At 32.5% G+C, this 57,671-nt stretch carries 52 protein-coding genes (1 of these 52 running past the window's edge); 39 read left to right on the top strand and 13 right to left on the bottom strand.

Annotation, left to right across the window (positions count from 1 at the left end; translation table 11 throughout):
* From A4F88_RS02390 to A4F88_RS02375, 4 genes are all read left to right on the top strand, one after another.
* Positions 1 to 281, top strand: partial view of an ATP-dependent helicase gene (locus A4F88_RS02390; protein ID WP_068841440.1) — the 3' portion only. 2,056 nt of this gene lie to the left of the window's left edge; the window shows 281 of its 2,337 coding nt (coding positions 2,057-2,337); its start codon lies off the left edge, out of view; its stop codon occupies positions 279 to 281.
* 38 nt (positions 282 to 319) lie between these two features.
* A complete protein-coding gene (locus tag A4F88_RS02385; protein ID WP_068840928.1) occupies positions 320 to 814 on the top strand; it encodes a hypothetical protein in 495 nt (164 codons plus the stop codon).
* A 21-nt stretch (positions 815 to 835) separates the two neighbouring features.
* Complete coding sequence (locus tag A4F88_RS02380; RefSeq protein ID WP_068840927.1) at positions 836 to 1,456, top strand: L-threonylcarbamoyladenylate synthase; 621 nt, start codon at positions 836 to 838, stop codon at positions 1,454 to 1,456.
* Between the two features lie 79 nt (positions 1,457 to 1,535).
* Entirely contained in the window at positions 1,536 to 2,573 is a 1,038-nt protein-coding gene (locus A4F88_RS02375) for a carboxypeptidase-like regulatory domain-containing protein (protein WP_068840926.1), read from the top strand.
* A 251-nt stretch (positions 2,574 to 2,824) separates the two neighbouring features.
* Here A4F88_RS02375 and A4F88_RS02370 read toward each other — a convergent pair whose 3' ends face one another.
* Genes A4F88_RS02370 through A4F88_RS02360 form a run of 3 tightly spaced genes read right to left on the bottom strand, consistent with a single transcriptional unit; the run spans position 2,825 to position 5,188 of the window.
* Entirely contained in the window at positions 2,825 to 3,658 is an 834-nt protein-coding gene (locus A4F88_RS02370) for an OmpA/MotB family protein (RefSeq protein WP_068840925.1), read from the bottom strand.
* A 34-nt stretch (positions 3,659 to 3,692) separates the two neighbouring features.
* The gene (locus tag A4F88_RS02365) at positions 3,693 to 4,712 is read right to left on the bottom strand and encodes a glycosyltransferase family 2 protein (protein WP_068840924.1); all 1,020 of its coding nucleotides are present in this window, start codon (positions 4,710 to 4,712) and stop codon (positions 3,693 to 3,695) included.
* A 29-nt stretch (positions 4,713 to 4,741) separates the two neighbouring features.
* Complete coding sequence (locus tag A4F88_RS02360) at positions 4,742 to 5,188, bottom strand: type I restriction enzyme HsdR N-terminal domain-containing protein (RefSeq protein WP_068840923.1); 447 nt, start codon at positions 5,186 to 5,188, stop codon at positions 4,742 to 4,744.
* A gap of 98 nt (positions 5,189 to 5,286) precedes the next feature.
* Here A4F88_RS02360 and holA point away from each other — a divergent pair, with 98 nt between their 5' ends.
* From holA to ettA, 3 genes are all read left to right on the top strand, one after another.
* Entirely contained in the window at positions 5,287 to 6,291 is a 1,005-nt protein-coding gene (gene holA / locus A4F88_RS02355) for a DNA polymerase III subunit delta (RefSeq protein WP_068840922.1), read from the top strand.
* Between the two features lie 67 nt (positions 6,292 to 6,358).
* A complete protein-coding gene (locus A4F88_RS02350; RefSeq protein WP_017497526.1) occupies positions 6,359 to 6,541 on the top strand; it encodes a CAL67264 family membrane protein in 183 nt (60 codons plus the stop codon).
* A gap of 79 nt (positions 6,542 to 6,620) precedes the next feature.
* Positions 6,621 to 8,312 carry an energy-dependent translational throttle protein EttA gene (gene ettA / locus A4F88_RS02345; RefSeq protein ID WP_068840921.1) on the top strand — a complete coding sequence of 564 codons (1,692 nt, stop codon included), beginning with the start codon at positions 6,621 to 6,623 and terminating at the stop codon, positions 8,310 to 8,312.
* 174 nt (positions 8,313 to 8,486) lie between these two features.
* Here the strand turns inward: ettA and A4F88_RS02340 are convergent, their stop codons facing one another.
* Together A4F88_RS02340 and A4F88_RS02335 are read right to left on the bottom strand one after the other, a co-directional pair.
* Positions 8,487 to 8,900: a thiol-disulfide oxidoreductase DCC family protein gene (locus tag A4F88_RS02340; protein WP_068840920.1), complete on the bottom strand. Its 414-nt coding sequence runs from the start codon at positions 8,898 to 8,900 to the stop codon at positions 8,487 to 8,489.
* Positions 8,901 to 9,211: 311 nt separating this feature from the next.
* Entirely contained in the window at positions 9,212 to 11,377 is a 2,166-nt protein-coding gene (locus A4F88_RS02335; protein WP_068840919.1) for an endonuclease MutS2, read from the bottom strand.
* A gap of 137 nt (positions 11,378 to 11,514) precedes the next feature.
* Here A4F88_RS02335 and A4F88_RS02330 point away from each other — a divergent pair, with 137 nt between their 5' ends.
* Positions 11,515 to 12,180 carry a uracil-DNA glycosylase gene (locus tag A4F88_RS02330; RefSeq protein ID WP_068840918.1) on the top strand — a complete coding sequence of 222 codons (666 nt, stop codon included), beginning with the start codon at positions 11,515 to 11,517 and terminating at the stop codon, positions 12,178 to 12,180.
* 71 nt (positions 12,181 to 12,251) lie between these two features.
* On the opposite strand, the gene A4F88_RS02325 is transcribed toward A4F88_RS02330, so the two are convergent.
* From A4F88_RS02325 to porX, 5 genes are all read right to left on the bottom strand, one after another.
* Complete coding sequence (locus A4F88_RS02325; RefSeq protein WP_068840917.1) at positions 12,252 to 12,626, bottom strand: DUF4258 domain-containing protein; 375 nt, start codon at positions 12,624 to 12,626, stop codon at positions 12,252 to 12,254.
* Between the two features lie 36 nt (positions 12,627 to 12,662).
* Entirely contained in the window at positions 12,663 to 13,862 is a 1,200-nt protein-coding gene (locus A4F88_RS02320; RefSeq protein ID WP_068840916.1) for an alanine dehydrogenase, read from the bottom strand.
* Positions 13,863 to 13,946: 84 nt separating this feature from the next.
* Complete coding sequence (locus tag A4F88_RS02315; RefSeq protein WP_068841439.1) at positions 13,947 to 14,426, bottom strand: GNAT family N-acetyltransferase; 480 nt, start codon at positions 14,424 to 14,426, stop codon at positions 13,947 to 13,949.
* A gap of 99 nt (positions 14,427 to 14,525) precedes the next feature.
* The gene (tsaE, locus tag A4F88_RS02310) at positions 14,526 to 14,933 is read right to left on the bottom strand and encodes a tRNA (adenosine(37)-N6)-threonylcarbamoyltransferase complex ATPase subunit type 1 TsaE (protein ID WP_068840915.1); all 408 of its coding nucleotides are present in this window, start codon (positions 14,931 to 14,933) and stop codon (positions 14,526 to 14,528) included.
* A 113-nt stretch (positions 14,934 to 15,046) separates the two neighbouring features.
* Positions 15,047 to 16,600 (bottom strand): T9SS response regulator signal transducer PorX, encoded by a 1,554-nt coding sequence (porX, locus tag A4F88_RS02305; protein WP_068840914.1) that lies wholly within the window; start codon positions 16,598 to 16,600, stop codon positions 15,047 to 15,049.
* 222 nt (positions 16,601 to 16,822) lie between these two features.
* On the opposite strand from porX, the gene A4F88_RS02300 reads away from it, so the two are divergent.
* The 19 genes from A4F88_RS02300 to A4F88_RS02210 all read left to right on the top strand — a co-directional run bounded on the left by A4F88_RS02300 (position 16,823) and on the right by A4F88_RS02210 (position 39,991).
* Positions 16,823 to 18,052, top strand: coding sequence for an HD domain-containing protein (locus A4F88_RS02300; protein ID WP_068840913.1), 1,230 nt, complete (start codon positions 16,823 to 16,825; stop codon positions 18,050 to 18,052).
* A gap of 39 nt (positions 18,053 to 18,091) precedes the next feature.
* A complete protein-coding gene (lpxD, locus tag A4F88_RS02295) occupies positions 18,092 to 19,135 on the top strand; it encodes a UDP-3-O-(3-hydroxymyristoyl)glucosamine N-acyltransferase (RefSeq protein ID WP_068840912.1) in 1,044 nt (347 codons plus the stop codon).
* The gene (locus tag A4F88_RS02290; RefSeq protein ID WP_068841438.1) at positions 19,128 to 20,516 is read left to right on the top strand and encodes a bifunctional UDP-3-O-[3-hydroxymyristoyl] N-acetylglucosamine deacetylase/3-hydroxyacyl-ACP dehydratase; all 1,389 of its coding nucleotides are present in this window, start codon (positions 19,128 to 19,130) and stop codon (positions 20,514 to 20,516) included. The genes lpxD and A4F88_RS02290 overlap by 8 nt, the downstream gene beginning before the upstream one ends.
* A gap of 72 nt (positions 20,517 to 20,588) precedes the next feature.
* The gene (lpxA, locus tag A4F88_RS02285) at positions 20,589 to 21,374 is read left to right on the top strand and encodes an acyl-ACP--UDP-N-acetylglucosamine O-acyltransferase (RefSeq protein ID WP_029270176.1); all 786 of its coding nucleotides are present in this window, start codon (positions 20,589 to 20,591) and stop codon (positions 21,372 to 21,374) included.
* Positions 21,375 to 21,471: 97 nt separating this feature from the next.
* A complete protein-coding gene (efp, locus tag A4F88_RS02280; protein WP_068840911.1) occupies positions 21,472 to 22,038 on the top strand; it encodes an elongation factor P in 567 nt (188 codons plus the stop codon).
* A gap of 136 nt (positions 22,039 to 22,174) precedes the next feature.
* Complete coding sequence (locus A4F88_RS02275; protein ID WP_068840910.1) at positions 22,175 to 23,104, top strand: UDP-3-O-(3-hydroxymyristoyl)glucosamine N-acyltransferase; 930 nt, start codon at positions 22,175 to 22,177, stop codon at positions 23,102 to 23,104.
* Between the two features lies 1 nt (position 23,105).
* Positions 23,106 to 23,468 carry a hypothetical protein gene (locus A4F88_RS02270; protein ID WP_068840909.1) on the top strand — a complete coding sequence of 121 codons (363 nt, stop codon included), beginning with the start codon at positions 23,106 to 23,108 and terminating at the stop codon, positions 23,466 to 23,468.
* Positions 23,469 to 23,552: 84 nt separating this feature from the next.
* On the top strand, positions 23,553 to 24,425 hold the full coding sequence (gene sucD, locus A4F88_RS02265) for a succinate--CoA ligase subunit alpha (protein ID WP_068840908.1): 873 nt from the start codon (positions 23,553 to 23,555) through the stop codon (positions 24,423 to 24,425).
* 142 nt (positions 24,426 to 24,567) lie between these two features.
* The gene (locus A4F88_RS02260) at positions 24,568 to 24,996 is read left to right on the top strand and encodes a hypothetical protein (RefSeq protein WP_068840907.1); all 429 of its coding nucleotides are present in this window, start codon (positions 24,568 to 24,570) and stop codon (positions 24,994 to 24,996) included.
* Positions 24,997 to 25,390: 394 nt separating this feature from the next.
* Positions 25,391 to 26,002 carry an RNA polymerase sigma factor gene (locus A4F88_RS02255; RefSeq protein WP_068840906.1) on the top strand — a complete coding sequence of 204 codons (612 nt, stop codon included), beginning with the start codon at positions 25,391 to 25,393 and terminating at the stop codon, positions 26,000 to 26,002.
* Between the two features lie 102 nt (positions 26,003 to 26,104).
* The gene (locus tag A4F88_RS02250) at positions 26,105 to 27,220 is read left to right on the top strand and encodes a FecR family protein (protein ID WP_068840905.1); all 1,116 of its coding nucleotides are present in this window, start codon (positions 26,105 to 26,107) and stop codon (positions 27,218 to 27,220) included.
* Positions 27,221 to 27,461: 241 nt separating this feature from the next.
* Positions 27,462 to 31,178 (top strand): SusC/RagA family TonB-linked outer membrane protein, encoded by a 3,717-nt coding sequence (locus A4F88_RS02245; protein WP_068840904.1) that lies wholly within the window; start codon positions 27,462 to 27,464, stop codon positions 31,176 to 31,178.
* A gap of 14 nt (positions 31,179 to 31,192) precedes the next feature.
* Positions 31,193 to 32,677 carry a RagB/SusD family nutrient uptake outer membrane protein gene (locus tag A4F88_RS02240; protein WP_068840903.1) on the top strand — a complete coding sequence of 495 codons (1,485 nt, stop codon included), beginning with the start codon at positions 31,193 to 31,195 and terminating at the stop codon, positions 32,675 to 32,677.
* A gap of 19 nt (positions 32,678 to 32,696) precedes the next feature.
* Entirely contained in the window at positions 32,697 to 33,554 is an 858-nt protein-coding gene (locus A4F88_RS02235) for a zinc-binding metallopeptidase (RefSeq protein WP_068841437.1), read from the top strand.
* A gap of 31 nt (positions 33,555 to 33,585) precedes the next feature.
* Entirely contained in the window at positions 33,586 to 34,935 is a 1,350-nt protein-coding gene (locus A4F88_RS02230) for a DUF4302 domain-containing protein (protein ID WP_068840902.1), read from the top strand.
* A gap of 168 nt (positions 34,936 to 35,103) precedes the next feature.
* Positions 35,104 to 35,850: a 3-oxoacyl-[acyl-carrier-protein] reductase gene (gene fabG / locus A4F88_RS02225; protein ID WP_068840901.1), complete on the top strand. Its 747-nt coding sequence runs from the start codon at positions 35,104 to 35,106 to the stop codon at positions 35,848 to 35,850.
* A gap of 78 nt (positions 35,851 to 35,928) precedes the next feature.
* Entirely contained in the window at positions 35,929 to 37,956 is a 2,028-nt protein-coding gene (locus A4F88_RS02220; RefSeq protein WP_068840900.1) for a hypothetical protein, read from the top strand.
* A 99-nt stretch (positions 37,957 to 38,055) separates the two neighbouring features.
* Positions 38,056 to 38,952 carry a LysR family transcriptional regulator gene (locus tag A4F88_RS02215; RefSeq protein ID WP_068841436.1) on the top strand — a complete coding sequence of 299 codons (897 nt, stop codon included), beginning with the start codon at positions 38,056 to 38,058 and terminating at the stop codon, positions 38,950 to 38,952.
* Positions 38,953 to 39,025: 73 nt separating this feature from the next.
* Complete coding sequence (locus A4F88_RS02210; RefSeq protein WP_068840899.1) at positions 39,026 to 39,991, top strand: YeiH family protein; 966 nt, start codon at positions 39,026 to 39,028, stop codon at positions 39,989 to 39,991.
* 12 nt (positions 39,992 to 40,003) lie between these two features.
* On the opposite strand, the gene A4F88_RS02205 is transcribed toward A4F88_RS02210, so the two are convergent.
* On the bottom strand, positions 40,004 to 40,954 hold the full coding sequence (locus A4F88_RS02205) for a hypothetical protein (RefSeq protein ID WP_068840898.1): 951 nt from the start codon (positions 40,952 to 40,954) through the stop codon (positions 40,004 to 40,006).
* Positions 40,955 to 41,131: 177 nt separating this feature from the next.
* On the opposite strand from A4F88_RS02205, the gene A4F88_RS02200 reads away from it, so the two are divergent.
* The gene (locus tag A4F88_RS02200; RefSeq protein WP_068840897.1) at positions 41,132 to 42,130 is read left to right on the top strand and encodes a zinc dependent phospholipase C family protein; all 999 of its coding nucleotides are present in this window, start codon (positions 41,132 to 41,134) and stop codon (positions 42,128 to 42,130) included.
* Positions 42,131 to 42,362: 232 nt separating this feature from the next.
* Here A4F88_RS02200 and A4F88_RS02195 read toward each other — a convergent pair whose 3' ends face one another.
* Positions 42,363 to 44,453: an LTA synthase family protein gene (locus tag A4F88_RS02195; RefSeq protein ID WP_068840896.1), complete on the bottom strand. Its 2,091-nt coding sequence runs from the start codon at positions 44,451 to 44,453 to the stop codon at positions 42,363 to 42,365.
* A 197-nt stretch (positions 44,454 to 44,650) separates the two neighbouring features.
* On the opposite strand from A4F88_RS02195, the gene A4F88_RS02190 reads away from it, so the two are divergent.
* The 10 genes from A4F88_RS02190 to hisIE all read left to right on the top strand — a co-directional run bounded on the left by A4F88_RS02190 (position 44,651) and on the right by hisIE (position 54,873).
* Positions 44,651 to 45,316, top strand: a complete 666-nt coding sequence (locus tag A4F88_RS02190; RefSeq protein WP_068840895.1) for a response regulator transcription factor — start codon at positions 44,651 to 44,653, stop codon at positions 45,314 to 45,316.
* Positions 45,317 to 46,717 (top strand): sensor histidine kinase, encoded by a 1,401-nt coding sequence (locus A4F88_RS02185; RefSeq protein WP_068840894.1) that lies wholly within the window; start codon positions 45,317 to 45,319, stop codon positions 46,715 to 46,717.
* Between the two features lie 308 nt (positions 46,718 to 47,025).
* On the top strand, positions 47,026 to 47,883 hold the full coding sequence (hisG, locus tag A4F88_RS02180; protein WP_068840893.1) for an ATP phosphoribosyltransferase: 858 nt from the start codon (positions 47,026 to 47,028) through the stop codon (positions 47,881 to 47,883).
* A 103-nt stretch (positions 47,884 to 47,986) separates the two neighbouring features.
* Positions 47,987 to 49,270 carry a histidinol dehydrogenase gene (gene hisD / locus A4F88_RS02175; protein ID WP_068840892.1) on the top strand — a complete coding sequence of 428 codons (1,284 nt, stop codon included), beginning with the start codon at positions 47,987 to 47,989 and terminating at the stop codon, positions 49,268 to 49,270.
* A gap of 107 nt (positions 49,271 to 49,377) precedes the next feature.
* A complete protein-coding gene (gene hisC, locus A4F88_RS02170; RefSeq protein ID WP_068840891.1) occupies positions 49,378 to 50,424 on the top strand; it encodes a histidinol-phosphate transaminase in 1,047 nt (348 codons plus the stop codon).
* 243 nt (positions 50,425 to 50,667) lie between these two features.
* Positions 50,668 to 51,804 carry a bifunctional histidinol-phosphatase/imidazoleglycerol-phosphate dehydratase HisB gene (gene hisB / locus A4F88_RS02165; protein ID WP_068840890.1) on the top strand — a complete coding sequence of 379 codons (1,137 nt, stop codon included), beginning with the start codon at positions 50,668 to 50,670 and terminating at the stop codon, positions 51,802 to 51,804.
* A 102-nt stretch (positions 51,805 to 51,906) separates the two neighbouring features.
* Positions 51,907 to 52,488, top strand: coding sequence for an imidazole glycerol phosphate synthase subunit HisH (hisH, locus tag A4F88_RS02160; protein WP_068840889.1), 582 nt, complete (start codon positions 51,907 to 51,909; stop codon positions 52,486 to 52,488).
* Between the two features lie 102 nt (positions 52,489 to 52,590).
* On the top strand, positions 52,591 to 53,319 hold the full coding sequence (gene hisA / locus A4F88_RS02155) for a 1-(5-phosphoribosyl)-5-[(5-phosphoribosylamino)methylideneamino]imidazole-4-carboxamide isomerase (protein WP_068840888.1): 729 nt from the start codon (positions 52,591 to 52,593) through the stop codon (positions 53,317 to 53,319).
* Positions 53,320 to 53,401: 82 nt separating this feature from the next.
* Positions 53,402 to 54,157 carry an imidazole glycerol phosphate synthase subunit HisF gene (gene hisF, locus A4F88_RS02150; protein ID WP_068840887.1) on the top strand — a complete coding sequence of 252 codons (756 nt, stop codon included), beginning with the start codon at positions 53,402 to 53,404 and terminating at the stop codon, positions 54,155 to 54,157.
* A gap of 119 nt (positions 54,158 to 54,276) precedes the next feature.
* Complete coding sequence (gene hisIE / locus A4F88_RS02145; protein WP_068840886.1) at positions 54,277 to 54,873, top strand: bifunctional phosphoribosyl-AMP cyclohydrolase/phosphoribosyl-ATP diphosphatase HisIE; 597 nt, start codon at positions 54,277 to 54,279, stop codon at positions 54,871 to 54,873.
* Positions 54,874 to 55,021: 148 nt separating this feature from the next.
* Here hisIE and A4F88_RS02140 read toward each other — a convergent pair whose 3' ends face one another.
* On the bottom strand, positions 55,022 to 55,720 hold the full coding sequence (locus A4F88_RS02140) for a carbohydrate-binding family 9-like protein (protein ID WP_068840885.1): 699 nt from the start codon (positions 55,718 to 55,720) through the stop codon (positions 55,022 to 55,024).
* A gap of 179 nt (positions 55,721 to 55,899) precedes the next feature.
* Here A4F88_RS02140 and A4F88_RS02135 point away from each other — a divergent pair, with 179 nt between their 5' ends.
* Positions 55,900 to 57,555: a M1 family metallopeptidase gene (locus A4F88_RS02135; RefSeq protein ID WP_068840884.1), complete on the top strand. Its 1,656-nt coding sequence runs from the start codon at positions 55,900 to 55,902 to the stop codon at positions 57,553 to 57,555.
* The last annotated feature ends 116 nt before the right edge of the window (positions 57,556 to 57,671 follow it).

The following is a 57,671-nucleotide window of genomic DNA, read 5'->3' as shown; positions in this document are numbered from 1 at the left end:
GAGGAACTCCTCCAAAACATATTACTGACAATAGTCCAAAACCGGATTTAAACATTCGTAAGTTAAAACCAGTTGCAGGAACTAATCCAAATAGTGCTGCGCCTAATTTGTTTGATAACAAATTAACGATTGGTAATGTTGTAATGCATGAGCGTTTTGGAAAAGGTGAAGTGATTAATTTAGAAGGAGTTGGTCCGGATAAAAAAGCTGAGATAAAATTTGAAGTAGGCGGAATAAAAAAACTCCTGCTTCGTTTTGCAAAATTAGACGTTGTAGGATAAAAAAAGTAAAAAGTAAAAAGTAAAAAGTAAAAAGTAAAATGATAAATAAAGCACTTTTAAAGAAGCTTGATTTTATTGAGATTTATCAATTTTTCGGAGGTATTCTCGGAATTTTATTAATGATATATTTAATTTTTACCACTAATGTTGATAAGTATGGTGAGTCTTTTCATATTTTGCTTATTATACCTTTTTTATTTTTTGGATTTTGTATTTATTCCGCATGGTTATTAAATAAGAAAAAATATTTGAGAGGATTAAATTCAGTAATCATTTCACTAATTTTACAATTAATTGCTTTCGAATTTTATGGCATATTTTACACAGCTGTAAATGGAATTGCTATAAATTTCACTTTAGACTTAACAAATGATACTCTCGTAGGATTTGATTTTCAACCTTCGCAATATTTATTAGCATTTCGGGAAAATGATGTTTTTCGTTTTAAATTAAATTTATTTGCTTTCGGAATGTTACTATTTGTATCTAAAATTTTAAAAGAATTAAAGAGTAGTCTTTATTCTATTGTCTAACATCTTTATTCTAAAAACAAAATGGCAGAATTTATAAAAATATATCCGGATAAACCTAGTGAAGCCGCAATTGCCAAAGTGGTAAAAGTACTTCAGAACGGAGGTTTAGTAATTTATCCAACTGATACTGTATATGGTTTAGGTTGTGATATTACCAATTCAAGAGCTTTAGAGAAAATAGCAAAGATAAAAGGAGTTAAATTAGAAAAAGCTAATTTTTCTTTTATCTGTCATGATTTGAGTAATTTATCAGATTATGTGCGTCAGATTGATACATCTACTTTTAAAATTTTAAAAAGAGCCTTACCTGGTCCTTACACTTTTATTTTACCAGGAAACAATAATTTACCTAAAGAGTTCAAAAAGAAAACCACTGTAGGTATTCGTGTTCCTGATAATAACATTGTTCTGGAAATTGTTAAGCAATTGGGAAATCCGATAGTTTCTACTTCAATCCGTGATGAAGATGATGTAATTGAATATACAACAGATCCTGAACTGATTTTTGAAAAATGGCAAAATCTTGTAGATCTGGTTATTGATGGTGGTTATGGTGATAATGTAGGATCTACTATTATAGACTTATCAGAACATGAGCCAGTTGTGATAAGAGAAGGAAAAGGAGATATTGATATCTTGTAAGAATAAAAAACAGATTATCTAGGATAATACGAAAAGGTTTGGTTAATTAGCTAATAATTAACTAAACCTTTTGTATTTAATGAAAAAACTACTTACTCTTTTGTTTTTGTTTTCTGCTGTCACAATATTTTCGCAACATAACCTTAAAGGTAAAATCACAGGCAAAGACAATATTCCGTTAGAAGGAGTAAATGTATACTTTGACGGCACAACAATTTCTACTATTTCAGATGCAAACGGAAATTTTACTATAAAGTATGAGCCTAATGCCAATAGTATTTTGGTAATTAGTTTTATGGGATATCAGACAGAGTATCTTACGGGTTTAGATGCTTCGAAGCCACTAAATATCGCTATGGCAATTTCGAAAAATGAGCTTAAAGAAGTTGTTGTTAATACTAATGAACTGTTTACAAGAACTCAGAAGCTAAAATTGTTTAGAGAATATTTTTTAGGAAAAACGAATAATGCAAAATCAGCAGTTATTAAAAATGAAGATGATATTCGTTTTAAATATGATAAAGAGAAATTGGTTTTTACAGCTTCTTCAGATAAGCCTCTAATAATTATGAATCCTGCTTTAGGATATAAGATAGATTTTGAATTGGTAATTTTTGAAATTACTTTTAATAAACTGAGTATTAACTCAAAAGATGTTATTAAGAATTTTTACGGTGGTGTAAGCCGATTTGAAGAAATTGATAATACTGCTGAAATTTTAGAAAAAAGAGAAAAAACTTATCAGGGATCTCAAATCCAGTTTTTTAGAAATTTCGCCAATAAGGATTGGGGAGCAAAGAAATTTTTATTATTTAACGATGAAGATAATCTGGATCCTGCTAAATGCTTCAAAATAATAAAAGAAGAAGATTTTGTAAAAGTAGAAGTCATTCCTCAGGACAAAAGAGAAATTACAAACGAAAACTTAAAAGATATTGTTGCAGCTTATAACATTACATTTAATAAAAGTGAAGGATCAAAGATCACTTTTCAAACAGACAGTTTTTATATTTATAAGTATGGAAATAATTCAAATATTGAAAGCATACTTTTTTCAGGAAAAATTTCAGAAAAGAAAGTAGGAGATATGTTGCCTTTAAATTATGGGATAAAATAAATTTTAGGCTTAAAATTTAATTATCTTTTCTATGTAAAACCCTTGACATGGTGTATTTGTAAAAAAAAACTGAAAGGGTATAAAAGTTTAAAATAAATAACTAACTTTAGTATAGTTAAAATTTAGTTAGTTAATTTAAAGATAATGCTATTCTTGATTTATATTTAATTGGTTATTAAAAAAATTAAGGATACATAAAAGCAGGTCAATTGACCTGCTTTTTCTGTATGTTCAAAGTATGTTACTTTAAATTATTTTGCTTGTTTTTTCATTTCTTTTTCAATCATATCATAGAATTGATCGATTTTTGGCATAACAACAATACGAGTTCTTCTGTTACGAGCTTTATTGTCCGGAGTATCATTTGCAACTAAAGGTACATATGAACTTCTACCAGCTGCAATTAATTTAGCAGGGTTAACACCAAGATCGTTTGTTAATACACGTACGATAGAAGTAGAACGTTTAACACTTAAATCCCAGTTGTCTAACAAAACTCCGTTGCTTTTGTAAGGAACATCATCAGTGTGTCCTTCAACCATACATTCGAAATCAGGTTTGTCGTTTACTACTTTTGCAACTTTAGCCAAAACACCTTTTGCTTTATCACTTACATCGTAGCTACCGCTTTTAAATAATAATTTATCTGCGATAGAAATGAATACAACTCCTTTTTCTACATTGATTTCGATATCCGGATCATTGATTCCAACTGCACCTTTCAAGCTTGTAACTAATGCTAATGTTACACTGTCTTTTTTAGTAAGTGCATCTTGAAGTCTTGAGATTTTTAAATCTTTTTCTTTTAAACTTTCTAAAGATTTTTCAAGGTTTTCAGCACCTTTAGTAGTTAAAACTGTTAAATCTTTTGAAGTACTTATTAAATCTTGATTATGTTGTTTATAGCTCTCAGCTGTAGCAGCTAATCCTGCTTTTTCCTCTAAACATGTATTTAGTTTTACTGTGCAAGAATTTAATAAATCTTGGGTTTCTTTGTTCTTAGCTTCTAATGCTGCGTATTGTTTTTTCGATACACACGAAGTTAAGGCCATTAATACTGATAGTGCGATTACTATTTTTCTCATAGGTATTATATTTAATTAAACGTTGATTACAAATTTAGTTCTTAATATTTTGATTACTGTTAAAGATTTCTTTAAATACGGTCTGTTTCTTTATGTAATATAGGAAAACGATGCTTTTAACCGTATAGTATTGCTGTAGTTGAAAATCTTTTCGCTCCCGAAGATACTTTAAAGATATACAATAAAATGAAAAATGTGCTTTCAAAATGGCAAAAGTATGTTGAAATTTTCCCTGTGTAAGAAAACGGATACCGGCAATACCATCTAAAATCATTCGAAAGAATATCACAAAAAACAAGCCCTTTTTAGGTAAATTTTTGACAAGCATTAATAATGAATTTCTAAAATTTAAATAGGTCTTTTTGGGATTTCCTTGTTGTAAAGTCGCTCCTCCAACATGATAAACAACAGATTGAGATACATATTTAATAATATGACCTTCATTTGCTGCACGCCAGCATAAATCAATTTCCTCCTGATGAGCAAAAAAGCTTTCATCAAAACCTTTTAATTCATGGTATACGCCGCTTCTAATAAAAAAACATGCTCCTGATGCCCAGAATAATTCACAGTTATCATTGTATTGACCATTGTCTTTTTCAATAGTATCAAAAATTCGTCCACGACAATAAGGAAAACCATATTTATCAATAAACCCACCTGCAGCACCTGCATATTCAAAGTATTCTTTGTTTTTAAAATCAAGAATTTTAGGCTGGATAATAGCAGTTTGCTTTTCGGTCTCCAAAGTTTCAATAATTGGTTTAAGCCAATTCTCAGTTACTTCAATATCTGAATTTACTAATGCATAAATTTCAGCATCAATGTGTTTCAAAGCATCGTTATAACCTTTAGCAAAGCCATGATTACCGCTATTTTGTACTATTTTGATAGTAGGGAAATTTTGCCTGACGAAATTTATAGAATCATCTGTCGATGCATTGTCAGCAACATATATAGTAGCTTCATCAGAAAATTGAACAACAGAGGGTAAAAATTGCTCTAACAATTTTACTCCGTTCCAATTTAAAATAACAACAGCAATTTTATCCAAAAGTAATTTTTATTTATTTTAATATTCTTTTATTCGTTATAATTAGGCAAGCCTCTTAAAAACTGATATTTTTCATTTTCAAAATCCATTTGACAATAAAAATGATTCAGTCCGTTTGTCACATTCAAAAACCGTGCCTGCATTGTCATATTATAACGGGCAATTTGATCAAAAGTTGCCTGAGAGATTTTAACTTCGGGTGCTTTACACTCTACCAATATATGTATAGAACCATCAGAATTAAAGACTACAACATCGTATCTTTTTCGCAATCCGTTGACTTTTAAAACTTTCTCAACATTGATTAACGATTTTGGGTATTTTTTTTCAATCATTAAATACTGAACAACATGCTGACGAACCCATTCTTCAGGAGTAAGAATTATAAATTTTTTCCTGATTTCATCAAAAATAGACACTTTATTTTCGCTATTTTTGAATCGGAAAGTATATGAGGGGAAGTTTAATTGCTGCATAGCGCAAAAATATAAAATAGTTTCAGGTTTCAAAGTTTAAAATTTCAAGTTAATTGAAAGTAGAGCCTGAAATCTTAGATTTGAAATAAGAATATTTAATGGACGAAGTTGTAAAAATTGTTAACGATATAAAAGCGGGAGATATAAAGCCAATTTACTTTTTAATGGGGGAAGAACCTTATTATATAGATAAATTGTCAGAGTATATTGAGCAAAATGTACTGGCAGAAGAAGAAAAAGGATTTAACCAGACGGTTTTATATGGAAGAGATGTTTCTGTAGAAGATATCGTTTCAACGGCCAAGCGCTATCCTATGATGGCTGACCGTCAGGTTGTTATCGTGAAAGAAGCGCAGGATTTGTCCCGAACAATTGATAAAATTGAATCCTACGTTAATAGTCCTATGGAAACTACAGTTCTGGTGTTTTGTTATAAATACAAAACACTGGATAAACGTAAAAAAGTTACTAAGCTTTTGGCTCAAAAAGGTGTTGTATATGAAAGCAAAAAACTTTACGAAAATCAGGTTGGAGATTGGATAAAACGCGTTCTAGCGGGGAAAAAATACACAATTGATCCTAAAGCAAATGCGATGCTGGTAGAATTTTTGGGTACAGATTTGAGTAAGATCAATAATGAACTGGAGAAACTACAAATTATTTTGCCTCAGGGAACCATGATAACGCCACAACATATTGAGGAAAATATTGGCTTTAGTAAAGATTATAATGTTTTTGAACTCCGAAAAGCTATTGGAGAACGCAATCAGCTTAAAGCTTATAAAATTGCTGAAAATTTTGCTCATAATCCTAAAGAATACCCTTTGGTAATGACAACTGGATTGGTGTTTGGCTTTTTTGTTCAGCTTTTAAAATACCACGGACTTAAAGATAAAAATCCAAAGAATGTAGCAGCTGCAATTGGGGTAAATCCTTATTTTTTAAAAGAATACGATCTGGCTGTAAAAAATTATCCAATGCGGAAAGTTAGTCAGATTGTGGGTGCTTTGCGTGATATTGATGTTAAAAGTAAGGGTGTTGGAGCCAATGCTTTACCACAGTCAGATTTGTTAAAAGAAATGCTGTATAAAATATTTAATTAAGCCACGAAAATTCACGATATTTGCCTTTCTGAAAAATTTACTACTTAAAAATAATAATTACACAGTTATGGGAATGAATAAAAATACCATTCTAGGATGGGCTACTTTTATAATGGTACTTATGGGATTGTTGCTTATAGGTCTTGGTGCTTTTAGATACAGAGATGTTTCAGGCTGGGGATTTGCGGCGACTGGTGTTGGTTTTATTGCTAATGCCTGGGTTTTTAATGCTTTGAAAGGTAGAGTTTAATCTTTTCAATATCGATAGCAAGGATAAATTGCTACAAATTCAATAAAAAAGAATTAATTAAAATTTAAAAATAAATAGAATGTCAGACGATAAGAAAGTAATTTTCTCAATGCAAAAATTGAGTAAAACCTATCAGGGAGCAGACAAACCGGTACTTAAGAATATTTATTTAAGTTTCTTTTACGGAGCTAAAATTGGTATTTTAGGTCTTAATGGTTCTGGAAAATCTTCACTTTTAAAAATTATTGCAGGAGTTGATAAAAACTATCAGGGAGATGTTGTTTTTCAACCTGGTTATACTGTAGGTTACTTAGAGCAGGAACCAATTCTTGATGATTCTAAAACGGTAATCGAAATTGTTCGTGAAGGAGCTGCAGAAACTATGGCAGTTTTAGAAGAATACAATCAGATAAATGATTTATTTGGTCTTGAAGAAAATTACTCAGATCCAGATAAAATGGATAAATTGATGGACCGTCAGGCAGCTTTGCAAGACAAAATTGATGCTCTTGGTGCTTGGGAAATCGATACCAAATTAGAAATTGCAATGGATGCATTGCGTACACCAGAAGGAGATACACCTATTAAAAACCTTTCTGGAGGTGAGCGTCGTCGTGTAGCTTTATGCCGTTTGTTGTTGCAACAGCCAGATGTGTTACTTTTGGATGAGCCTACCAACCACCTTGATGCTGAATCTGTACTTTGGTTAGAACAGCATTTAGCACAATATTCAGGAACTGTAATTGCTGTAACACACGATAGATACTTCCTTGATAACGTTGCAGGTTGGATTTTAGAGTTGGATAGAGGAGAAGGTATTCCATGGAAAGGAAACTATTCTTCTTGGTTAGATCAAAAATCAAACCGTATGGCTCAGGAAGAAAAAGTAGCTTCAAAACGTAGAAAAACTTTAGAGCGTGAGTTAGAATGGGTTCGTCAGGGAGCAAAAGGACGTCAAACCAAACAAAAAGCGCGTTTACAGAATTACGATAAATTATTAAACGAAGACCAAAAACAACTGGATGAAAACCTGGAAATCTACATTCCAAATGGTCCACGTTTAGGGACTAATGTTATCGAAGCAAAAAATGTTGCCAAAGCTTTTGGAGATAAATTATTATATGATAATTTGAACTTTACTTTGCCACAAGCTGGTATTGTTGGAATTATCGGACCAAACGGTGCTGGTAAATCTACTATTTTCAAAATGATTATGGGAGAGCAAGCTACTGATAGCGGAGAATTTTCAGTTGGAGAAACGGTAAAAATCGCTTATGTAGATCAGTCACACTCTAATATTGATCCAAATAAATCTATTTGGGAAAACTTTGCCGATGGTCAGGAATTAGTTATGATGGGTGGAAAGCAGGTTAACTCAAGAGCTTATTTATCTCGTTTCAATTTTGGAGGTGGTGAGCAAAACAAAAAAGTATCCATGTTATCTGGTGGAGAGCGTAACCGTTTGCACTTAGCGATGACTTTGAAAGAAGAAGGAAACGTACTTTTACTGGATGAGCCTACGAATGACCTGGATGTAAATACACTTCGTGCATTAGAGGAAGGTTTAGAGAATTTTGCTGGTTGTGCTGTAATTATTTCGCACGACAGATGGTTCTTAGATAGAATTTGTACTCACATCTTAGCTTTTGAAGGAGATTCTGAAGTATATTTCTTCGAAGGAAGTTTCTCAGATTATGAAGAAAACAAAAAGAAACGTCTTGGTGGTGACTTAACTCCAAAACGATTGAAATACAGAAAATTGATCAGATAATTTTTTGATGAATTTCAAATAAAAAATCCCAAATTCCTATTATTGCGAATTTGGGATTTTTACTTTTATTAGGTTTTTCTGCTTTGTTTGTCATTTCTCCTTCGTCGAAATGACAAAAATGAGAATAAAATATTTGTGTAAATCTGTTTGATCAGTAAAGTCAGTAGGTAATCTCTAAAGAAACTTCTCTTTCAATTCCGGAGTCGGGATCATACAGCTTTCTTTTTTGCCATACCAATTGTATCTGTTTTTTGCAACATAATCATAAATTCTGTCACTGATGAAAATTGGGACGATTCTAAAAATGGATGTTAGTTTCCATAAACCGCCAAAGTTTTTAGCGATTTCGATTATTGCCGATGATTTGTAAAAATAAGCCGTTCCAGGATTATACAAAATAATACTATCCATTTTAGAAAAACTAATTCCTAAATGTTTACATATTGAAATTCCTAATTCTGACTGCAATGCGACAAATCTAAAAGTATCTTTTTTATCGTGTTTTATAATAAACTGAACCGCGTTGCTGCATAAATTGCAAACTCCATCAAAGAGGATGATTTTTTTATTCTTTGGTAAGTCTTGCATTTCAGTAGTTTTTTATGAGAGCTTTGTCAAAGTTTGAAACTTTTGACAAAGCTCATTTTATTTTGTCATTTCTAATTTGTCCGAATGGCAAAAATGAAATAGCTATCTTAATAAGTATAATTTATTAAAATAGAAAATTCTATAATTTTTATAAATCAAAATCGGCTTTCATAAATCGTTTAAAATTGATTTTTGAAAATTTTCTATCTTCTTAATTGTCTTTTTGAAAATATTCGTTCAAATCGCTTTATTTTAATTTTCGATGAAATTTAAGCTTTTTTATAATTGAAGATTACACTGAGATTGAAAACTTACTTCTTAACAGCTTCAACTAACTCTAATTCATCTAAGCTTACTTTCGAAGTAAAAATCCCATAATTTACTGTTGCCTTATTTTTTTCGATCGAGTCGATACTTCCAACGGATCTTCCATCAAGCATTCTGACTCTGTCACCAACTTTTAAAATTGGTTTTGGTTTTTCGATAACAGGTTTGAGTTTCTTTTCTTTTTTCTCTTTTCGGATTTCTTCAACTTTTACTTGTACTTCGGCAATAACTTCTTTTTTCTTTTCGGTTATGGCTTTAGTTTCCTTTGGAGTTGCTTTTTTACGTTTTGAATTTTCGATTTCAACAATTTTCAAAAATTCCCCAATAAGCTCTTTTTTATTTTTGTTGTTGAAATATTTCTCTGCAATATCATCAATTTTTTGTCCTATATATATAATCTTCTGGTTGCTGTCGTATAATTCCTGATAGCTTTCTAATTTTTGCTGGATTCTCGTATTGATGTTTTCCATCTTTTTACTTTCCTCTCGCGCGCGGGTTTCTTCTTCTTTTAAATTTAAAGAAGTTTTTTCCAGTTTTGATCTTTCTTTTTGAAGCGTTGCAATAGTTTTATCAAAACGAACTTTGCCTACTTCGATTTTCTTTTTAGCGCGATTTATCAATCCAAACGGAATACCATTTTTTTGAGCAACTTCAAATGTAAAAGAACTTCCGGCTTGTCCTAATGCTAGTTTGTACATTGGCTCTAAGGACTTTTCATCAAACATCATATTCGCATTTGTAGCATATGGAAGTTCGTTGGCAAGAATTTTTAAATTAGAATAATGTGTTGTAATAATTCCGAATGCTTCGCGGTGATAAAACTCTTCAAGGAAAATTTCTGCCAGAGCTCCACCTAATTCAGGATCAGAACCTGTACCAAATTCATCAATCAAAAACATGGTTTTCTTGTTACATTTCTTTAGGAAATAATTCATGTTTTTTAATCGGTAACTGTATGTACTTAGATGATTTTCAATGGATTGATTGTCTCCGATATCAGTCAGGATTCTATCGAATAAAAATGTTTCACTGCGTTCGTGAACCGGAATCAGGATGCCGGATTGCAGCATCAATTGTAACAACCCAACTGTTTTTAAGGAAATTGTTTTACCTCCGGCATTTGGTCCGGAAATTACAATAATTCTATTTTCCTGTTTTAGTTCAATGGTCTGTGGATGCGTAACTTCATTTTTTTGTTTGTTGTTCAGGTATAAAATAGGGTGATACGCTTCTCTGAAAAATAATCTTCTTTCTTCAGTAATGGTTGGGAGTATTCCGTTGATGCGGTTAGCATATTTTGCTTTCCCGGCAACAACATCAATATCGCTTAAAAAGTCTTGATATTCAATTAACAAAGGCAAAAATGGTCGGATTGCATTTGACAATTGTTTTAGAATTCTCGTGATTTCCTCTTTTTCTTCGTACTCAAGATTTGCTAATTCTCTTGAATATTTTAAAGTAGCTTCAGGTTCGATATAAGCGATGCTTCCGGTTTTGGAACTTCCTAAAATAGAACCTTTTACTTTACGACGATACATAGCAAGAACAGCCAAAACACGTCGGTTTTGAACAAAACTTTCTTTAATATCATCTAAATATCCTAATCCATTATATTGAGTTAGAGCCACACCAAAACTTTGGTTTACTTTACCTCGAACCAAATTCATATTCTGGCGAATGCTTAAAAGAGCAGGAGAGGCGTTGTCTTTTATTTCTCCGTATTTGTCTACAATTGCATCGATTAAAGTAATAATCTCTTTTGTTAATTCTACTCTTGATGCTCTGGCATTTAAGTTGGGATAATAATCATCAAATTTTTTTAAGAATGTAAGTAGTACATTTGTCGTAGAGGAAAGCGTTGCAATTTTTCTAAAACTTCCTACTTCCAGAAAACTGTCTTCGATGGCTAAAAACTTAATTTCATGTGTTATGGCATCAAATCCATGATTTGGAATCGCATTATTATTCTGAAAAGAAGAAACATACTCTGATGTTTGCATTAAAGCCTGCATCAAAGTTTCTTTGTCTCTAAATGGGGTTATTTGTAAAGCTTTTTCTTTTCCAATGTCGGTATTGCAACCAGCTGAAATTGTTTCGAGCACTGTTGGAAATTGTAAGTCTTGTAATGTTTTTTCGGTAATACTGATCATTTAATTTCTTTAAGAAAGTACAGGCAAAAATACGAAAATTGTATTATGGAATCCTGTAAAGTTTGAGTCTAATTTTATTGTTTTAAAAAGTATGATTTTACTTAAAAATTGTTGAAATTCGCATAAAAAAATAATTTATGGACGTTAAAATGCATTCTTCCTGGAAACCAGTTCTGAATGAAGAATTTGGAAAACCATATTTCAACGAATTAATTGATTTTGTAAAATCAGAATATGCCACTAAAGTTTGTTATCCAAAAGGCAGTCAGATATTTTCAGCTTTTGATCATTGTCATTTTGATCAGGTAAAAGTTGTTATTATTGGACAAGATCCATATCACGGACCTAATCAGGCAAATGGTTTGTGTTTTTCTGTAAATGACGGAATTCCATTTCCTCCTTCATTATATAATATTTTTAAAGAAATCGAAACTGATTTAAATAAGCCAATACCTCCAACAGGTAATCTGGAGCGCTGGGCAGATCAGGGTGTGTTTCTTTTAAATGCTACTCTTACAGTTAGACAATCTGAAGCAGGGAGCCATCAGGGAAAAGGCTGGGAAAAATTTACTGATGCTGTTATTAAACAGATTTCTGCTGAAAGTGAAAATGTTGTTTTTTTACTTTGGGGCGGTTTTGCTCAAAAGAAAGCGGCATTGATTGATGCTTCTAAACATCATGTCCTAAAATCCGGACATCCTTCTCCTTTAAGTGCAAACAGAGGTTTTTGGTTTGGAAACAAACATTTCAGTCAGACTAACACTTTTCTAAAGTCAAAAGGGCTTAAGGAAATTGAGTGGTAAAATCTTAAAAAAAATCAATGTTTAAAATAATAAACTCCAATAGCTAAAATTAAAGTTATTGGAGTTTTTGTTTATTTTTTGATAATTTCTTCTAAAACAGCTTTCTTTTCATAGTTGACTACTTTGAGAATAATTTCCTGGTTTTTAGCTGTTTTTCCTTCGATAATATAAAGTTTTCCTTTTTTGAAAGGCACATTACTTTGATCAAAATCAACATCACCATAAGTTAAGGTTTTTTTGATATCTGCAGTGTCTACCCACTTTTCATTTAAAGTCTGTATAGCTTTATCTGAATATTGAAAAGGCTTTGTTCTTAGATTGTTTAAAACTCTGGCATTTGGAAAATAGTTGCATCGTGTGTCTTTACCACTAAATACAAGGGCTACAAAAAAGCATCCCATAACAAGACCAATAAGATAATATGCAAAACGGTGTACGAACTTCATGAAATAAAATTTTTGCAAAGGTACATTAAAGTTCCTTTAAAATACAAGTAAATTGATATCGTTGTCCGGTAAATCAAACCATTCGCCAATAGCTTTATTTGTTAGGATTCCATGATATAAATAAATTCCGTTTTTAAGCCCTTTGTTGCATCGGATGGCACTTTCTAAACCACCATCTTCGGCTATCTGATGAAGGTAAGGTGTAAGTATGTTACTTATTGATAATGAGGCTGTTTTGGAGTATCTTGAAGGAATATTAGGAACACAATAGTGTAAAACATTACTTTTTATAAAAGTAGGTTTTTCGTGAGTAGTAACTTCTGAAGTTTCAAAACATCCACCGGTATCAATGCTTACATCAACAATTACAGCGCCTTTCTTCATGTGTTCCACCATTGTTTCGGTTACTATAATCGGGCAACGTTCTTTTCCTCGCATGGCGCCAATAGCCACATCGCAGCGTCTTAAAGCTTTTAATAATGCTTTTTGTTGTACTGTTGAAGTAAAGATTCTCTGACTTAGATTGTTTTGTAAACGACGTAATTTTGTAATAGAATTGTCAAATACTTTTACGTTTGCCCCAAGTCCAATGGCGGTTTTTGCTGCAAATTCTCCAACCGTTCCAGCGCCTAAAATTACAACATCAGTAGGAGGAACTCCGGTAATATTTCCAAACAATAGCCCTTTTCCAAATTCATCAGTAATCATTAATTCGGCAGCAATAAGTATAGAAGCTGTTCCGGCAATTTCGCTTAATGATTTTACAGCCGGATAAGAACCGTCTTCATCTTTGATATATTCGAAAGCTAATGCGGTAATCTTTTTTTGTGCCAAGGCCTCAAAGTAAGATCTTTTTTTTGTTTTTAACTGAATTGCTGAAATGATAATCGTTTCCGGATTTATCATCTCAATTTCTGCTAATGTTGGCGGTTCAACTTTTAATAGAAGCGGACAGCCAAAAACTTTTTTAGTGTCTTTTGTTACTTCTGCGCCAGCATCGGAATATTCCTTATCTGTATAACTCGAACTTTCTCCTGCTCCCGATTCTATCATAACGCGATGCCCCTCATAAGTAAGAGAGTTTACAGCGTCCGGAGTCAGGCAAATACGACGCTCCTGATAACTTGTTTCCTTAGGAATTCCTATAAAAAGCTCTCGCTTAAATCGGCCAATTTCAAGTTTTTCTTCTTGTGGCAACAATTGTTGTTTCGTAAATGGAGTTAAAGTAATTGACATGGATTATGCAAAAAATTAAGGGTACAAATTACGTAAAAAGTTTTAAAATTAGTGCAAAAATTCTCCTAATACTATCATATCATGTTAAGATATTATTTTCTCCATTTTTATATCGGCTCTTTCGTAAACCCCTGTTTCTAAAGGGATTTCTGTAAAGCCATATTTTTTGTATAAATGAATAGCCGGAAGCAAAATTGTATTAGAATATAAAAAGAGTGTTTTTGCATTGTTTTCTTTCGCTGCATTAATGCAGTGTTCAAGAAGTTTGTGACCAACTCCTAATCCCTGAGCATGATCTGAAACAGCCATTTTGCTTAATTCAAATGTTAAATCATTGACTTTCATTAAAGATGCTGTCCCAAGGATTTCATTATTGTATCTGGCATAAAAAATCATTCCGCCTTTATCAATTATTTCTTCTTGCGGGTTTGAAAGTGTTAGTTTGTCTTTTTCTTCTACTTTGAAATATTTTTCAAGCCATGCAATATTCAAGATTTTGATGTACTCTTTTAAGTCTGATGAAAAAGGGATTATTTCTACGTTATTATTATGAAGACTTGTCATAAATGCATTACTTTTTTCAGGAAAGCTCACAAAGAATTTTTCAAAGATTTACAAATTGTTCTGTTTTTTTGTGTTTCTCTATACAACTTTCGTGAGTCTTTATTGTAATTTTAATTCTCTTTTTCCGTCTGCCAATAACTCAATGGTAATTGTAGAAGTTTCTTCCGGAAGTAGATTTGCAATTTTTTCTGACCACTCTATAAAACACCAATTTCCGGAATATAAATAATCATCGACACCCATATCAAGAGCTTCAGTTTCTTTGTTTAGTCGGTAAAAATCAAAATGGTAAACAGTTTGATTGTTAGAAGTATAATACTCATTAACTAAAGAAAAGGTCGGACTGCTTGTCGCATCTGTAACACCTAGACTTTTGCATAATTGTTTGATTAAAGTAGTTTTGCCAACACCCATTTCTCCATTAAAAAGTATTATTTTTTTAGGGTTTGAGTCTAAAATCTGTTGGGCAACTTCCTGAATTTGATCTAATGAAAAAACGATATTCATTGTTATGTTTATTTTTGCCACGAATTTCACAAATTTTCACGAATTAAAATTTATTTTCTTTTAACTTTAAATATAAATCAATGAAAATTTGTGTAATTACGAGGCGACTTTTTTTATTTTGGATTAAAAACTAAGAACGGAATAATCATTTCTTCCAGTGAAATCCCGCCATGTTGATAGGTGTTTTTGTAATAACTGACATAATGGTTGTAATTGTTTACATAGGCTAAAAAGTAATCATTTTTAGCAAAAATAAACGAACTACTCATATTAATAGCTGGTAAACCAATAGTTTTAGGTTCTTTTACAACATAAACATCTTTTTGTTCGTAGGTTAAGCTACGGCCTGTTTTATAACGCAAATTAAGACTTGTGTTTTTGTCTCCCACGACTTTTGACGGGTTCTTCACGTTTATCGTTCCGTGATCTGTGGTTAAGATTAATTTGAAACCTAAAAGCTGTGCCTGCTGAATAATCTCTAATAATGGAGAATTCTTAAACCAGCTTAAAGTTAAGGAGCGATACGCTTTGTCATCTGAAGCCAGTTCTTTTACTACTTCCATCTCTGTTTTGGCATGCGAAAGCATATCAACAAAATTGTACACAACTGTTACTAAATCATTTCCTTTTAAGGCTTTGAAGTTTTCTGCCAGTTTTTTACCACCTGAATAATTGGTGATTTTAAAGTAGTCTTCTTTGATATTTAATCCCAGACGTTTTAACTGTGCCGAAAGAAACTCGGCTTCGTAAAGGTTTTTACCACCATCTTCAACATCATTTTTCCAGTATTGCGGAAATTGTTTTTCCATATCTAAAGGCATTAAACCTGAGAATATGGCATTTCTGGCGTATTGTGTTGCAGTTGGAAGAATAGAGAAATAAGGAACTTCTTTTTCTAATTTATAATAATTAGAAACTACAGTTTCAAAGGATTTCCATTGATCATAACGCAAATTATCAATAACAACAAATAAGATTGGTTTGTCTTTCTTTTTAAGTTCCGGAACTACTAATTCCTTAAATAAATTATGAGACTGAATAGGCTTGTCTGCTTTTGGAGCAAACCAGTCTTCGTAATTTCTTTCAATATATTTTCCGAATTGAGAATTGGCTTCAACTTTTTGAGATTCAAGAATTTCGATCATCGCCTGATCATTGATGTTTTCGAGTTTTAATTCCCAGAAAAGTAATTTTTTGTAAAGTTCAACCCAGTCTTCATAAGAATTAACCATTGCTAATTCCATCGAAATCTTCCTGAATTCCTTCTGATAATCTAAAGTTGTTTTTTCTGAAATCAATCTTGAATCGTCTAAGTTTTTCTTTAAACTCAATAAAATCTGATTTGGATTTACCGGTTTGATTAAATAATCAGCGATTTTAGAGCCAATCGCTTCTTCCATGATATATTCTTCTTCACTTTTTGTGATCATAATCATTGGTATCGCCGATTTTTTTTCTTTCATTTCAGAAAGTGTTTCCAGACCACTCATTCCGGGCATATTTTCATCCAGAAAAACAATGTCAAAATTGTTTTCTTCAAATAGTGCAATAGCATCCAAACCATTGTTGCAAGTGGTTACATCATAGTTTTTTTTCTCCAGAAATAATATATGTGGTTTCAAAAGATCGATTTCATCATCGACCCAAAGTATTTTTATCTTATCCATAAACGAATTTAATTTTAATGCAATTTAGAAGTATAGAACTTAAAAAGTATTAAAAATAGTATAAATTTCAGAATAATGATTTGTGTTTTTTGGATTGAGTAATTTTTTTGTAGCATTATTACTTTAGAAATCAAGAAGATTTAATGTTGATTTTTAAATAAAAAAACTCCAAATCGTTTATAGTTATTTACTTATATTTGTTGACTTAAAAAGAACCAAATAGTGACTCATATCAATAAGTTAAAAATATTCAACGACCCAATCTACGGGTTTATTTCCATCCCGAACGAACTTATCTACGACTTAATTCAGCATCCTTATTTTCAGCGTTTACGCCGCATTTCGCAAATGGGATTGTCGTATTTGGTTTATCCCGGAGCCAATCACACGCGTTTTCATCATGCTTTAGGATGTATGCATTTAATGCAAAAAGTGGTGGATACACTTCGTTTTAAAGGTGTTATAATTTCGCCTGAAGAGGAGAATGCTTTATATATTGCTATTTTACTGCATGATATTGGACATGGGCCTTTTTCGCATGCTATGGAAAAAAGTATTGTTGAAGATGTTAATCACGAAGCGATTTCGTTATTGTTTATGAATCAGCTTAATGATGAATTTAACGGACGATTGAGTTTGGCTATTCAGGTATTTAAAGGAGAATATCACAGAAAATTTATGTTGCAATTGATTTCAAGTCAATTGGATATGGATCGAATGGATTATTTAAAGCGTGATAGCTTTTATACAGGGGTTGCAGAGGGAAATGTAAATTCTGAACGCTTGATTCAGATGATGAATGTAGTTGATGATGTGTTGGTTATCGAAGAAAAAGGAATTTATTCTGTAGAGAAGTTCTTGCTTTCCAGAAGGTTGATGTATTGGCAGGCTTATTTGCACAAAACAAGTCTTGTGGCCGAATTGATTTTGATGAAAGTTTTAAAAAGAGCAAGAGAATTAACTTTAAAAGGTGTAGTATTGCCTTGCAGTGAGCCTCTTTTATATTTTATGAAAAACAGAATCACTCTCGAAGATTTTGATGCTCAAAAACTAGATTTATTTTCTCAACTGGATGACTTTGATATTATTAGCGCTTTAAAAGCCTGGCAAAAACAAAATGATTTTATACTTTCTACTTTAAGTAAAATGATCATTAACAGAGATTTACTAAAAATTAAATTAAGTGCTGATAAAATTTCGATGGAAGAATCTCAGGCTTTAAAAGAGAAATTTGCTAACGAACACCATATTACGCAATTAGAAGCCGGATATTTTATCTTTAGAGGTAAAATAAAAAACCAGGCTTATAGTAAAGAAGCTGAACCGATACGAATTTTGAAAAAAGATAGAACAATTGAGGATGTTGTTGAAGCATCTGATCAGTTGAATTTGAAATCGTTATCTAAATTGGTGACAAAATATTACATCTGTTTTCCAAAACAACTTATCTAAAATTAACATTTAAAATCTATTTTTTATATTTTTGTCGCGATGAAATTTACAGCAGAACAAATAGCAGGAATTTTAGAAGGAGAAGTTGTTGGAAATCCCAATGCAGAAGTTTCTCGGCTATCTAAAATCGAGGAAGGTGAGGAGGGATCTCTTACTTTTTTAGCTAACCCTAAGTATATCAATTATATATACACTACAAAAGCGACCGTTACAATTGTTAATGACAGCTTTATACCAGAACAGGAAATCACGACTACATTAATAAAAGTTGAAGATGCTTATGCCTCTTTTTCAAAACTATTACATTTTTACAATCAGGTAAAATTGAATAAAAATGGAATAGAACCACAATCTTTTATGTCTGAAGGGACTAAATACGGAGAGAATCTGTACTTAGGAAGCTTTAGTTATATAGGACAAAATGTGGTTTTAGGAAACAATGTAAAAATTTATCCAAACAGTTTTATTGGCGATAATGTTATTATTGGAGATAATGTGTTTATTTTTGCCGGCGCAAAAATTTATTCAGAAACTGTAATTGGAAATAATTGCACTATTCATTCTGGTACTATTATCGGTGCAGATGGTTTTGGTTTTGTGCCAAATGAAGAAGGTGTATATAGTAAAGTGCCACAAATTGGTAATGTTATAATTGAAGATAATGTAGATATTGGTGCCAATACTACTATAGACAGAGCAACTCTTGGTTCTACAATAATTAGGCAAGGAGTTAAATTAGACAATCAGATTCAGATCGCTCATAATGTTGAAATTGGTAAGAATACCGTAATTGCTGCTCAAAGTGGTGTTGCCGGTTCTACCAAAATTGGAGAAAACTGTATGATTGGCGGGCAGGTTGGTATCGCAGGCCACTTAATTATAGGAAATAATGTGAGACTTCAGGCACAATCCGGAGTAGCAAGAAACATTAAAGACGATGAAGTTCTGCAAGGAACACCATCACTTGGATATACTGATTTTAATAAATCATATGTTCATTTTAAAAACCTTCCTAAAATTGTTGCCGAAGTTGAAGAAATAAAAAAACAAATAATAAACCCAAAAAATGGAAATAATGGTTAAACAGAAGACCATCAAAAATGAAATTTCACTAACAGGAGTTGGATTACACACTGGGAAAGAAGTTACAATGACTTTTAAACCTGCTCCAATTAATAATGGTTTCACTTTTGTAAGAGTAGATTTGCAAGGTCAACCAGTCATTGAGGCTGATGCTAATTATGTTGTTAATACACAAAGAGGTACAAATTTAGAAAAATTAGGTGTAAAAATTCAGACACCAGAACACGTTTTAGCTGCATTGGTGGGATGTGATCTGGATAATGTTATCATAGAATTAAATGCTTCAGAACTTCCTATTATGGATGGTTCTTCAAAATATTTTGTTGAAGCAATCGAAAAAGCAGGTATCGAAGAACAAGACGCAAGCCGTAATGTTTATGTAGTTAAAGAGGTTATTTCTTTTACTGATGAAGCAACCGGAAGCGAGATTCTTGTTATGCCAAGCGACGATTATCAAGTTACTACAATGGTAGATTTTGGTACTAAAGTTTTAGGTACACAAAATGCTACATTAAAAAGTATAGCAGATTTTAAAAATGAAATTGCAAGTTCAAGAACTTTTAGTTTTTTACATGAATTAGAATCTTTATTAGAACACGGACTTATTAAAGGCGGGGATTTAAATAATGCAATTGTTTATGTAGATAAAGAAATCTCTGAGTCTACAATGGAAAATCTAAAGAAAGCTTTTGGTAAAGATGAAATTTCTGTAAAACCAAACGGTGTTCTGGATAACCTTACATTACATTATCCAAACGAAGCTGCAAGACACAAATTACTTGATGTTATAGGAGATTTATCTCTTATTGGAGTTCGTATTCAGGGAAAAATTATAGCAAACAAACCTGGGCATTTTGTAAATACTCAGTTTGCTAAAAAACTGGCAAAAATTATTAAAATAGAACAGAGAAATCATGTTCCTGTTTATGATTTGAACCAGGAGCCTTTGATGGATATTCACAAAATTATGTCAATGCTTCCTCACAGGCCTCCATTTTTGTTGATTGACAGAATTATTGAAATGTCTGATCGTCACGTGGTTGGTTTGAAAAATGTGACTATGAATGAAAACTTCTTCGTAGGTCATTTCCCGGAAGCTCCGGTAATGCCAGGAGTTTTAATAGTTGAAGCAATGGCACAAACAGGAGGGATTTTAGTTTTAAGTACTGTTCCTGATCCTGAAAATTACTTAACATATTTCATGAAAATTGATAATGTTAAATTCAAACACAAAGTATTGCCGGGTGATACCTTAATTTTCAAATGCGAATTGATTTCTCCAATCAGAAGAGGAATTTGTCATATGCAGGCCAATGCCTATGCAAATGGAAAATTAGTGACCGAGGCAGAATTAATGGCACAAATTGCAAGAAAACAATAATTAATCAAATTTATTGTTTACGTTTGTTGCCCTAAAATTAGATTATTTTAATTTAAAATATAAAATATACAGATGAATCAACCATTAGCATATGTTCATCCTGGCGCCAAAATCGCTAAAAACGTTGTAATAGAGCCTTTTACAACAATTCACAATAATGTTGTTATTGGTGATGGTACTTGGATTGGTTCAAATGTGACCATCATGGAAGGAGCCCGAATTGGTAAAAATTGTAACATTTTTCCCGGAGCTGTAATTTCTGCGGTGCCACAAGATTTAAAATTTGGCGGAGAAGATTCTCTTGCTATTATCGGGGATAATTGTACTATCAGAGAGTGTGTAACGATCAATAGAGGCACAGTTGCTTCAGGACAAACAATTCTGGGTAACAACTGTTTAGTTATGGCTTATGCTCATATTGCACACGATTGTGAGATTGGAAATAATGCTATTATTGTAAACGGTGTTGCTTTAGCAGGTCACGTAGTAGTTGGTAATCATGCTGTTATTGGTGGTTTGGCTGCGATTCACCAATTTATTCACATTGGAGATCACGCTATGATTTCTGGTGGATCTTTGGTTAGAAAAGATGTACCTCCTTATACAAAAGCAGCAAAAGAGCCATTATCATATGTTGGAATTAATTCAGTTGGTTTAAGAAGAAGAGGTTTTAGTACTGAAAAAATTAGAGAAATTCAGGAAATTTACAGAATTTTATACCAAAAGAATTATAATACAACGCAGGCTTTAAGTATTATTGAAGCTGAAATGGAAGCTACTCCTGAGAGAGATGAAATTTTAGATTTTATCAGAAATTCATCACGAGGAATTATGAAAGGATATTCAGGAAATTATTAAAATATAAAGTTTAATTGTTTATTTGTTTAATCGTTTAATCGAAAAAAACAGTTAAACGATTTTGCGATTCAACAAAAAACAAATAAAATAAAAACAAATGGCATCTACATCAGATATTAGAAACGGATTGTGTATTAAATTTAATCACGATATCTATAAAATTATTGAATTTCTTCACGTTAAGCCTGGAAAAGGTCCAGCTTTCGTAAGAACAAAATTAAAGAGTTTAACTTCAGGTAAAGTATTAGATAATACTTTTTCAGCAGGTCATAAAATTGACGTTATTCGAGTTGAAACACATACATTCCAGTTTTTATATCCAGAAGGAGACGAATTTCATTTTATGAATGCTGAAACTTTTGAGCAGATTTCTTTAAACAAAAATATCTTAGATGCTCCGGATTTATTAAAAGAAGGAACAAACGTAATGGTACAGATTAATACTGAAACTGATTTACCTTTATCAGTAGATATGCCAACATCTGTAATTTTAGAAGTTACTTACGCTGAGCCAGGAGTTAAAGGAAATACAGCTACAAATGCTACTAAATCTGCTACAGTAGAAACTGGTGCATCTGTAAACGTTCCTTTGTTTATCAACGAAGGCGATAAAATTAAAATCGATACAGCTTCAGGTTCTTACATGGAGCGTGTAAAAGAGTAGATTATTAATTAAGATAATTTGTCAATGAGTCAATTAGATAGATTTTGAATAGGCATATTTTGAATATTCATTTTTCTAACTGACTCATTTTCTAATTGACACATTTTCTAATTGACAAATTTTCTAATTAAAAAATATGAAATTTCCAAAGATTCATTCTTTACAAGAAATTGCAAATTTGCTTCAGTGCGAATTTATTGGTGACGCGAACTTTCCGGTTTCAGGCATGAACGAGATACATGTAGTTGAGCCGGGAGATATTGTTTTTGTTGACCATCCTAAATATTATGATAAAGCTTTACAATCAGCTGCTACTATTGTTTTAATTAATAAAAAAGTAGATTGCCCGGAAGGCAAAGCATTGTTGATATCTGATGATCCTTTCAGAGATTTTAATACCCTGACCAAACATTTCAGGCCTTTTCAGGCTACAAACGTAGCAATTGCTCTTTCTGCAACTATTGGAGAAGGAACAGTTGTGCAGCCTAACTGTTTTATTGGAAACAATGTTACAATTGGGAAAAACTGTTTGATTTATCCAAATGTTACGATTTACGATCACACCGTAATTGGAGACAATGTAATTATTCATGCCGGAACTATTTTAGGAGCAGATGCATTTTATTACAAAAAGCGTCCTGATGGTTTTGATCAGTTAATTTCGGGTGGAAGAGTTGTTATTGAAAATAATGTTGGTATTGGAGCCCTTTGTACTATTGATAAAGGAGTTACTGGTGACACAACAATTGGTGAAGGGACAAAACTAGACAATCAGGTACATGTTGGTCATGATACAGTAATAGGCAAGAAATGTCTAATTGCTTCTCAAACCGGTATTGCTGGTTGTGTTATTATAGAAGATGAAGTAACAATCTGGGGACAAGTTGGTACAACAAGTGGTATCACCATAGGAACAAAAGCTGTAATTATGGGGCAAACAGGTGTTACAAAATCGGTTGAAGGTGGAAAATCGTATTTTGGAACCCCAATCGAAGAGTCCAGAGAAAAGTTAAAACAATTAGCTAATATCAAGAAGATTCCTGAAATTCTAAATAAATTGAAGTAATATGTCTATAAAAGAATTTGTTCAAAAATTTTATAAGTCGGATGCCTTAATTGATAGCGAAATCATGAAAACTTATTTGCATACTGATGTAAAGTTGGATTGGAACAGCACTAAAGGATTAATCGAAATGGATTATAATTCGATGTTGGATATGGCAAATGAATTAAGTCGTGCTTATGTGCGTTCTAAAGTCAGAATTAGCCATATTATTGCCGAAGATGACTTGGTTTCAATACGATATTCTCATTTTGTGAAAACGATTGAGAACCCAAGAGAAGAGATGTTATTAGCTCATTTTGCTACAATTTGGCAAATAAAAGACGATAAATTATATCGCGGTTTTCAGATGAGTCAATTTTCTTAATTTTTTTGACGACAAAAAGGTTAAAATACGTTACAAAACCTTACTTTTGCATCACAATTTTAAAAACTACATAAAATATATATCATGAGTGTTTTAGTTAATAAAGATTCCAAAATAATTGTTCAAGGATTTACAGGAAGCGAAGGAACTTTCCACGCTTCTCAAATGATTGAGTACGGTACTAATGTTGTTGGTGGTGTTACTCCTGGAAAAGGAGGAAGCAGCCATTTAGATCGTCCGGTTTTTAATACAGTAAAAGATGCTGTAGATCAGGCTGGAGCAGATACATCTATCATTTTTGTTCCGCCAGCTTTTGCTGCTGATGCAATTATGGAAGCTGCTGATGCTGGAATTAAAGTAATTATTGCTATTACAGAAGGAATTCCTGTAGCAGATATGATTAAAGCAAATAATTATGTTAAAGAAAGAAATTCTAGATTAATCGGGCCAAACTGTCCAGGGGTTATTACTCCGGGTGAGGCTAAAGTTGGAATTATGCCAGGTTTCGTTTTCAAAAAAGGAACTGTTGGTATCGTTTCTAAATCTGGAACTTTAACTTACGAAGCTGCTGATCAGGTTGTAAAACAAGGTTTAGGAATTACTACAGCTATTGGTATTGGTGGAGATCCAATTATTGGAACTACTACTAAAGAAGCTGTTGAATTATTAATGAATGATCCTGAAACTGAAGCAATCATTATGATTGGTGAAATTGGAGGTCAGTTAGAAGCTGATGCTGCTAAATGGATCAAAGCTGATGGTAACCGTAAGCCAGTTATTGGTTTTATCGCTGGAGAAACTGCTCCTGCTGGTAGAACAATGGGTCACGCAGGTGCTATTGTTGGTGGTTCTGATGATACTGCTGCTGCTAAAAAACAAATCATGAGAGACAACGGAATTCACGTTGTTGATTCACCAGCAGAAATTGGTAAAAAAGTAAAAGAAGTATTAGAATAATTTCCGGATATTCGAAATAACAAATTTCAAAAAAGTCTCAATATTTGTTGAGACTTTTTTACATTTTTAAAATACTGAGGCGTAAACAGAAAATAACTCAGCATCTTAGAACCTCAGTATCTCAGAAGCTTAAAAAAGAAATATGTACAAAGAATTAGAAAAATTTAAAGTAAGCAATAGTTTTACTTTTACTGTTGAAGATAGTTTAGAGCAAACCTGTAATGCGCCAGAGGGGAGTGCAGGTATTTTTGTTGTTTATGCTGTTGAAGGTGTCGCAAAAGAATTAATCATGGTAGGTTCTACAGGAACTGTTCAAAACGACGGAACTTTAAAAAGTAAAAATGGCGGTTTGTATGACAAAATTGTAAACGGACACCAATTTGCTAAAACAGGAAGAAAATACTCCTGGCCAGCACAAATGAAATTAGAAAACATTACTGCTTTAGAAGTGGTTTGGTATGAAACTTTTAATGCAGATGTAAAAGCAATTCCAACTGCTGTTGAAGGACAAGTTTTACAAAATTTCTTAGATGAAAATGGAAAATTGCCAAGATGGAATGTAGCTTTCTAAAAGCTATTTCAATAAAATTATCAAAAGCCTTGCTATGTATTTAGTAAGGCTTTTTTGTTTGTATTTTTTTCAGGATTTAAGAATGAAAATAACCGAAGAATCTAAAAATATAAAATAATGTTAAAAAAAAGCCAAAAAAAGACAGTAATAAAATCTTACATAATTTAATATTTTTTAAATATTAATATATTTTTTATTTAGGCGCAACCCGCCGTAGATCAATAAAAACGGGGCATTTTCTATGTTATATGATTGCTTGTTGTGTGTAAAAAAATTGGTTTTATATATTTGCTTTTATATATTTATCGCACACAACTAAAGAATAATGTTAAAATAACGTATTCTTTATGTTAAAATGAAGTGCTTATTTTCAAGAATACAACCGCAGACCAATATGAAGACCAAAATTTTACAATTAAAAACTTTTGATGATATTACGCTTTGGAATAACTTAAAAGATGGGGATGAAAAATCTTTCTCAACACTGTTTGAGAAGTATTATGCAGATTTAGTTAATTATGGAAACTCACTATCTTCTTATGGTGAAAAAGTCCAGGATTGCGTGCAGGATGTTTTTACTGATATTTGGGTTTATCGAAGCGGATTACAAAGTTCAGTTGTGGTAAAAGCATATCTCTTGTCCAGTGTACGTAAGCGAATTGCACGTTTACACGAACGTGATCGTATTTTTCGAAAAGCTACAACTACAGATGCTGTGGAATTTCTTCTGGAGTTTTCGGTTGAATATGATCTCATTGATGATGATGCTGTGACCAAAGAAAAAGTAATTCATTTGAATAATCTGCTAAATAATTTGCCCGCCCGTCAAAAAGAAGCTTTATATTTAAGATATCATCAGGGATTATCTGTGGAGCAGATTGCTGAATTATTAGACGTTAATTATCAATCAGCTAATAATCTGTTACACCGCGGTTTACTTACACTTCGTAAAGATTGGAAAGGAAGTCTTTCATTGATTATTTTACTCTTTTCAACTGCTTGTTAAATTTAGTTTAAAAAAAAATTAAAAAAAAGTGAAAAAAAATTCCATTTTGGTGAGTATATAAATAGAAAGCTGTCCTCTATGTTTTTGTAACCTTATTTTTAGATGCAAAAACGTAATAAATATACCGAAATAGAAGATTTTTTATCTGACGAATCATTCCAGTCATGGATTTTGTTTAAAATCGATGAAGATGGTTGGGAAGAATGGACTTTAGAAAGCCGCCAGCGTGCCAAGTTGGTAGAGGATGCAAGGCTATTATTGCTAGCGATGAAAGTGCCTAAACCAGTGCTTTCTGCACCAGATCTTCATAATGCTTTGCAAGCTACCTGGATTAAAATTGAAGAAAAAGAAATCCAGAATTATTCTGATCGAAATTCAAGAATATTATATTTAAAAAAATACCTTCTTAGAGGAGTTGCTGCTGCCTTAATTGTTGGCTTGACTTCAGTTTGGGTTTATAAAAATCAATATAAAACAGACAATATAGTAGTTACCTACAAACAACTTATTGACGATAACAATGAAGGATTGGTTGAGCAAACCAATAATTCAGATAAACCGCAAATCATTACATTATCTGATGGTAGTTCGGTTTTGTTACAACCTAATAGCAAATTAAGTTATCCTAAAATCTTTACCGGAAACGAAAGAAAGGTGTATTTATCCGGCGAAGGTTTCTTTGAAATTAGTAAAAATCCTAAAAAGCCTTTTTTTGTTTACGCAAACGAAATCGTTACCAAGGTAGTTGGAACTAGTTTTAGAGTTAAAGCTTATTCTGATCAGCCTGATGTTGAAGTTCTTGTTCGCACCGGTAAAGTTAGGGTAAAATCGAATAGTCTTGTGGCTCAATCAGATCAGGACGAAGTGGTTTTGTTACCTAACCAGGCATTACGGTTTCAGCGGAGTGACTTAAGCTTTAATAAAATTACAAATATTACTCAGGATCAGACATTAGTGCGTAATACAGGTAATATTGAACAGTTGAGTTTTGAATTTACAGATATTCCGGTATCACAAATCTTTGAGACGATTCAGCAAGCCTATCTGGTAGATATTGATTATCCTAAAAATAAACTTAAAGATTGTCACCTTACCACTTCACTTAGCGATCAGCCTTTAATGGAAAAGCTTAAAATAGTATGTAATAGTATTGGTAATAATACCAGTTTTGAAATGAATGGAAATCAGATTATTATAACATCTGACGGATGTAACTAATTCTTTTGTGTAACTGTAATTATACATTAGAATTAAAATTTAGAAATGCAAAAAAACAACCAGAATAATCCAAACTAAACCAAAAAGTAAAAGCCTATGTAAATGAAAAATGCAGAAAAAAAGTGCCGAAATGCTGTAACATTTTCGACACTTAAATGATTTGAATTACTCTCTGTAAAGAGCAATTCGTAACGTTTCTTAAAATACACTCAAACAGTATTAATCAAAACAATCCAAAATTATGAAAAAACCAGTTGTTAAACAACGATTACTCCATCGAATCATGAAAATAACACTATTTCAGTTTGTTCTGGCGCTTGTGTTTTCAAGTGTTGCCATGGCAAATAATGTAAATGGGCAAAAAAAATTAGATACCAAGGTTACCATAAATGTCGCTAATTTAACTTTAGACAATGCATTGTCTAAATTGGAGAAATCTGCTCATGTAAAATTTTCGTACAACTCAAGACTGCCTCAGCTTGCTCAAAAAGTAAGTATAGAAGCAAATGAGGAAGTACTATCAAGTGTTCTAAACAGAATTTTAATTCCTTTTAATATTACATATACAGAGGTTAGTAATCAAATTGTACTTCAAAAAAGCGCAGCTACTGATCCGTTTGCAAATACAGAAGCTAATAATTCGTTATTCGAAATATTAACAGCAGGTCCTGTTATCAAAGGTATAGTTACAGATTCAAACGGAAGCCCGCTTCCTGGAGCTACAGTAATGGTTAAAGGAACTAAAATTGCTGTACTTACTGATTTTGACGGTAGATTTACTATAGAAGTCCCTGCTAATAATGACAGACTTGTAATTTCTTATGTTGGAATGGAGTCTAAAGAAATTGGAATCGCAAATGTTAATCCAACAATTGTTTTAAGCGAAGAAGGACAAAACCTAAAAGAGGTTGTAGTAACTACAGGTTACGAAAAAACATCTAAAAGAACTTTTACAGGAGCTATCAGTAAAATTTCAGGTGCTGAATTAAAAGTTGATGGTGTTGTAGATGTAAGTAGAATGATCGAAGGGAAAGCTGCAGGGGTTACGGTACAAAACGTTACCGGATCTTTTGGTTCGACTCCTAAAATTACAGTTCGTGGATCATCTTCTATTTTTGGAGATACAAAACCTTTATGGGTTATTGACGGAGTAGTTCAGGAAGATATTATCAATGTTTCATTTGCAGATTTGGCTTCAGGAAATTCAGCAACATTATTAAGTTCTGCAGTAGCAGGATTAAATGCTAATGATATTTTGAGTATTGAAATTCTTAAAGATGCATCGGCTACATCTATTTACGGTTCAAGATCATTAAATGGAGTTGTAGTTGTAACAACCAAACAAGGGCGTAGAGATTCACCTTTAAAAATTAGTTATTCTGTTGAAAATACAGTTAGAGCAGTACCAAGTTATACACAATATGATATTTTGAATTCTCAGGAATCCATGAGTATTTTTCAGGAAATGAGAACAAAAGGTTACCTTAGTCAAAGTGGCTCATTATTAGCTAGATTTAGTGGTGTTTATGGTATTTTGGCGAAAGAAATTAATCGCTATGATGAAACAAGCGGCCAATTTGGTGTTAAAAATGATCAACCTTACATTAATGAATTCTTGAAGAAATATGAATTAGCAAATACAGATTGGTTCAAAGTTTTATTCAGACCTTCTATTACACAAAGTCACTCATTAAGTTTTTCTGGTGGAGGAAAAAATAATACTTTCTATGCCTCTTTAGGATTTTACACAGATCCGGGTTGGACTTTAGCAGATAATGTTAAACAGTTATCTTCTAATATTAAAGGTACATTTTATATCAATGACAGGTTAAATATTACATTATCGACTCTTGCATCTGCACGTGATCAGCAAGCTCCGGGAACTTATGAAAGTAAAGATGATACTGTATACGGACAAGTAAGCAGAGATTTTGACATTAACCCATTTAGCTATGCTTTAAACACTAGTAGAACCTTAAGGCCTTACAATGAAAGTGGTAATTATGAGTATTACCAAAATAACTGGGCGCCAATGAATATTCTTAACGAATTGAAAAATAATACACTTGGAATAAAAGTAAAAGACATTCGTTTTCAGGCTGATTTAGAATATAAAATCAACAAACACTTAACTTATAACTTTACAGGTTCTGCACGTTATGCTAATACATCAAGAGAGCACAGAGTTTACGAGGGATCAAATGTAGTAGGAGCATATAATGCCGGAGTAGGAACTTCATTAAATACACAAATTCAAAAAGATAACGTGTTCTTGTATCAAAATCCAAATGATTTAACAGCACCTAAAATTTCTGTATTACAAAACGGTGGATTTTTGCGAAAATTTAGTGATGATATGACTTCATACAATGTTAGAAATAGTGTTACTTACAGAAATACATTTAATGATAAACATGAATTAGAAGGGTTCTTTGGTACAGAGTTTAGATCAGTAGACAGAAACAATGACAACTTTACTGCTGCAGGAATACAATATGGGGAAGGACTTAATGCTTTTGTTGATCCTAAAATGATTGAGAAAATGGTAAATGAAGGAAACTCTTATTATAATTTTGGTGCAGAAAGAGAGCGTACTGTAGGTTTCTTTGGTAAACTTGGATATACATACGATCGTCGTTATACAGGATCTATTACAGGTCGTTATGATGGATCTAACAGACAAGGTGATACTGGTTCTTCAAGATGGTTGCCTACTTATACTATAAGTGGAAAATGGAATATTAAAGAAGAAAAATTCATGAAGAATGTAGAATCTGTTAATACTTTGGCACTTAGAGCTTCTTATGGTTTAACAGCAACAGCAGGACCAGCAACAAATTCATTGGCCATTTATAAAAGTTTTATCTCAAACCGTTTCGCTACTGGTGATAGAGAAAACGCAATTCGTATTGAAGATTTACAAAACAAAGATTTGACCTGGGAAAAACAATTCGAAACGAATCTTGGTTTAGACCTTGGTATGTTCAGAAACAGAGTACAACTTACAGCAGATGTCTATAGCCGTAAAGCGTTTGATTTGATTGATTATGTTATTACATCTGGTGTTGGTGGTGAAGATGTTAAAATGGGAAATAATGCAGATATGGAAACTAAAGGTATTGAACTTGGTTTTACAACTCAAAACATTGTTTCAAAAGACTTTAAATGGTCTACTACATTAAACTTCTCTATTTATGATCAAAAAGTAACAAAATTGGCGAATAAACCGTCTGTATTTGATTTAATTGCAACAAACGGAGGTAATACAGTAGGACACCCTAGAAACTCATTATATTCTTATCAGTTTACAGGATTGAACAATCAGGGATTACCAACTTTTAAATTACAGGATGGTGCTGAAAACAATATTACAGATGCTAACTTTCAGGACACTAAGGATGTTACGAAGTATTTGAAATACGAAGGATCTGTTGAGCCTAATAAATCTGTAGGTCTAGCTAATACAGTAACTTACAAAAACTGGTCTTTATATGTATTTTTTGTAGGATCAGGAGGTAATAAAATAAGATTGAACCCTGTGTATAGTAATGCATACACTGATCAGACTGTTTTTACTAAAGAATTCGCTAACAGATGGATCAATCCAGGTGACGAGAATTATACTAATGTACCTGTTATTGCAGATCAATTGTTAAATAGAAACTATGGACCGAATGATTTAAGAATTGCTTACAATACTTATAATTATTCTGATGTTAGAATTGCCAATGGTGATTTTGTAAGATTGAAAAACATATCACTAGGCTGGGAGTTTCCAAATGATTTTAAGAAAAAGTTAGGGGTAAGTACTTTTAATTTAAAAGGGTCTGCAGTTAATCCATGGTTAATTTATTCAGACAAAAACTTACACGGTCAGGATCCTGAATTCCGTAATACAGGAGGGGTAGCTTTCCCAATTACGGCACAATATACTTTTGCAATAAACCTTTCATTCTAATAATAAAATTGATTATGAAAAATATAAAAATAACACTATCATTAGTAGTACTGCTTGGTTTTAGCAGTTGTGATAATTTTCTTTCAGAAGTACCAGATAACAGAACACAAATTGATACTCCTGAAAAAATATCAGAATTATTAGTTACAGCTTATCCTACTGCTACTTATTTTGCAATAGCTGAAGCAATGTCAGATAATGTATTCGATACTGAGATTACAACTACAGATAAGAAAAATCAAGACAGTTTCAACTGGGAAATGCAAACCCAAATTGATACCGACAGTGAAAACTCATTCTGGACAGGGTCGTATGCAGCAATTGCTGCTGCAAATCAAGCCTTGGATGCTATTGAAAAATTAGGAAATCCGGCTAGCCTGAATCCACAAAAAGGAGAAGCGTTACTCGCAAGAGCTTACAATCATTTTATGCTTGTTTCGTTATGGGCAAACCGCTACAACCCGTCAACTGCTTCAACAGATTTAGGGGTTCCTTATATTACAAAACCTGAAACAGTTTTGTTGGCACAATACAAGCGTAATACAGTTAAAGAAGTTTTTGACTTTGTAGAGCAGGATATTAAAGAAGGTATGAAATATTTAACCAATGAGTATAAAGAGCCTAAATACCATTTTAATATTAATGCAGCAAAAGCTTTTGCTTGTCGTTTTTACTTAATAAAAGGAGACTGGGACAAAGTACTTGAATTTTCAGAAAGCCTTGGTTCCAAGCCAATAAACATTAGAAATTATACAGCTTTTAATGCTGTTGCTTTTGCTCAAATGCCTATTGAATACTCAAAAGCAGAACAAGAAACTAATTTATTGATAGACTACCCGTATTCGATTGCAAACAGAGCAGGTGCATACAGATTCGCTCTTGCAGGAAACAGATCAGATGAGATATTAGGAACTTCTGCCAATATGTGGGGAAAACAAAATCTAATCAGTGCCCGAATCCAATGGTATAGTGGTATGATAGTAGGAGTACCAAAACTTTATGAATATTTTAAGTATACTAATTTAACATCACGTACTGGTAATCCATACACGGCAACAGTATTATTTAGTAATGACGAATTGTACCTGAATCGTATTGAGGCGTTAGTAATGAAAAATAGAATGGCAGAAGCTAATACTGAATTAGGTTACTTTTTAGGAACCAGAACATCAGGTTACAACGCTACAACAGACAAATTGAATGAAACTATTGTAGCTGCTAAATATCCTGTAATAGCTAATGAATTTACACCTTTCTACGATTTAACTCCAACTCAGGCTACTTACATTAAGGCTATTGCTGAAGCTAGAAGAAAAGATTTTATCCGTGAAGGTCTTAGATGGTTTGATATTAAACGTTTTAATCTTGTAGTGGTACACAACACACTTCAATTTGGTAAAGTGGTACGAAATAATGTTTTAGAAAAAGATGATAAACGAAGAGCATTACAAATTCCGCTTAGAGCATCTGATAATGGTATTGAAAAAAATCCTAGATAAATTTTTAATAGTAAATAGTATGAAAATAGTAAAAATATACAAAACAGTAATGATAGCAGGAGTTTTGCTTCTTGCTTCTTGCGCTCAGGAGACTCAGCCAAAAGAAAGTCAATTTGATTTTTCTGCACCGGCTAAAACAGATTTAGATAAATGGATTGGTACTACTTTCTTAGACCCATATAATATTAATGTATATTATGAGTGGAATCAAAATCTGGTTGACAACAGTAAGTATTTATACCCTCCTCAAGGAGCAAAAGTTCAGCCGGCAATGGAAGTGGTTAAAAAAATCTGGATTGATAGTTATACCACTATTGGAGGAGTAAATTTTGTTAAGAAAATTGCACCCAGAGAATTTGTACTTGTTGGAGGTGTTAATTTAAATACAAACAATACAGTAACATTAGGTCTTGCAGAAGGTGGTCAGAAAATTACTCTTTTTCAGGTAGATTATCTGAACAAAAAAGACCGAGCATGGGTAACAGAATTTATTCATACTATTCAGCATGAATATGTGCATATTTTAAACCAGACTAAACCTTTTGATGAGCAGGCCTGGTCAAAGTTAACTCCATCAGGATATACTTCAAGCTGGTATACAGAAGCAACTGCTACTTCAAGATCATTAGGTTTTGTAACAAGTTATGCACGACTAAACATTTATGAAGATTTTGCTGAAACGGCTTCTACAATATTAACGAGTTCAAAAGCAGAATGGGACGCTCTGTTAGCTGGTGTTACAGATGCTACTGCAAAAGCGAATATTAAAGCAAAAGAAGCACTTGTAGTAAAATACTATAAAGATGCTTTTAATATGGACTTTTATGCTTTAAGAGATGAAGCTCAAAAAAATACAGATGCTGTAATTAATAATTAAGGACAATAATTTTTTTATAAAAATCAATATTATGAAAGCAAAAAATATATACACGTACTTAATGATTTCTTTGGCAGTTTTGCTATTGGCGTCATGTACAAGCCCTGAAGTAGAGGCTAAATTTGATCAAAATGCTACTGATCGACTAAGTAGTCGTCAAAAAGAGCTAAATGATGTGCTACTTTCATCATCAGAAGGATGGAAAGCGGTTTATTATACAGATAGTACACAGTTAGGAGGATGGACACATTTGTTTAAATTTTTACCTGGAAAAAAAGTTGATATGGCATCAGATTTTAATAGTGATACAAATACCTATACAAGTCAATATGATATTCAGGTAGGAAGCACTGTAAGTTTGGTTTTTACAACACAAAACAGAATACATCTTTTATCTGATGCGAATAATTATCCAACAGCGGCACTTAAGGCAAAAGGTTATTTAGGAGATTTTCAGTTTTTTTATTATGGACAAAAAAATGGTGATATCATTTTTAAAACTAACAGGAATGGTTATGAGTTGCGTTTTGTAAAAGCAACAGCAAAAGACTGGACTGATTTACCTAAAAATACGCCAATTATTAAGAACATAACTGGCGACATGTTTAGTCCATTATATCGATTGTTAGAAACAAATGATGGAACCGCAATCCATAAATTTGATTTTGACTACAATGCTAACGCTCGTTTTGGTACGGCAACATCTTTAGAACCAGGTAGTTTAGAAGCCTATGATTTAGACTTTGCATTTACACCAACAGGTGCTGTTTCAAAACTTCCAGTTATAGTAAAAGGTCAGAAACTTACTAATTTTGTTTATGACAGTGCAACTAATAATTTTATTGCTACAGGAACAAATGGAGTTAGTGCAACAATTAAGTATACAAATGCGCCACCTACAATAACGGATGATTACAAACTTTTATTAAGTGGAAAAGGTAATCCTTATAAATATTTTGGTTATATCCCGGCTAATTTAGCTACAGCTCCTACCACAACGGATTATTTTAGATATTTAGTAGCCAGAGCAAATGCAGCATTACCAGCAAACCAGTCAATTGCCAGCATTTATCTGTATTTTAATACAACTGCAAATCAGACTTATATTAGTTATAATTTCAATGGAGGAAAAGCATCTATAAATCATGTTGTAAAATCAACAGAAGATGCTGTAAATAAAACTATAATTCTTACACATGATTTTTGGGCTGGAGGAATCACAAGCACTCCTAGTTACTTAAAAGAAATTGATGATCAATTTACAAATGCAAAAGGACTGTATGTTAAAAAAGAAAATTTTAAAATTACATATAGTAATGTTATTTACACTTTTACAAGTGCATCTAGTAGCTTTAGGATGACATCATATGTGATAAATTAATTTTTATTTTATTTTATTTTTATTTTGAATTAAACAGCTCAATTTTTTGAGCTGTTTTTTTGTTTTAAGTATAACGAAGATTATAAGTCAAATTTTAGATTACAAATTTTATTAAACGGTCAAATACTCTATATTTGTATTTCAAAAAATAAAAACGAATACCTTAATATGAAATTACTAGAAGGAAAAGTAGCTATCATTACTGGCGCAAGCCGCGGAATTGGAAGAGGAATTGCTGAAGTTTTTGCTAAACATGGAGCAAATGTAGCTTTTACTTATAGCTCATCTGTAGAATCGGCTCAGGCTCTTGAAGCCGAATTAAACGGTTTAGGAGTAAAAGCAAAAGGATACCAATCGAATGCAGCCGATTTTAATGAAGCACAAACTTTTGTAGATGCTGTTTTGGCTGATTTTGGAACAGTTGATATTTTAATTAATAACGCAGGAATTACAAAAGATAATTTGTTAATGCGTATGTCTGAAGCTGATTTTGATCAGGTTATTGATGTAAACTTAAAGTCAGTTTTTAACATGACAAAAGCCATTCAGAAGACATTTTTAAAACAACGTGCAGGTTCTATTATCAATATCAGTTCTGTAGTAGGGGTTTCCGGAAATGCAGGACAAACAAATTATGCAGCTTCTAAAGCAGGTGCAATTGGTTTTACAAAATCAGTAGCATTAGAATTAGGTTCTCGTAATATTCGTTGTAATGCAATTGCTCCGGGATTTATCGAAACTGAAATGACCGCAAAATTACCGGAAGATGTAGTAAAAGGATGGAGAGACGGAATTCCGTTAAAACGTGGCGGAACTACAGAAGACGTTGCAAATGCTTGTCTTTTCCTGGCTTCAGACATGAGTGCTTATATTACCGGACAAGTACTAAATGTATGCGGAGGAATGCTTACCTAATAAGTTAATTGTTGATGGTTTGTTGTTTATTGTTCTACAACCAAAAACTATAAACTCAAAACTATAAACAGAATATATATGACTACAAACACGATTCTATTATTATTACTTTCTTTAGTAATAGCGGGTGGGTTATCGTATTTTCAATATTTTTTTAAAGCCAAAAACAAATCCAATGTGATTTGGTTTTTGGCTTTTTTACGTTTCCTGGCTATTTTTGGACTATTGGTTTTATTGATAAACCCCATAATGACTAAAAATTCGCTGGAAATTACCAAAATACCTTTGGCAATTGCAGTTGACAACTCAAGCTCTATTACAGCTTTAAAATCAGATAAAAAAGCGACAGAATTATATCAAAAATTAATTTCGAATCCGGCGCTTAAAGAAAAATTTGAAATTCAGTCTTATGAATTTGATGCTGATTTTAAGCCTTCAGATAAATTTGATTTTAAAGGAAAGCAAACCAATCTTGACGAAGTTGCCAAAAACTTAAAAAGCATCAATAAAAATCTGATTTTTCCAACAGTTATTATTACAGACGGAAATCAGACTACAGGAAACGATTATGTATATCGTTTTGATCCTGTTAATAAAGTTTATCCTTTGGTTGTAGGAGATACAACTACTTTTCTTGATCTAAAAATCAATCAGCTTAACGTAAATAAGTACGCTTTTCATAAAAATAAATTTCCGGTAGAAGTATTTTTACAATATGCCGGAGATAAAAGTACAAATGCTGATTTTACCATTACACAAGGAAATACTGTAGTAGCAAAGGAGAAAGTTTCTTTTTCAGCTTCTAAAAAAACAGCCACTTTAAATTTACTTTTACCTGCTGATAAGGTAGGATTACAAATTTATAAAGCCAGTATTTCATCTGGTTCAAAAGAAAAAAACGGCTACAACAATATCAAAAATTTTGCAGTTGAAGTTATTGATCAAAAGTCAACAATTGCAATAGTTTCTTCTATAAATCATCCCGACATTGCAGCTTTAAAACGTTCAATTGAAGTTAATACACAGCGTAAAGTAATTTTGGTTAAACCAAATGATATTAGTCAGTTGCAGGAAGTGTCTGTTTTGGTTTTATATCAGCCAACTACCGCTTTTAAACCTATTTTTGATAACAACAAATTAGCAGGAATCAACACCTTTATAATAACAGGAACCAACACCGATTTTAATTTTTTAAACCAACAACAAAATAATTTGGTTTTTAAAATGAGCGGACAAAGAGAAGATTATTTATCCGAGTTTCAGTCTCAGTTTAATTTATTTGCGATAGATAATATTGGTTTTGAAAACTTCCCTCCATTACAAAATCTATTTGGAACCATTACAACAAACGGAAATGTATCTGTTTTGCTTTCATCTAAAATCAGAAATGTTGCAACAAATGCTCCTTTGCTGGCTTTCGCCGAAAATCAGGAAAAACGAACCGCTTTTCTTTTAGGAGAAAATAGCTGGAAATGGCGTTTACAAAGTCATATAGACAATCAGTCATTTGAAAAATATGATGTATTTGTAGATAAGATTATTCAATATCTGGCTTCAACAACTTCAAGGAAATCTTTGGTAGTAACGCATGAAAGTTTTTATAATTCAGGAGAAGCCATAGTAATCAACGCGCAGTATTTCAATAAAAATTATGAATTTGACGAAAAAGCCAGGCTTACTATTACAGTTACAAACGCCGAAACAAAACAATCCAAAAATTATGATCTGTTAAAAGGTAATAATTCTTTCTCTGTAAATCTCGACGGATTAGCTACAGGCAAATATAATTTTACCGTAAAAGAGTTAAATACAAATACTTCTTATTCCAGTCATTTTGAGATTTTAGATTTTGATATTGAAAAACAATTTGTAAATCCTGACGTTGCAAAATTGAAACAACTTGCTTTGCAAACCAATGGAAAAGCTTTTTTTGAAAATCAGGCTGATGATCTAATTCAACAACTCTTAGAAAATAAAGAATATAAATCAATCGAAAAGAATGTTTCAACAAAAACTCCTTTAATTGATTGGGTTTGGCTGCTAATTTTTATTGCAACTTTCTTAACGACTGAGTGGTTTGTTAGAAAATATAATGGTTTACTTTAAAAAGTTGCAGAGATTCATAGGGGCAAAGGTTCAGAGTTTTTGATTAATCTGAAACCTGAAACTTTAAACTTGAAACTTGAAACAAAAAAAACTATAATTATGGATTTTAGGCTAAAAGTATTTCACACCGTTGCACTTCGTCTTAATTTTACAAAAGCAGCAACAGAATTATATATTTCCCAGCCAGCAGTTTCAAAACACATTCAGGAACTTGAAGAAACTTATAAAACTAAACTTTTTGAGCGAAACGGTTCTAAAATAGCCTTAACACCAGCGGGTGAGATTTTACTTAAACACACTAAAAGTATCTTCGAAATCTATCGCGAAATCGACTTTGATATGAGTTCGTTTATTAACGAACGTAAGGGTTTGTTGAGACTAGGAGCAAGCACTACAATTGCTCAGTATCTTATTTCTCCGGTTTTGGCACGTTTTCACCAAAAACAAAAAGATATAAAAGTTAATTTGCTCAATGGAAATACAGAACAAATTGAGAATGCTTTAATTAATAAAGAAATAGAAATTGGAATAGTCGAAGGACAATCCAGAAACCAATCAATAAAATACATTCCGTTTCTAAAAGACGAATTAGTTTTGGTTTGTAATACTAAAAATCCTTTTGCAAAACAAAATGAAATTTCATTAGAAGATTTAAAATCAATGAAATTTATTACCCGCGAACGTGGCTCAGGAACACTTGAAGTTATAGAATATGCTTTAAAACAACTCGATCTTAAAATAACCGATTTACAAATCGAAATGCAGTTAGGATCCACAGAAAGTATAAAATCTTATTTGTTAAACTCAGATTGTTTAGCTTTTATGTCAATACATGCAGTAAGTAAAGAGCTTAAAAATAATGAATTAATGGTTTTGGATGTTGCCAATTTAGCTATAGACAGATATTTTTATGTCATCACTTTATTAGGTAAATCAGATTCATTATCAGAGCTGTTTATTCAAAATCTTTCGTCTTATTATAACTTAGAGTTATAGTCGATTGTTTTTTACGATTAGTGATTATGGTATAAACGACAGACCTTTGTAACGAAATATCAAATTCATTATTTTGAAAACAAAACAACACCCAACGACACATTTATTAGAAGTTAATCTCTATATTCAACAAGCAATTTTTGCTTTAATAATTGCATTATGTTTATTTTCGATCATTTCTCCTCCAATTGCTTTATTGTTAGGAGTGATTATGGTCAATGTATTTGGAAATCCATTTGTAGAATTCAATAACAAAGCCATTACATATTTGCTGCAATTTTCAGTTGTAGGTTTAGGTTTCGGAATGAATGCCACAAGCGCACTTTCAGCTGGAAAAGAAGGTTTTGTGTTAACAATACTATCTATCTTCAGTACCTTGCTATTAGGAACATTTTTAGGCAAATGGCTTAAAACTGATAAAAAAACATCTCACTTAATTTCATGCGGAACCGCAATTTGTGGCGGAAGTGCTATTGCAGCAATCTCTCCGGTAATTAAATCAAACGAAAATCAAACCTCAATTGCGTTAGGTGTAATTTTTATTCTAAATTCAATAGCCTTATTTGTTTTTCCATTTATCGGTCATCAGCTTGATTTATCTCAAAAAGATTTTGGTTTATGGTGTGCCATAGCCATTCATGATACAAGCTCAGTTGTAGGAGCGGCCAACAAATATGGAGCCGAGGCTTTGCAAATCGCTACAACTGTAAAACTAGCCAGAGCCTTATGGATAATTCCAATTTCTCTTTTAACCGCTGTAATATTCAAAAATAAAAACTCAAAAATTAAGGTTCCTTATTTCATTGGCTTGTTTATTCTGGCCATGCTTTTAAATACTTATGTTCCAGCAACAACTGTTATTGCGCCTTATGTTGTTACTATTGCCAAAATTGGTTTAACCATAACCTTGTTTTTGATTGGAGCCACTTTAAATATAAATACCTTAAAATCAGTAGGAGTAAAGCCTTTGCTTCAGGGAGTTTTTCTGTGGATGTTTATTGCAGGTTTAGCTTTGGTATCGATATTATATTTTCACTAAAAGAAAACAGATTTATTTTACATTAGAGAACTTAACAATTGGCTTTTCAATCATTTTATATAGTTTGCCTTTAAATGAGAAACGTTTTTCAATTTCAAAATTAAACTGTTTTTTAGATTTAGCCATTGCAGCAATTTCTTCTGGTAAATTTACTTCAAATTCATCTTTAGCTTGCGCAGCCTTATTAAACGAACCATTTGTTTTAATAACAATATCCCTAAAATGCTTTTTAGTATTGTCATTCACCACCGTATAAGAACTGGACCATTTTACACTTTCAACATTTGTAAGCTGATAATCGTAGACTTCCATAATAGGTTGGTATTTACCATCAAATCCGGCAACAAGATAAAGAATGCCTTCAAAAGGACCACCAGCACCGCCATTTACATGTAAAAAAGTAAAAGCATATTGATCTTCACCAATTTCAACAAGTTTAGCATTTGGAGCCTGGGCAAATGCACCAAATGCAGCAACACCAGGCTGAAAAGATCTCATTTGCCACACTTTATCATTTTTGGCAAACTTGGCAACACCTACAAGACCACCAGAAAATCTGCTGGTTTGTAGCCCGTCTTCATCATATTCAGAGTGATTAAAAAGCAATAATTTAAACTGATTTCCTTTAGAGTCCGTATAATCAAGATTAGAAAGCAATCTTGTCGCAACACCTCTGCTGTAAGGAAATAGCTGATCACCTTCAACACCATTAACATCAACATAAGAAGTAGTTTTGCAATTTTTACAATTCCAGCTAATAAAAGTATTACGATCCGAAAGATGGTATAATTTGCCCGGAAATAATTTTTGCATTGTTTTTACCGGATCCAGCGGATCAGGCATTTGCAATGTTCTTTTGGTATTTAAAATAGTATCATTAACATTTTTTAATTGCACAATATCTTGTGCTGTAGCGATAGAAGAGTATATTAAGAAAAGAATAGTCAGGCGAATCAGGCGCATAATTTAAATTTTAAAAGTAAAAAGTAAGACGAATTTACAAAGAAACTTTTAATATGAACTAATGTCAAAAAAAAGGTTTGAAAACCAAATAAAATTAAATTAGCAGAATATTAATTAGTATTCTTTCGAATTATATTTAAATAAGGTAAATTTGACCCCTCTAATAAAAAAACAAAAATGAAAAACTTTAAAATGAAACCAAGACTAATTGCATTATTCGCATTAGCAATTGGTTTTTTGACATTATCCTGGGGAATTGTGGGTCACGAACGTATTAACAAAGCTGCAGTTATGGCTCTGCCACATCCACTTCAGATTTTCTTTTACAACCATATCGATTTTATTACACAAGAAGCTTCTGTACCGGATATTCGTAAATATGCCTTGAATTACAAAGATGAAAATCCAAGACATTATTTTGATATGGAAAATTTTGGGTCTGTTGATACTTTGCCAAAAACCATGGAAGAAGCAAAGAAAAAATACAACGCTAAGTTCCTTAATGATAACGGAATTTTACCTTGGTATATCGAAGACATGATGGTAAAGTTAACTAAAGCTTTTAAAGATAAAAACAGAGCAGAAATTTTATTCCTTGCTGCAGATTTAGGTCATTATATAGGTGATGCTCACATGCCATTACATACTTCTGCAAATCATGACGGACAATTGAGCGACCAAAAAGGAATTCATTCACTTTGGGAAAGCAGACTTCCTGAATTGTTTGCTAAAAATTACAAATTAAATGTTCCACAGGCACAGTATTATGATGATGTTCATAAAGCAGTCTGGGATATGATCAATGATACCCATAGTTTAGCTAAACCATTATTAGATATTGATAAAAAGCTAAGAACGGCAACTCCGGAAAATCAGGTTTTTAAAATGGATGCTGACGGAAAAGTATTGAAAAGCAAATACAACACACCGGTTTTCTCTGATGAATATGCTAAAAAACTACACGAACAATTAAACGGAATGGTTGAAACTCAAATGAGAAAAGCTATTACAGCAACCGCAAGTTTTTGGTATACAGCATGGGTAAATGCAGGGAAACCAGATTTAAGTGACTTAGATGCACCAGCAGTTACACAAAGAAACAATCAGGCCTTAAAAGATGATTTAAAATTGTTTCAACAAGGAAATCTATTTGGAATGAAAAACCAAAACGACTAAAAAAATAGTCTTATTTCATAAATTAAAAGCCCCAAATTCGAATGAGTTTGGGGCTTTTAATTTATTATTAAATTAATCAGAAGCGTTAGTAGCTATTTCCTGCTGTCCGCTAGTATCTTTTATTTTTTAAAGAAAAAAATAAAAGGATATCGCTTCCATCAGGGCTAAGACATTTGTTTTCAAAAGAAACATACGTTTTATATACACTCACAAATCAAAAGGGAGCAATAAACTACCTCTGATACTTTTTATGTTTCAGCATATCCGAGGCTGTTTGATAAAAAGAAATAGTTTCCTTAATTAAATCAGTTCTATCTGCTTTCATCGGAATCTCATTAAAATCAATTTGATATTCAGGAGCAATTCCGAGTTTTGTATTTATTTGTAAATCAAATTGTTTTACCTGTTGTTTTGGTGATAAAACCGTCAAAACATTATCCTTAATCAAGCCTAAATCCTGATATGTAGCAATAAATGCTCTGGGTTTATAATCCGGTTTTAAAACATCCTGACCATAAAACTTACTTTCGTAGCTAAAATTCAATAATCCAAAAAGAGTCGGCATAAGGTCAATTTGCGACATTAACTGATTGTGTTTTTCTGGTTTTGCATCAGGAATATAGATAAAGGCAGGAATTCTGTATTTGTCCAACGGAAGTTCAGTTTTTCCGGCACTTGATGCACAATGATCTGCAACAATAACAAAAACAGTATTTTTGAACCATTCTTGTTTGCTTGCCATTTCAAAGAATTTTTTCAATGAATAATCCGTGTATTTTACACCACCATCACGAGATTTAATATCACCCGGAATATCAATTTTATTATTCGGATACGTAAATGGTCTGTGGTTACTCACCGTCATAATATGATTAAAAAACGGCTTATTCTCTTTCGCTTCAGCGTTCATCACCTTGATTGCCTTATTGTACATGTCTTCATCGCAAACACCCCAAACATTTGAAAAAGTTATTTCTTCAGGAGTAAAGCTTGATTTGTCTACAATCTCATAACCGTTTCCGGAATAAAAATCCTGCATATTATCAAAAAAAGCGTCACCACCATACATATATTTAACGCTGTATCCTTTTTGTTTAAAGATAGAACCGGTAGAAAACTTATTTTTATTGTCCTCTCTTTTTACAACACTTTCGCCTGCAGTTGGAGGCAAACATAAAGTTACCGCCTCAAGTCCGCGTACTGTACGATTACCTGCAGCATACAAATTAGTAAACTGCATACTTTTTTGCGCAAGGCTGTCTAAAAAAGGAGTAATATTATCCTTATTTCCATACATTTTCATAAACTCAGCACTATAACTTTCGATTGTAATCAAAACCACATTTTTATGATTTTCAACAGAATCACTAGTTATCGTTCGCATTGTAGTTTGTCCTGAAATACCAGAAATCTGCTGTTTTAAAAGAGCAAAAGCTTCCTGATCCGGAAGCGTTTTGTAGAATTTAAAATAATCCAGTTTGTTGTTCTGAAAAGCCAGATAAAACTTATAGATGCCGTTAGCCTGTAATTCATTAACAAAAACATTTTTAGAGTTTTCCGTTTTGGCTAAAGTTGGAATTGCAAACAATGAGATCAAAAACAAAACAATATAAACCCCGGAAATTTTTAATTTTTCAGTCAAAGACGGAATATTGTCAATATAATTTCTGGATCTTTTTAGAATAAAATAAGTGAAAATTCCGGTTATCAGAAATAAGGCGGAAAATATTGGAATTACCGGATAAGACTGCATAATATTTCCAATTACCTCATTCGTGTAAATAAGATAATTTACAGCAATGAAATTATATTTTACACCAAACTCATTCCAAAAGAAATACTCACTCAATCCGTTTTGAAGAATAAGTAAAACATATAAGAAAATTACAAAAGCAAATAACCAATATCTGATTTTATCCCTTAGTTTTGGAAGAAAAAGCAAAAGAGCAAAAAGAGCTGTTTTGATGCCCAGAAAAATTAAAACAATTTCAGGCAACGCACCTCCATATTCATGAACAATGCTTTTTCCGGAAGCAACATAAATGAATAAGGCAGTGAAAATACCCAGAATAATATAGCCGGAAGGTTTGTTGTATTTAGAATTAGAAATAAAAATTAAATAGAGCCATAAAAAAATACTGGCAACCACAAAAACAAAAAAATCAGAAACAAGTCCTAAAGTGAAGATTTTCAGGCTTTCAAAAAAAGTAAAGGAACTTTGAGTTATAGGATGAAAGAATAAAACAATTCGTAGTACAAAACTTACAATAAAATAAAAGAGTGCAAGATTGTAAAATGGGGACAGTTTTTTGTAAAAATTCATGGGGTTGTTTTTCATACAAAATTAATCTCTAAAAATTAGTTCTTGATTAAGTAACACTTTAAGGTTTCTTAACTTTATATTAATATTTGCTTAAGATAGTAATTTTTATTCTATTGATAGTGTTTTAAGAGTTTCTGAAGCAAAATTTTTATCTTTGAGGATAGAAAAAATCAAATTTTAATCTTAATTAAACAATAATGCACATTTTAATAGTCGAAGATGAAATAGGTATCGTCCAGTTTTTGCAGCAGGGTCTGCAGGAAGAAGGTTACCAGATTACCACTGCAAATGACGGTTCTAAAGGTTTTGAATTGATTCAGGAGCAGCACTTTGATTTGATTCTACTCGACTGGATGATCCCAAAAATTAATGGTCTGGATTTATGTAAAGCCATTAGAATCAAAGATCAGACAACTCCAATTATCTTTTTAACAGCAAAAGATACTGTTCAGGAAACCATAGAAGGCTTAAAAGCCGGAGCCAACGATTATATCAAAAAGCCTTTTAGTTTTGAAGAATTGGTAGAACGTGTTAAAATTCATTTTAGAAATCAAAAAAAATCTGAAATCTTAACTTTAGGAACAATTAAAATCGATTTATCGAAACATATTGTACTCAAAAATGAAGAAGAAGTATCGCTTACACAACGAGAATTTGAATTATTAACCTATCTAATTCAGAACAAAGGAAAAGTTTGTACCCGAAATCAGATTTTAAAAGACGTTTGGGAAATCAATTTTGAATACGATACCGGAGTAATTGATGTTTTTATAAATGCCATTCGAAAAAAACTCAATTTAAAAATTGAAGAAGATTATATTAAAACAATTCGCGGTATTGGATATATCGCTAACGATTTATAAATGTTGCAATTATCCTTTAAAAACAGAATTGCCTTAAATTATATTATCACCACAGGATTGCTGATTCTGGTGGTTTTTTTTGTAATTTATTCTATTGTAAAACACACAGTTTACAGTCATATTGATGAAAATATTCATGTAGAAATACAAAATCATCTCGACGAAGTAAAACAGGTTGGAGATAAAATCATCCTGATTGATGAAGAAGAATGGAATGAGCGCGAACACAATACGGTAGATGTAAATCCTGTTTTTGTAGAGTTTTTAGATGTCAATAAAAAAATCATCGAAAAAGCACCAAACCTAAAAACAGAATCGCTCCGTTTTAATGATTCAGTTGAAGACTTTGAATTATTTGATACCAAAATGGGAGATCATGCCATCAGGCAAATTCAGGTTCCGTTACATCTTAAAGGCAAAAAAATAGGATATGTTATAGTCGCGATGTCATTGGCAGACTCAAAAATGGTACTCAACAATTTGTTTGATATAATGAGTTTGTCTTTTTTAGGAATTTTATTATTGCTGTTTTTTGTAGCCCGCTTTTTTGCCGGACGTAGCATAAAACCCATCAATGCCATAATAAATACATCGAAAATAATTACAAAAGACAATTTAAAAACACGTATTCCGCTGCCCAGAACGCGGGACGAATTGTATACACTTTCTAAAACCATAAACAATCTTTTAAATCGGATAGAAGATGCCATCGAACGAGAAAAACAGTTTACATCTGATGCTTCACACGAATTAAGAACGCCATTAACGGTTATTAAAGGAACGCTAGAAGTTTTGATTCGTAAACCCCGTGATAATAAGGAATATGAAGATAAAATACATTATTGTATTAATGAAGTAGATCATTTAAATACTTTGGTAGATCAGCTCCTATTAATGGCGAGATTTGAAAATCAGAAAAAGAACATCAATTCAGAATCGGTTTACTTAAACTCTTTAATTCTGGATGTTTTAAGATTGAATTCGGAGAAAATAAACAATCAAAAAATCAAAGTAAAATTTAATACCCAGGCGGATTATTATATCAAATCAGATAACTTTTTAGTCATTACAATTATAAGAAATATTGTCTCGAATGCAATTAAATATACTAACGAAGGCGGACAAGTTATAATTTCACTTTCAAAACAAAACGAAAAAACAATTTGTAAAATCTCAGATAACGGAATCGGAATTGCAAAACAAGATCTCGAAGCAATAGTCATTCCTTTCTTTAGATCAAATTCAACCGAACATCCCGAAATTAAAGGTACAGGATTAGGATTATCTATTGTAAAACGTATTACGGAACTGCTCAATATTGAATTTAAAATTGACAGTGAAATAGGAGTGGGAACAACAGTTACACTGACTTTTGATGAAAATATGAAATCGTTAGAATAAACCCGAAAAGGCTAATAAAAATGAGCCTGATTATTTTTTTTAACAATAAACTATAGTTAAGTTAAATTAAAAATTGCTTTTTTATCAAATTAACTAGTATATTTGCAACCGAATCAAAGAATTATAAAACAAACCAAACAATGATTTCAACTCAATTACATCATCATCATTTTCATTATTGCTCTCAGGCGATGTGTTAATGGTATGCGTGTAAATCATCATATTTTAAAACCCGTTTGAGTACATCAAACGGGTTTTTTTATACCAATTCTTTGTACTCAAACTATTAATCCAAAAAAAACTAAAAAATGAGTACGTTAAAAATTGCAATTCAAAAATCAGGTCGTTTAAACGAAGACAGCATTCAAATTCTAAAAGATTGTGGCATTTCGATCAACAATGGAAACGATCAGTTAAAAGCCGAAGCCTCTAATTTTCCTTTAGAAGTTTTATACCTTCGAAACTCGGATATTCCACAGTATTTAATTGACGGAGTAGTAGATCTTGCCATTGTGGGCGATAATTTACTGGTAGAAAAAGGAAGAAACATTGAAGTGATTCAAAAATTAGGATTCTCAAAATGCAAAGTTTCAGTAGCAGTTCCTAAAACATTCGAATACAACTCTATTCAGGATTTATCAGGATTGCGAGTAGCAACCTCTTATCCTAATACCGTTAACGAATATTTTAAATCATTTGGATTAACAGTTGATATTCACCAAATTTCAGGTTCTGTAGAAATTGCCCCAAATATTGGTCTTGCAGATGCCATTGTAGACATCGTTTCAAGTGGAAGTACTTTATTCAAAAACAACCTTCGAGAAGTAGAAGTAATCCTTAAAAGTGAAGCTGTTTTGGCTGTTTCTCCTAAGGTTTCACCGGAAATACAAAAACATATTGATACTTTAAAGTTCAGGATTCAGTCAGTTTTGAGAGCACGAAATTCAAAATATATTTTGATGAATGTGCCAAACGATAAAATAGAGGAAATTGGAAAAATCTTACCCGTTTTACGCAGCTTAACCGTTTTACCATTAGCTCAGGAAGGCTGGAGTAGTGTTCACTCTGTAATTGATAAAGATACCTTCTGGGATGTAATCGATAAATTAAAAGAAGCAGGGGCAGAAGGAATTTTAGTTTGTCCAATCGAGAAAATGGTTCTTTAGGGCTTCGCCCGCTTTAGGCTTCAAGCATTACGCTTTAAGCCTAAAAATGAAAAAGTTAAAAAAGCTTAAAGCCTATAGCTTATAGCATAAAGCATTAAAAGAAATGAATAAAATAGACAATCCAAAACCAGATACCTGGTCAGAAATATTAAAAAGACCAACCAAAACAATCGATGATATCGAAGTTACGGTAAAAGAAATATTCAAAGAAGTACAGAAAAAAGGAGATGAAGCAGTTGCCAAATACACTTCGATATTTGACGGAATCTCTTTAGAGAATTACGAAGTTTCGGATAAAGAAATTCAGGAAGCTATTAATTCTATTTCAGCAGAATTAAAAGAAGCCATTCAGTTAGCAAAAGAAAATATCTATAAATTTCATAATGCCCAAAAAACAGATAGAATTTCAGTCGAAACGATTGAAGGTGTAAATTGCTGGCAGGAAAAAAGACCCATTCAAAAAATTGGGTTGTATATTCCGGGCGGAACAGCTCCTTTGTTTTCAACCGTTTTAATGCTTGCAGTTCCTGCTGAAATTGCTGGTTGTAAAGAAATTGTGTTATGCTCTCCACCGGATAAAACCGGAAAAATTAATGCTGCAATTTTATATGCTGCTAATTTATGCGGAGTGACTAAAATTTTGAAAGTTGGCGGAATCCAGGCAATTGCAGGGATGACATTTGGAACGAAATCAATCCCAAAAGTTTACAAAATCTTTGGGCCCGGAAATCAGTTCGTAACCGTAGCAAAACAATTGGCAACACAATATGGCGTTGCGATTGATATGCCTGCAGGACCTTCAGAATTGTTGGTAGTCGCTGATGATACAGCAGTTCCGGCTTTTGTAGCATCTGATTTATTGTCTCAGGCAGAACACGGAACAGATAGTCAGGTAATTTTGGTTTCGACTTCAAAAAAACTGATTAATGAAGTAGAAATAGAAATTCAGTCTCAACTAGAAGTTCTTCCCAGAAAAGCGATCGCTCAAAAAGCAATCGAAAATTCAAAATTAATCTATGTAGAAAACGATCAGGTAGCATTAGAATTAATTAATGAATATGGTCCGGAGCACTTTATTATTTGCTCTGAATATGATGATTTCTATTGTAACGGAATTGTAAATGCAGGTTCGGTTTTTATTGGAAATTATACTCCTGAAAGTGCTGGAGATTATGCTTCGGGAACCAATCATACATTGCCAACTAACGGATATGCCAAGAATTACAGTGGTGTAAACCTGGATAGTTTTATGAAATCCATGACGTTTCAGAAAATATCTGAAAAAGGAATTCAAAACATTGGTAAAGCAATTGAAGTTATGGCTGAAGCCGAAGGTTTACAAGCGCATAAAAACGCAGTTACTTTGAGATTGAAGAGTTTAGAATAAAGAAAATAGAATATAGAAGCAAGAAGTAAGATGAAAGAGTTAGTGGATTAGATTTTAGTCTATTTTCTTGCATCTTGACTCTTTGCTCTCCTCATAAAATAAAAAAAATGAAATTCGATATAAATACAATAACACGTGAAAACGTAAAATCTTTAAAACCATATTCGTCAGCAAGAGATGAATTTGAAGATTTTGATACTGCCGAAATGATTTTTTTGGATGCCAATGAAAATCCGTTTCAAAATGGCGTAAATCGTTATCCGGATCCGCAACAAAATTCGGTTAAAGCAATTTTGGCTAAAAATAATAACGTAAAATCAAATCAGATTTTATTAGGAAACGGAAGTGATGAAGTTTTGGATTTGCTTTTCAGAGCTTTCTGTGAACCTAAAACAGATAACATTATTTCACTGCCGCCAACTTATGGAATGTACAGTGTTCTGGCGAATATCAATGCAGTTGAAAATAGGGAAGTATTGCTTTCTAGTGATTTTCAGCCAGATGTAGAGAAAATTTTAGATGCTGTTGATGACAATACAAAAATCATCTTTTTATGCTCGCCTAATAATCCAACAGGAAATTCTTTTTCGGATGAAAGTGTGGTGAAATTACTTCAAAACTTTAAAGGTTTGGTTGTAATTGATGAAGCTTATATTGATTTTTCGGATAAGGAAAGCTGGTTAACAGAAATCGACGAATATCCAAATTTGGTCATTACACAAACTTTGTCAAAAGCGTATGGTTTGGCGGGAATTCGTTTAGGAATTTGTTATGCTTCTGAAGCAGTGATTTCGATTTTAAATAAAATAAAACCTCCTTACAATGTAAATGAATTAACTCAGCAAAGAGCGATAAGCAGGTTGAATGATTCAGATAGAATAAAACAAGAAATTATTTCTATTATTGAGCAAAGAGAGGAGTTACTTAAAGTGTTACTTGATATTGATTTTGTTGAAAAAGTATATCCTACAGAAGCTAATTTTGTTCTTGTAAAAGTTGATGATGCCAATAAAAGATATGATGAATTAATTGCAAAAGGAATTGTAATTCGTAACAGAACCACGCAGCCATTATGCGAAAATTGTCTTCGTTTTACAATTGGTATTCCGGAAGAAAATGCAGTTTTAATTAAAGAATTGAAGCTATTGAAATGATATAAGCTACAGATTATTACAATGATTAAAATGATTTTTTCACGCAGATTTGGCAGATTAAAGCAGATTTCGTTTTGATTTTTAAATCTAAAAATAATTAGTGTAATTCGTAGCAGACCAAAAAATATGTCGAAAAACGTTTTGCGTGAGGGATAGAGGCGGCATCCTTTTGTGAAGAGAAACGAACAAAAGATACAGCTGAAAGCCCGACCCGGAGGGACACGCCCAAAATATAAATAAACTATGAAAAAAGTACTTTTTATCGATCGTGACGGAACGATTGTGTTAGAACCAGAAAATTATCAATTAGATGCTTTGGAGAAAATAGAGTTTTATCCAAAAGCTTTTCAATACCTGGCAAAAATAGCCAACGAATTAGATTACGAATTAGCAATGGTCACGAATCAGGACGGATTAGGAACAGATAGTTTTCCTGAAGATACGTTTTGGCCAACACAAAATTTCATTCTAAAAGCTTTTGAAAACGAAGGTGTTTTGTTTGATGATATTTTTATCGACAGATCATTTCCGGAAGATAATGCACCAACACGCAAGCCAAGAACCGGAATGTTGACCAAGTATATTAATAATCCGAATTATGATCTGGCAAATTCTTTTGTTTTAGGAGATCGCTTAACGGATGTTGAATTGGCGAAAAACCTTGGTGCAAAAGCGATCTTTATTAATGATAATGACGGAATTGGGAGTAACGAAATATCCTCAAAAAGAGAAGAATTAGACGAAACGATTATTCTTCAAACGATGAGTTGGAAAGAAATATATGAGTTTTTGAAATTAGAAGCACGTTCAGCTTCGATTACACGTAAAACCAATGAAACAGATATTTTTATCAATCTAAATCTGGACGGAACAGGAAAAAGTAAAATCGAAACCGGAATTGCTTTTTTCGATCATATGTTAGATCAGATTTCGCGTCACGGTCAAATGGATTTGGAGATTTTGGTAAAAGGTGATTTAGAAGTAGATGAACACCACACAATCGAAGATACCGCAATTGCTCTTGGAGAAGTTTTCGCGAAAGCATTAGGAAACAAATTAGGAATCGAACGTTACGGATTCTGCTTGCCAATGGATGATTGTTTAGCGCAGGTTGCGATTGATTTTGGTGGAAGAAACTGGTTAGTTTGGGAAACCGAGTTTAAACGCGAAATGGTAGGTAAGATGCCAACTGAAATGTTTTACCATTTCTTTAAATCGTTCTCTGACGGAGCCAAAGCAAACATCAACATAAAAGCCGAAGGAACCAATGAACATCATAAAATTGAAGCTATTTTTAAAGCTTTCGCAAAAGCCATAAAAGTAGCTGTAAAAAGAGACACTGAAAAAATGATTTTGCCTTCGACGAAAGGAATGCTTTAATTGAGTCGAAAGTTGAAAGTCATAAAGTCTAAAGATTCCAAATTATGGATATCAAAGAGTGACTTTAAGACTTTAGACTTTAGACTTTAAGACTAAAATTAAATGAAAATAGTAATTATAAATTACGGAGCAGGAAATATTCAAAGCATTATGTTTGCTATTGAAAGATTAGGTTTTAAAGCTGTTTTGAGTAATAATCCGGACGAAATCCAGTCAGCAGATAAAGTGATATTTCCCGGTGTAGGCGAGGCGAGCTCAGCAATGTTTAAACTTCGGGAAAGCGGTTTAGACAGCCTGATTCCGAATTTGAAACAACCTGTTTTGGGAATTTGCCTTGGAATGCAATTAATGTGTAATTCATCTGAAGAAGGTAATACGAAAGGATTAGGGATTTTTGATGTTGATGTGATCAGATTCTCTAACAAAGTAAAAGTGCCGCAAATGGGATGGAATCAGATTTATGATCTAAAATCGGATTTGTTTAAAGGCATTTCAGAGAATGAATTTATGTATTTGGTACATAGTTTTTATGCGCCAAATTGTAAAGAAACAATCGCTACAACAAATTACGAAGTAGAATATGCATCGGCTTTACAGAAAGATAATTTTTACGGAACTCAGTTTCACCCGGAAAAAAGTGGTGAAATTGGAGAAAAGATTCTTGGGAATTTTTTAAAAATGTAAAATTTCAATTTCGAAAATCAATACCAATCAAAATATCAATTTTTTGAAAATCAGAAAAAGACTTTAAGACTTTCGACTTTCAAACTTTAAGACTAATAAAATATGAGAATAATACCAGCCATAGATATTATTGACGGAAAATGCGTTCGTTTATCCAAAGGAGATTATGATACTAAGATAATTTACAACGAAAATCCGTTGGAAGTAGCGAAATCATTCGAAGCACACGGAATCGAATATTTACATTTAGTAGATTTGGACGGCGCAAAATCAAGTAAAATTGTCAATTATAAAATATTGGAGCAAATTGCGACACAAACCGGATTAAAAATCGATTTTGGAGGCGGATTAAAATCAGATGATGATTTAAGAATTGCTTTTGAAAGCGGTGCAAATCAAATTACCGGAGGAAGTATTGCCGTGAAAAATCGAGTAATTTTCGAAAAATGGATTTCAGAATACGGTTCAGATAAAATAATTCTTGGAGCTGATGCTAAAGACGAAAAAATAGCGGTTTCTGGCTGGTTGGAAGAATCAAATGAAGATTTGATTCCGTTTATTCAGGATTATCAAACCAAAGGAATTCAGTACGTTATTTGTACCGATATTGCAAAAGACGGAATGCTGGAAGGTCCAAGCTTTGATTTATACAGTAAAATTTTAGCAGAAGCAAAAGGTGTAAAACTAATCGCTTCAGGAGGAATTTCTACTTTTGACGAATTGCCAAAACTAGCCGAATTAGGTTGTGAAGGAACGATAATCGGAAAAGCAATTTACGAAGGCAGAATTACATTAAAGCAACTTGAAAACTATTTTATTGGTAAAATGTAAAAAGCGAATTGTGAAATGAAAGATGAAGCTTTTGCAAAATACCATTTCACATCTTACATCTAACATTTAACAAAAAAGAAAAATGCTTGCAAAAAGAATCATACCCTGTTTAGATATAAAAAACGGAAGAACCGTAAAAGGGGTTAATTTCGTTGACCTGCGTGATGCCGGAGATCCGGTAGAACTGGCGGAAATTTACTCTGCAGAAGGTGCAGATGAATTGGTTTTTCTGGATATTTCAGCTACAGAAGAACGACGAAAAACACTGGTCAATATGGTGAGAAGTGTTGCGGAGAAAATCAACATTCCATTTACGGTTGGAGGTGGAATTTCATCTGTAGAAGATGTAGAAATTCTGTTGAATAACGGTGCAGATAAAGTTTCGATAAATTCATCAGCTGTTAAAAATCCGCAGTTAATCAATGATTTGGCTCAGAAATTTGGAAGTCAGTGTGTTGTAGTGGCAATTGATGCCAAACAAATCGACGGACAATGGATCGTACATTTGGTTGGAGGAAAAGTACCAACAGAACTTAACTTGTTCGATTGGGCTGTTGAAGTCGCTGAACGTGGTGCGGGAGAAATTCTATTTACATCAATGGATAACGACGGAACTAAAAATGGCTTTGCAAACGAAGCTTTGGCCCGATTATCAGAATTGATCAATATTCCGGTTATTGCTTCTGGAGGTGCAGGAAATATGCAACATTTTGTAGACTCATTTAAAGAAGGAAAAGCTGATGCGGCTTTGGCTGCGAGTGTTTTTCACTTTAAAGAAATCGAGATTAAGGCTTTGAAAGAAGAACTTAGAAAAAATGATATTGAAGTTAGGCTTTAGGAATCGAGTCAAGAAGAAAGACACAAGGTTTAAATCTGGAAAATAAAAAAAAACAATATAAAAGTTCGATCATAGTTTTGACTTTAAGACTTTCGGCTTTACAACTTTAGACTAAAATTATGGAAATAGATATTAAAAGCGCACACGGATTAATTCCGGCAATTATTCAGGATTCAGAAACAAAAAATGTTTTGATGCTGGGGTATATGAACGAAGAATCGCTCCAAAAAACAATAGAAACACAAAAAGTAACTTTTTTTAGCCGTTCAAAACAAAGGCTCTGGACAAAAGGCGAGGAGAGTGGAAATTTTCTGAATCTGGTAGATATCAAAAATGATTGTGACGGCGACACACTTTTAATTCAGGCAAAACCAGTTGGACCAACGTGTCATACAGGAGCAGATACTTGTTGGCAGGAAGCAAATGTGCCTAATTATGGTTTTATTTCGAGTTTGGAAAATACAATAAAAACGAGAAGAGAAAATGCAGATTCAGAGAAAAGTTATGTTGCTTCATTATTCGAAAAAGGAATCAATAAAATTGCTCAAAAAGTAGGCGAAGAAGCTGTAGAAGTGGTTATTGAAGCCAAAGATGACAATGATGATTTGTTTTTAAGCGAAAGTGCCGATTTACTTTTTCATTACTTGATTCTGCTTCAGGCAAAAGGCTTTCAGTTGAATGATGTTGTTGAAGTTTTAAAGGAGCGCCAAAAGTAAGACAATCTTGTCAGACTGAGCGAAGTCGAAGTCCGTTTGCTGAATCACTTTGCAGGACTTCGACTTCGCTCAGTCTGACAAAACTTGGTAATTTATATTATAAACAATATACAGTAAAAATCTGCGTCATCTGCATTATATATCAAAATCACTCCACAAACTCAAAAACTGCAAATTCCTGTGGCTGATGAAAACCAAATTGTAAACTCTTATACGGTTGTAAAGCAAGATATTCTGTTGTGTTACCGTAATCAATTCTAAAAGTATTTCCTTTCCATTTTGAGCCAATTTTTGGCTTTGTAAAATTGCCGTTTTTAATAGTTTCCAGACCAGAAAAAGGTATTTTGATTTCTGTAGTAAAACCTTCGGGAGTTATTTTACTTTGAGCTTCAATTCCCGGAATATCAAAATCGATAGAAGTATTCCAGCCGCCACAATTTGGCGAAATACATTTAAGCAACATATCGTAATAAGACGAAAAAGCATTAACTCCAATTTCTACATAATTTTGACCATCACCGTCAGGATCAATAAAAACTTCAACCAAATCATCTGTATTAAAAATCTGAGAATCTTTTTTCTGAGGTTTTCCTGTTATTTTAGAATCCAGAACACGATAAGCGATATAAAGATTTTCATCATTCCACGTAAGTGAGACAAAAGTATCCTGAGTTGCTTTTTTGCCGGAATCATGAACCACAAACGGGCCCAAAAAAGAAGTTTTCCAGTCTGATAAATCTCCGTCAATGGTTAAATTCTCATTTATTTTGTGTACAGGAATAGTTTGAGCATAATGCATTATCGAACACAGGAAACATAAAACGGTGGTTATTTTTCTGATTTTCATGAAAGTCTAAATGATTTTGGATTTGCTAAAATAGAAAAGAATAGGCAAATTTTAACATTATATTTTTCCATTAGCTATTTTAAAACTCATTAAAACTTGATTTGAATGTTTACATTTGTTGAAGTTTAAGCGGATTAAAATAGCTTATTTATTTTGATCGAAAGAAATATTTACTTCGTATGAAAAAATACTTTGGTGGCGTTTTTATCGCCTTTTTGTTTGGTTTTACGGCCAATGCACAAGGACTTCTTAATAAGTCAGAAACGGTTTTTACTCATCAGGACACTTTACGCGGAAGCATTACAAAAGAAAGAGCCTGGTGGGATTTAAAATACTATCATTTAGATGTTAAAGTAAATCCGAAAGATAAAACCATTACGGGCTCAAATACGGTTCGTTATACTGTTTTAACTGCTTATAACAAGATGCAGATCGATTTGCAGCAACCAATGCAGATTTACAAAGTAACACAAGACGGAAAAGAATTGAAATTTGAAAGAGACGGAAATGCTTTTTTTATCGATTTAATTGCCAGTCAAAAAGTAGGGGAAACGAAAGAAATCGTAATCTCATTTGGAGGAAAACCTAAAGAAGCAGTTAATCCGCCATGGGATGGTGGAATTACCTGGAAAAAAGATAAAAACGGAAAAGACTTTATTGCTTCATCTTGTCAGGGATTGGGCGCCAGCGTTTGGTGGCCAAACAAAGATCATATGTATGACGAAGTAGAGAATATGCTAATTAGTGTAAATGTTCCGGGAGATTTGACTGATGTTTCAAACGGAAGACTACAAAGTGTTAAAAAAGAAAAAGACGGAACAAAAACCTTCAATTGGTATGTTGCCAATCCAATTAATAATTATGGTGTAAATATTAACATTGGAGATTACGTTAACTTTTCAGAGAAATATAAAGGAGAAAAAGGAGATTTAGATTGCAGCTATTATGTTTTAAGAGACAATTTAGCCATTGCAAAAGAACATTTTAAAGACGCACCAAGAATGCTAAAAGCGTTTGAAAACTGGTTTGGACCATATCCTTTTTATGAAGACAGCTATAAATTGGTCGAAGCACCTTATTTGGGTATGGAGCACCAAAGTAGTGTAACTTATGGTAATGATTACAAAATGGGGTACCGTGGAAAAGATTTGAGTGGAACTGGTTGGGGATTAAAATTTGATTTTATTATTATTCATGAATCAGGACACGAATGGTTTGCCAATAACATTACTTATAAAGACATTGCAGATATGTGGGTTCACGAAAGTTTTACCAATTATTCTGAAAGTTTGTTTGTTGAGTTTTATTATGGAAAAGATGCCGGAGCAGAATATGTAATAGGAAGCAGACGTAACATTCATAACGATAAACCTATCATTGGGTATTATGATGTAAATAATGAAGGTTCTGGCGATATGTATCCAAAAGGAGCCAATATGTTGCACATGATTCGTCAGATTATCAACGACGATGCAAAATGGAAATCAATTTTAAGAGGCTTAAATAAAACTTTTTATCATCAAACTGTTACGGGTAAAGAAATTCAGGATTATATTAATACACAATCCGGAATCAATTTCAACAGAGTATTTGCTCAATATTTGACGACAACTAAAGTTCCTGTTTTTGAATATATGTTTAAAAACGGAACTTTCGGATATCACTGGACAAACTGTGTAACTAAATTCGACATGCCGGTAAGAGTAAAATTAAACGGAGTTGAAACCTGGTTAAAACCAACAACCGAATGGCAATCTGAAAAAACAACAGATGAAAAGCGTACACTTGAAGTAGATAAAGATTTTTATGTAACGACTTCTAATATTATCGAATAAATTTCGAAATAAAAACTTCGATAAGAAGTTCAGTAAACCCGACAGGTTATCACAACTTGTCGGGTTTCTTGTTTTTAAATAATTATCCAAATGACATCTTTATAAACTAAAAGAAA

Source organism: Flavobacterium chilense, assembly GCF_001602525.1.
Lineage (GTDB): Bacteria > Bacteroidota > Bacteroidia > Flavobacteriales > Flavobacteriaceae > Flavobacterium > Flavobacterium chilense.
Note: the sequence above shows the minus strand (reverse complement) of the source record. Positions and strands in the feature narration are given on the sequence as shown.

Coding starts and splice junctions, on each gene's coding strand:
- hisC (WP_068840891.1), top strand. CDS start 49,378: ATGAAATTCGATATAAATACAATAACACGTGAAAACGTAAAATCTTTA.
- hisG (WP_068840893.1), top strand. CDS start 47,026: ATGAGTACGTTAAAAATTGCAATTCAAAAATCAGGTCGTTTAAACGAA.
- A4F88_RS02245 (WP_068840904.1), top strand. CDS start 27,462: ATGAAAAAACCAGTTGTTAAACAACGATTACTCCATCGAATCATGAAA.
- A4F88_RS02325 (WP_068840917.1), bottom strand. CDS start 12,626: ATGAAGTTCGTACACCGTTTTGCATATTATCTTATTGGTCTTGTTATG.
- A4F88_RS02290 (WP_068841438.1), top strand. CDS start 19,128: ATGGTTAAACAGAAGACCATCAAAAATGAAATTTCACTAACAGGAGTT.
- A4F88_RS02330 (WP_068840918.1), top strand. CDS start 11,515: ATGGACGTTAAAATGCATTCTTCCTGGAAACCAGTTCTGAATGAAGAA.
- A4F88_RS02200 (WP_068840897.1), top strand. CDS start 41,132: ATGAAAAACTTTAAAATGAAACCAAGACTAATTGCATTATTCGCATTA.
- A4F88_RS02215 (WP_068841436.1), top strand. CDS start 38,056: ATGGATTTTAGGCTAAAAGTATTTCACACCGTTGCACTTCGTCTTAAT.
- A4F88_RS02140 (WP_068840885.1), bottom strand. CDS start 55,720: ATGAAAATCAGAAAAATAACCACCGTTTTATGTTTCCTGTGTTCGATA.
- A4F88_RS02275 (WP_068840910.1), top strand. CDS start 22,175: ATGAAATTTCCAAAGATTCATTCTTTACAAGAAATTGCAAATTTGCTT.
- hisH (WP_068840889.1), top strand. CDS start 51,907: ATGAAAATAGTAATTATAAATTACGGAGCAGGAAATATTCAAAGCATT.
- A4F88_RS02315 (WP_068841439.1), bottom strand. CDS start 14,426: ATGACAAGTCTTCATAATAATAACGTAGAAATAATCCCTTTTTCATCA.
- A4F88_RS02260 (WP_068840907.1), top strand. CDS start 24,568: ATGTACAAAGAATTAGAAAAATTTAAAGTAAGCAATAGTTTTACTTTT.
- ettA (WP_068840921.1), top strand. CDS start 6,621: ATGTCAGACGATAAGAAAGTAATTTTCTCAATGCAAAAATTGAGTAAA.
- lpxA (WP_029270176.1), top strand. CDS start 20,589: ATGAATCAACCATTAGCATATGTTCATCCTGGCGCCAAAATCGCTAAA.
- A4F88_RS02185 (WP_068840894.1), top strand. CDS start 45,317: ATGTTGCAATTATCCTTTAAAAACAGAATTGCCTTAAATTATATTATC.
- efp (WP_068840911.1), top strand. CDS start 21,472: ATGGCATCTACATCAGATATTAGAAACGGATTGTGTATTAAATTTAAT.
- A4F88_RS02375 (WP_068840926.1), top strand. CDS start 1,536: ATGAAAAAACTACTTACTCTTTTGTTTTTGTTTTCTGCTGTCACAATA.
- lpxD (WP_068840912.1), top strand. CDS start 18,092: ATGAAATTTACAGCAGAACAAATAGCAGGAATTTTAGAAGGAGAAGTT.
- holA (WP_068840922.1), top strand. CDS start 5,287: ATGGACGAAGTTGTAAAAATTGTTAACGATATAAAAGCGGGAGATATA.
- A4F88_RS02340 (WP_068840920.1), bottom strand. CDS start 8,900: ATGCAAGACTTACCAAAGAATAAAAAAATCATCCTCTTTGATGGAGTT.
- tsaE (WP_068840915.1), bottom strand. CDS start 14,933: ATGAATATCGTTTTTTCATTAGATCAAATTCAGGAAGTTGCCCAACAG.
- A4F88_RS02370 (WP_068840925.1), bottom strand. CDS start 3,658: ATGAGAAAAATAGTAATCGCACTATCAGTATTAATGGCCTTAACTTCG.
- hisF (WP_068840887.1), top strand. CDS start 53,402: ATGCTTGCAAAAAGAATCATACCCTGTTTAGATATAAAAAACGGAAGA.
- sucD (WP_068840908.1), top strand. CDS start 23,553: ATGAGTGTTTTAGTTAATAAAGATTCCAAAATAATTGTTCAAGGATTT.
- A4F88_RS02385 (WP_068840928.1), top strand. CDS start 320: ATGATAAATAAAGCACTTTTAAAGAAGCTTGATTTTATTGAGATTTAT.
- A4F88_RS02230 (WP_068840902.1), top strand. CDS start 33,586: ATGAAAGCAAAAAATATATACACGTACTTAATGATTTCTTTGGCAGTT.
- A4F88_RS02220 (WP_068840900.1), top strand. CDS start 35,929: ATGACTACAAACACGATTCTATTATTATTACTTTCTTTAGTAATAGCG.
- A4F88_RS02135 (WP_068840884.1), top strand. CDS start 55,900: ATGAAAAAATACTTTGGTGGCGTTTTTATCGCCTTTTTGTTTGGTTTT.
- A4F88_RS02235 (WP_068841437.1), top strand. CDS start 32,697: ATGAAAATAGTAAAAATATACAAAACAGTAATGATAGCAGGAGTTTTG.
- A4F88_RS02255 (WP_068840906.1), top strand. CDS start 25,391: ATGAAGACCAAAATTTTACAATTAAAAACTTTTGATGATATTACGCTT.
- A4F88_RS02270 (WP_068840909.1), top strand. CDS start 23,106: ATGTCTATAAAAGAATTTGTTCAAAAATTTTATAAGTCGGATGCCTTA.
- A4F88_RS02240 (WP_068840903.1), top strand. CDS start 31,193: ATGAAAAATATAAAAATAACACTATCATTAGTAGTACTGCTTGGTTTT.
- A4F88_RS02320 (WP_068840916.1), bottom strand. CDS start 13,862: ATGTCAATTACTTTAACTCCATTTACGAAACAACAATTGTTGCCACAA.
- A4F88_RS02380 (WP_068840927.1), top strand. CDS start 836: ATGGCAGAATTTATAAAAATATATCCGGATAAACCTAGTGAAGCCGCA.
- hisD (WP_068840892.1), top strand. CDS start 47,987: ATGAATAAAATAGACAATCCAAAACCAGATACCTGGTCAGAAATATTA.
- fabG (WP_068840901.1), top strand. CDS start 35,104: ATGAAATTACTAGAAGGAAAAGTAGCTATCATTACTGGCGCAAGCCGC.
- A4F88_RS02190 (WP_068840895.1), top strand. CDS start 44,651: ATGCACATTTTAATAGTCGAAGATGAAATAGGTATCGTCCAGTTTTTG.
- A4F88_RS02205 (WP_068840898.1), bottom strand. CDS start 40,954: ATGCGCCTGATTCGCCTGACTATTCTTTTCTTAATATACTCTTCTATC.
- hisIE (WP_068840886.1), top strand. CDS start 54,277: ATGGAAATAGATATTAAAAGCGCACACGGATTAATTCCGGCAATTATT.
- hisB (WP_068840890.1), top strand. CDS start 50,668: ATGAAAAAAGTACTTTTTATCGATCGTGACGGAACGATTGTGTTAGAA.
- porX (WP_068840914.1), bottom strand. CDS start 16,600: ATGGATAAGATAAAAATACTTTGGGTCGATGATGAAATCGATCTTTTG.
- hisA (WP_068840888.1), top strand. CDS start 52,591: ATGAGAATAATACCAGCCATAGATATTATTGACGGAAAATGCGTTCGT.
- A4F88_RS02195 (WP_068840896.1), bottom strand. CDS start 44,453: ATGAATTTTTACAAAAAACTGTCCCCATTTTACAATCTTGCACTCTTT.
- A4F88_RS02335 (WP_068840919.1), bottom strand. CDS start 11,377: ATGATCAGTATTACCGAAAAAACATTACAAGACTTACAATTTCCAACA.
- A4F88_RS02360 (WP_068840923.1), bottom strand. CDS start 5,188: ATGCAGCAATTAAACTTCCCCTCATATACTTTCCGATTCAAAAATAGC.
- A4F88_RS02250 (WP_068840905.1), top strand. CDS start 26,105: ATGCAAAAACGTAATAAATATACCGAAATAGAAGATTTTTTATCTGAC.
- A4F88_RS02350 (WP_017497526.1), top strand. CDS start 6,359: ATGGGAATGAATAAAAATACCATTCTAGGATGGGCTACTTTTATAATG.